The following is a 42,150-nucleotide window of genomic DNA, read 5'->3' as shown; positions in this document are numbered from 1 at the left end:
GGTTGATAGGCCAGATGTGGAAGCCCGGTAACGGGTGGAGCTGACTGGTACTAATAGGCCGAGGGCTTGTCCTCAGTTGCTCGCGTCCACTGTGTGGTTCCCGGGTTGCGAACAGTCGCACCGGTTGAACCAAGTTTCACTTACTTAATTGAAGAGTGTGCTTGTTCGCTCGAACCCGATAGGGTTTCGGTGGTCATAGCGTTAGGGAAACGCCCGGTTACATTCCGAACCCGGAAGCTAAGCCTTTCAGCGCCGATGGTACTGCAGGGGGGACCCTGTGGGAGAGTAGGACGCCGCCGAACAATCTTTCAGGACCCGTGGTCCCAGCGTTCAGCTGGGACTGCGGGTCCTTTTGTTTTTGCTTGATTTTCCCGAAGCGCGTCGGGTGGCCGACTGCGCGAGAATGAATGCGGTACCCGAAGACAGGAGCCATACCCATGTCCACCAACTCCTCCGACGACCGTCCGGAGCGCGAGCCGCGCCGCCGGGACGGTGGTGGCGACCGGGGCGGCTACCGAGGCGGGCCGCGTCGGGACGACAGCCGTGGTGGCGGTTTCCGCTCTGCCCCGCGTCGCGACGACCGTGGCGGCTCCTTCCCGCGTGACGACCGTAGTCACGGGCGGCGTGACGACCGGCGTGACGACAACCGTGGGGGAACGTTCCCGCGTGACGATCGCGGCTATGCGCGCCGTGATGACCGTCGCGACGATCGTGGTGGGTTCCGTCGTGATGACCGTGCGCCCCGTCGTGACGATGACCGTGGTGGGTTCCGTCGCGATGATCGTGCGCCGCGTCGTGAGGACGATCGTGGTGGGTTCCGTCGTGATGACCGTGCGCCCCGTCGTGAGGACGATCGTGGTGGGTTCCGTCGCGATGATCGTGCGCCGCGTCGTGAGGACGATCGTGGTGGGTTCCGTCGTGATGATCGTGCGCCGCGTCGTGAGGACGACCGTGGTGGTTTCCGTCGCGATGAGCGTGCGCCCCGTCGTGAGGACGATCGTGGTGGTTTCCGTCGTGATGACCGTGCGCCCCGTCGTGACGATGACCGTGGTGGGTTCCGTCGTGATGATCGTGCGCCGCGTCGTGAGGACGACCGTGGTGGGTTCCGTCGCGATGAGCGGCCGGCGTTCCGCCGTGATGACCGTCGCGACGATCGTGGTGGGTTCCGTCGTGATGACCGTGCGCCCCGTCGTGAGGACGATCGTGGTGGTTTCCGTCGTGACGATCGTGGGCCGCGTCGTGATGATGACCGTGGTGGTTTCCGTCGTGACGATCGTGGGCCGCGTCGTGATGATGACCGTGGTGGGTTCCGTCGTGATGACCGTGGGCCGCGTCGTGATGATGACCGTGGTGGTTTCCGTCGTGACGATCGTGCGCCGCGTCGTGAGGACGACCGAGGTGGCTTCCGTGGGCCGCGTCGTGACGACCGGGATCGGGACCGGGGAGGGCGCCCCGGTGGGGGCTACGACCGGCGTGATGACCGTTCGCGTGGGCCGCGTCGTGACGACCGGGATCGGGACCGTGGTGGGTACGGGCGCCCGGACGACCGGGGCCGGGACCGTCGTGACCGGGAGCGGGAGCCGATCAAGCGGCTGCCGATCCCCCAGGACGTCACGGGCGACGAGATCGACGAAGATGTGCGGCAGGAGCTCCTGAGCCTGCCGAAGACGCTCGCCGAGGATGTCGCCAGGAACCTCGTCATGGTGGCGCGGCTGATCGACGAGGACCCGGAGCAGGCGTACGGCTACTCGCGGGTGGCGCTGCGGCTCGCCTCGCGGGTCGCCGCCGTGCGGGAGGCCGCCGGATTCGCCGCGTACGCGACGCAGAAGTACTCGGAGGCGCTCGCGGAGTTCCGCGCCGCGCGGCGGATGACCGGGAACACCGAGCTGTGGCCCGTGATGGCCGACTGTGAACGTGGGCTCGGCCGGCCCGAGCGGGCGCTGGCGATGGCCGGGGAGCCCGAGGTGCAGAAGCTCGACAAGGCGGGGCAGGTCGAGATGAGGCTCGTCGCCGCCGGTGCGCGCCGGGACATGGGGCAGCTGGAGGCCGCCATCGTGACCCTGCAGAGCCCCGAGCTGGCGTCGAACTCCGTGCAGCCGTGGACCGCTCGACTGCGGTACGCGTACGCCGACGCGTTGCTCGCGGCCGGGCGCGAGGACGAGGCACGCGAGTGGTTCGCCAAGACCGTCGAATCCGACAAGGACGGGGCGACCGACGCGTCGGACCGGCTGGCCGAGATGGATGGTGTGGAGTTCGTCGACGCGCTCACCGATGAGGACGAGGCCAACGACGACGAGCCCAAGGACGACGACGTCAAGGTGACGGACGAGGCCGAGGGCGACCAGGCCTGATCCGGACGAGGGGCCGGCAATCCATCAGGATTGCCGGCCCCTCGTCGGTTCTCGCGGTTCTCAGCCCAGCCTCAGGCTGCGCAGCACCAGGCCCGTCGCGGGCTTCGGGCCGAACGATGTCGACTTGCGCGGCATCGTGATCCCCTGTCGCGCGAGGTCACGGACGACGTCCTCATGTACGGGATGCAGGAGCACGGCCGTACCGCCGGTCCGTTCGGCCTGCACGACGGCACTCTCCGTGTCGTGGATGTACCTTATGTGCTCCGGGGAATCCGGGATCCGCCAGACGTTCTCGATGAGTGTGGCGTGCAGGACCGTCGCGTCGAGGCTGCGCCAGGCCTCCGGACGGTCGGCCGGGACCGTACGGGCCAGCAGTTCGGCGTCCGGCCGGTCGACGAGGTGGAAGCGGCTGTCGCCCGCGAGCAGGAAGGCGTTGCCTTCGCCGACCGCTGAGGCCAAGGCTTGGAGCGCGTGTGGGAGCGGGCCGTCGATCTCGCGGACCCGGAAACAGGTCTCGACGGCTGCGAGGGCGTCCGCGACGGGGAGACGGTTCAGCACGCGGTGGATCGCGCGGACCTGAAGCGGGTAGCGGGTCGTGTCGATGAGCAGCACCAGCCCGTAGTTCCAGGGGCCGGGCGTCGGCTGTTCCTCGCGCAGGAGCAGGTACGTCGCCCAGCGGTGGTGGCCGTCGGCGATCAGTGCCTGCTGGTGGGCCAGGTCGGTGGAGATCTCCCTGAGGTCCGCCGGGGCGGTCACCGACCAGAGGCGGTGGCTGAAGCCGTCCTCCGTGGTGGTGGAGAGCAGCGGCGATTCGAGGATCACGCGTTCGATGACGGCGGAGGCCCCGGTCGCGGTGCCGTTGCCGCGGTACGTCAGGAGCAGGGGCTCCAGGTTGGCCGCGGTCGTACGCATCAGGTCGGCGCGGTCGGCCACTACGTGCGGCATCACGTCCTCGTGCGGCATCACGATGCCCTCGTCCGGGGCGGAGAGGGCGAGCGCGCCGATGATGCCGCGCTGCAGGATGTCGCCCTTGCGCTGCTCGTAGACGTACAGGGCGGGCTCCGGGTCGGGGGCGAGGACGCCCTCGGCCAGCCAGCGCTCCAGCGTCTCGGCGGCCTGCTCGTGGCGGGTGTCCGGGGCGGCCGCCTGGGGGAGGATCAGCCGCACGATGTTGTAGGGGTCGGCCGACTCGAGGTGGTGCAGCCCGTCGGGGCGTACGACGACGTCGTACGGGGGCGAGGTCACGGCGGCGAGGCTGCCGACCTGTTCGCGGACGTAGCGCAGTCCACGGAACGGGATGAGCTGCAGGCCGTCGTCATTGTCGGCCGCGGGACCTCTGGTCTTCATTGATGCATCGTATGTGGCCGAGGCCATGAGCGATGATCGGGGGAGCCGAGCGAGGGAACGAGGAGCGGACGAGGATGAGCGAGCGGGTCAGGACCAGGCCGGGCGGCAGCGCGCGGGCGCTGAGCGCCGCGTACGACACGGCTCTGCTCGACCTCGACGGCGTGGTGTACGCGGGAGGCGAGGCGATCGTGCATGCGGTCGAGGCGCTGGGGGCGGCACGCGCCGGCGGAATGCATCTCGCGTACGTCACGAACAACGCGCTGCGGACGCCGGACGCGGTGGCGCGGCATCTGACCGAGCTGGGGGTGCCCGCCGAGCCGGACGACGTGATCACCTCGGCGCAGGCCGTGGCCCGGCTCATCGCCGAGCACGTGCCGGCCGGGTCGCGGGTGCTGGTGATCGGTGGTGAGGGGCTGCGGGTCGCGCTGCGTGAACGCGGTCTCGAACCGGTGGAGTCGGCGGATGACGCGCCGGCGGCGGTGGTGCAGGGGTACGGCGGGCCCGAGCTCGCGTGGGGGCGGCTGGCCGAGGCGTCGTACGCGGTCGCGCGCGGGGTGCCGTGGTTCGCGTCCAATACCGATCTGACGATTCCGAGCGCGCGGGGGATCGCGCCGGGCAACGGCGCGGCGGTGGAGGTCGTACGGATCGCGACGGGGGCCGAGCCGCAGGTGGCGGGCAAGCCGCTGCCGCCGATGCACCGGGAGACGATTCTGCGGACGGGCGCCGAGCGGCCGCTGGTGGTCGGGGACCGGCTGGACACCGATATCGAGGGCGCGTTCAACGGGGGTGTGGACTCGCTCCTCGTCCTGACCGGGGTGACGGACGCGGCGCGGCTGCTGGCGGCCGAGCCGAAGTACCGGCCGACGTACGTCGACGCGGATCTGCGGGGGCTGCTGACCGGGCAGCCCGAGGTGTCCGGGGACGCCGGGCAGGGTTTCACGTGCCGGGGCTGGACCGCTTCCGTGCGTGCCGAGGCGCTGGTGCTGAACAGGGACAGGTACGGGGACGAGGACGGGGCCGGTGACCCGGTCGACGGGCTGCGGGCGTTGTGCGCGGCGGCGTGGACCCACGCGGGGGACGCTGCGGGGAGGCTGGAGACGGGCAAGGCGCTGGCGCGGCTGGGCTGGTGACGGTCGGCCAGGAGCGGCGAGTCCTCCGCCCGGAAGAAATGGGAGGTGGCCCGCCGGCTCACCCGCTCGCCCGGGCCGAACATCGCCGCCTCCGCCGTGGCGGGCGCGGCGCTGCTGCTCGCCGCCGACTGGGTCGCCACGTCGGCGTTCGGGGAGCAGGAGCTGCCGGTCGGTGTGGTCACGGGCGTGCTCGGTGGCTGCTATCTGCTCTGGCTGCTGGTCACCGAACGCAAGGCGGGGCGGCTGTGAGCACGGTGAGCGGCATGACCGCAGGCACGACGGCAGGCGTGACGCCAGGCATGACCGCAGGTACGACGGCAGGCACGACCGCAGACCCGTACACGACCGAGAAGAATCCCAGGAGCACGTCCATGCAGCGCCTCGCCGCGGAGTCGGTCACCCTCGCCTACGACCAGCGGGTCATCGCCGAGAACCTCTCGGTCGAGATCCCGGACAACTCCTTCACGGTGATCGTCGGCCCCAACGCCTGCGGCAAGTCCACGCTGCTGCGCGCGCTCTCGCGCATGCTCAAGTCCAGCACGGGCCGGGTCCTGCTCGACGGCCAGGCCATCCACTCGATGCCCGCCAAGAAGGTCGCCAGGACGCTCGGCCTGCTGCCCCAGTAGTCGTCGATCGCCCCCGACGGCATCACCGTCGGCGACCTCGTCGGCCGCGGGCGTTACCCGCACCAGGGACTGCGGCGCCAGTGGTCCAAGGAGGACGAGCGGATCGTCCGGGAGTCGATGGCCGCGACCGGGGTCGCCGACCTCGCCGACCGGTACGTCGACGAGCTCTCCGGCGGCCGGCGCCAGCGTGTCCGGATCGCGATGGCGGTCGCCCAGCAGACCCCGCTGCTGCTGCTCGACGAGCCGACCACCTTCCTGGACATCCAGCACCAGCTGGAGATCCTCGATCTCTGCGCCGAGCTGCACGAGACGCAGGGCCGCACGCTCGTCGCCGTGCTCCACGACCTGAACCAGGCCGCGCGCTACGCGACCCACCTCATCGCCCTGCGCGGCGGGGAGATCGCGTCGCAGGGCGCGCCAGGCGACGTCGTCACCGCCGAGCTGGTCGAAGAGGTCTTTCGGGGTACGGTCGCAGGTCATCGAGGACCCGGAGACGGGTACGCCGCTGGTCGTGCCGCCGGCCCGGCGACGTACCGCCGCGGCGGCGCCCGCAGGAATGTCTACAGCAGTGTCCTGAGGCGCATGAGATCGCGGAAACCGGCCTCGAGCCTGACCCGGCCCGAGGCCCAGGCCTTCGCGAAGTTCAACTCCCCGTCGACCATCGCCACCAGGTCGTCACCGGCCATCGCCAGCCGGATCTCCGCCTTGTCCGGCGGCGGGCCGGCCACGGTGTCGAGGACCTCGATCCGGCCGGCCCTGAGCCGCCCGGTGAAAGTGACGTCGAGGTCCCTTATGTGGCAGCTCAGGGAACGGTCGAGCGCGGCCGCGCTGCGCACCGCCCCGTCCGCCTGTGCCAGGTTGTCCGAAAGTCTGTCGAGTGCGCTGCGGCACTCCTCCGTGGTCGCCATCGGAACCGACCGTACCCCAGGGCTTCGGGGTAGCGTCTGGGCATGAGCGACTCGACGGAAGCACCGGAGGAGGCACGGGGGGACACACCGGGGGCGTACGACCCCGCGGCGCCCGCCCCCCTCGGCATCGAGCGGGTACCGACCGGGAACGCCGAGGTCGACACCCACCTGGAGCGGCTGGCCGATGCCGACCACCTCCCGGCGGACGGACACCTGGCGGTGTACGAGGATGTACACAGGGGGTTGCGTGACGCGCTGACCGCGCTCGACGCACGTCCCCTGCCTTCATCGTCGTACGACCACAGGAGCTGAACCGAACGTGGCAGGAGTGGCACGCCGCCGTCTCGACGCCGAGCTGGTACGCCGCAAGCTCGCACGCTCACGCGAGCACGCGAGCCAGCTGATCGCGGCGGGGCGGGTGACGGTCGGGGGCGGGACCGCGACCAAGGCCGCCACGCAGGTCGAGACCAGTGCCGCCATCGTCGTCGCCAAGGACGACAGCGACCCGGAGTACGTCTCGCGCGGCGGCCACAAGCTCGCGGGCGCGTTCGCCGCCTTCGTACCGCTCGGACTGAAGGTCGAGGGGCGGCGGGCGCTGGACGCGGGCGCGTCCACCGGCGGCTTCACCGATGTCCTGCTGCGGGCCGGGGCGGCGCACGTCGTCGCGGTCGACGTCGGCTACGGCCAGCTCGCGTGGTCTCTTCAGAGTGATGAACGCGTCACGGTCAAGGACCGTACGAATGTGCGCGAGTTGACGCCGGAGGCGATCGACGGGGAGGCGGTGGATCTTGTGGTCGGCGACCTGTCGTTCATTCCGCTGGGGCTCGTCCTGCCCGCGCTGGTGCGCTGCACCGCGCCCGGCGCGGACCTGGTCCTCATGGTCAAGCCGCAGTTCGAGGTGGGCAAGGAACGGCTCGGCAGCGGCGGGGTGGTGCGCAGCCCGGAGCTGCGTGCCGAGGCTGTGCGGACCGTGGCACGGCAGGCGGGGGAACTGGGCCTCGGCGTACTGGGCGTCACCGCCAGTCCGCTGCCCGGACCCTCCGGCAATGTCGAGTACTTTCTCTGGCTCCGGGCCGGGGCGCCGGAGCTCGACCCGGCGGACGTCGATCGTGCAGTGGCGGAGGGGCCGCGTTGACCGATACGAGCACGGATACCGATACGGGTACGAAGGTACGTACCCGCACTGTTTTTCTGCTGGCGCACACGGGACGGCCGGCGGCCATCCGCAGCGCCGAACTCGTCGTCCAGGGGCTGCTGCGCAGCGGTCTCGGCGTACGGGTGCTCGCCGCGGAGGCGGTCGACCTGCCGCTGCCGGCGGCCGTGGAGACCGTCCCCGAGGCCACGCCCGACGTGCTCGACGGCTGTGAGCTGCTGATCGTGCTGGGCGGGGACGGGACGCTGCTGCGCGGCGCCGAGTTCGCGCGGGCCTCCGGGGTGCCGATGCTCGGCGTCAACCTGGGGCGCGTGGGCTTTCTCGCGGAGGCCGAGCGCGACGATCTCGACAAGGTCGTCGACCGGGTCGTGACGCGGGCCTACGAGGTCGAGGAACGGATGACGCTCGACGTCGTCGTCCGCAGCAACGGCGATGTCGTGCACACCGACTGGGCGCTGAACGAGGCGGCCGTCCAGAAGGTCTCGCCCGAGCGGATGCTCGAGGTGATCCTGGAGATCGACGGGCGGCCCGTGACGGGCTTCGGGTGCGACGGCATCGTCTGCGCCACGCCGACGGGCTCGACCGCGTACGCCTTCTCGTCCGGCGGGCCCGTGGTGTGGCCGGAGGTCGAGGCGCTGCTGATGGTGCCGATCAGCGCGCACGCCCTGTTCGCCAAGCCGCTGGTGACCTCGCCGACGTCGGTCCTCGCGGTGGAGGTGCAGCCGCACACGCCGCACGGGGTGCTGTGGTGCGACGGGCGGCGGACCGTGGAGCTGCCGGCGGGGGCGCGGGTGGAGGTGCGCCGGGGGGCCGTGCCGGTACGCCTGGCCCGGCTGCACCACGCGTCGTTCACCGACCGGCTGGTGGCGAAGTTCGCCCTGCCGGTGTCGGGGTGGCGCGGCGCGCCGCACTGACCCGCCCCTTCGGCACCGAGCCTGAAAGTCCCGCCCCGGAGCCTGCCGCGCTCCCGGTCAGTCCGGGGGCGCGGGGCCCGGGGCGCCGGGGTGGTGTGAGGGGTGACGGGCTTGACGGCCGGCCCTCGTGACCTGCGGTCCGGTGAACGTGCGGCGGGGGCCGTCGCACGCGCGGCCCCGGACCTCGTAAGGTCTTCCTCGTGTTGGAGGAGATGCGGATACGGTCGCTCGGGGTCATCGACGACGCGGTCGTCGAGCTGTCGCCCGGTTTCACCGCGGTGACCGGTGAGACCGGTGCGGGCAAGACCATGGTCGTCACCAGCCTGGGGCTGCTGCTCGGCGGTCGGGCCGACCCCGCGCTGGTGCGGGTCGGCGCGAAGTCGGCGGTCGTGGAGGGGCGCATCACCGTGCCCGCAGGCGCCCCCGCGGCCGTACGGGCCGAGGAGGCCGGGGCCGATCTCGACGACGGTGCGCTGCTGATCAGCCGGACGATCTCGGCGGAGGGACGCTCACGGGCGCACCTCGGCGGGCGTTCGGTGCCCGTCGGGATGCTCACCGAGCTGGCCGACGAGCTCGTCGCCGTGCACGGCCAGACCGACCAGCAGGGGCTGCTCAAGGCCGCCCGGCAGCGGCAGGCCCTCGACCGGTACGCGGGCGACGCGGTCGCCGGGCCGCACGAAAAGTACGTGGCCGCCTACCGGCGGCTCAGGTCCGTGAGCGCCGAGCTGGACGAGCTGACCACGCGCGCCCGCGAGCGGGCCCAGGAGGCGGACCTGCTGCGCTTCGGGCTGAACGAGGTCGCGGGCGTCGAGCCGCGCGCCGGCGAGGACCTGGAGCTCGCGGCGGAGGCCGAGCGGCTGGGGCACGCGGAGGCCCTCGCCTCGGCGGCGGCCCTCGCGCACGCGGCCCTGGCCGGGAACCCGGAGGACCCGGAAGGCGTCGACGCGACCACGCTCGTCGCCGGTGCCGGGCGGGCCCTGGACGCCGTACGCTCCCACGATCCCGCGCTCGCCGCGCTCGCCGACCGGATGGGCGAGATCTCCATCCTGCTCGGCGACGTTGCGGGCGAGCTGGCCGGGTACGCCGACAACCTCGACGCCGACCCGCTGCGGCTGGCGGCCGTCGAGGAGCGGCGGGCCGCGCTCACCGCGCTCACCCGTAAGTACGGCGAGGACATCAACGCCGTGCTGGCGTGGGCCGAGGAGAGCGCCGGGCGGCTCACCGAGCTGGAGGGCGACGACGACCGCATCGGCGAGCTGACCGTGGAGCGCGACGCGCTGCGCGAGGAACTGTCCGGGCTGGCGCAGGCGCTGACCGACGCCCGTACGGAGGCGGCGGCGCGGTTCGCGGAGGCGGTGACGGCGGAGCTGGCGTCGCTCGCGATGCCGCACGCGCGGGTCTCCTTCGACATCCGCCAGTCGGAGGACCCGGAGGGGATCGAGGTCGGCGGGCGTCGCGTCGCGTACTCGTCCTCCGGCGCGGACGAGGTCGAGCTGCTGCTCGCCCCGCATCCGGGCGCCCAGCCGCGGCCGATCGCCAAGGGGGCGTCGGGCGGTGAGCTGTCGCGGGTCATGCTCGCGGTCGAGGTGGTCTTCGCCGGGACCGACCCCGTGCCGACGTACCTCTTCGACGAGGTCGACGCGGGCGTGGGCGGCAAGGCGGCGGTCGAGATCGGGCGGCGCCTCGCGAAGCTGGCGAAGACCGCGCAGGTGGTGGTCGTGACGCACCTTCCGCAGGTGGCGGCGTTCGCCGACCGGCAGCTCCTGGTCGAGAAGACGAACGACGGGTCCGTGACCCGGTCCGGCGTCACGGTGCTGGAGGGCGAGGACCGGGTGCGGGAGCTGTCGCGGATGCTGGCGGGCCAGGAGGACTCGGAGACGGCGCGGGCGCACGCGGAGGAACTGCTGGCGACGGCGCGGTCGGACGCCTAGGTTCTGTCCGTGTCCGGCCTGATCGGCCGGACAGGCCCTGGAGGGCGCTGTTGCCCCCTGGCCCGCGCAAGGGGGTTCGTGGGCATGCGTTTCGCCGGGGCGGAACGGGTGGGCACGAACCACCCACCGGGCCGCAGGCGGACACGTCCCCGGGGGCGTGCCGGGCAGGCCTTGCGTGGTGGGGTCGTCACCCATGTGAGTGAACCGAGTGGGGTGCTTACAGCGCCGGACACGGCAACGACCCTTCGGCGGTGCCGGAACGCGCGTACGGACTGGCATTCTTGGCGCGTGACACAGCTGCGTACGGTCCAAGTGCTCGGCGGCGGCAGCGCGGGCAGCAGCGCTCACGTCAGGTCTCTGGCCGCGGGGCTGGTGGCGCGGGGAGTGCGGGTGACCGTGTGCGCACCCGCGCCGCTGGAGTACGAATACGACTTCCTCGGCACCGGGGCGGACTTCGTGCCCGTGCCCCGGCGCAGCGACCCCGCCGCGGTCGGAGCGCTGCGCGCCGCGTGCGCCGGAGCGGACGTGATCCACGCACATGGGCTGCACGCCGCCGTACGCACCGCGGTGGCCCTCGGCGGTCAGCAACACGTGCCGCTCGTCGTCACCTGGCACACACGGGCGCATGCCGCGGGTGCGCGCGGCGGGCTGCTGCGGATGCTGGAGCGAAGGGCCGTGCGTGCGGCGGCCGTTGTGCTCGGCACATCGTCCGAGCTGGTCGACCGGGCCCGCAGCCGGGGCGCGCGCGACGCCCGCCTCGCGCCGGTCGCGGTACCGGCGGCGCGCTGCGCGCCCTGCGCGTCGGAGAACAAGGCGCGGGCGGAACTGGGGGCCGTCGACCGGCCGTTGCTGATGGCCGTCGGCCGGCTCGAAGCCGACCGGGGGTACGACGTCCTCCTCGACGCGGCCCACGGCTGGCTCGGGCTCGACCCCGTGCCGCTCGTCGTGATCGCGGGGGAGGGGCGGGAGCGGGCGGCGCTGCAACGGCGCATCGAGGCCGAGGGGCTGCCGGTGCGGCTCATCGGCCGCCGCGACGACGTGACCGAGCTGCTCGCCGCCGCGGATCTCGCCCTGCTCCCGAGTCGCTGGGAGGCCCGCTCGCTCCTGGCTCAGGAGGCGCTGCGGCTGGGGGTCCCGTTGATCGCGACCCGGGTCGGCGGGATCCCGGAGCTCGTCGGTGACGCCGCGGAGCTCGTTCCCTACGGTGACGCGGCCGCGCTCTCCGCCGCCGCCGTCCGGCTGCTGGCCGATCCCCCGGCCCGGGAGGACCTGGCCACCGCGGGCCGGGCGCAGGCGGCGACCTGGCCGACGGAGGACGAGACGATCGCCCAGGTGCTCAGCATCTACGACGAACTCACTCAGCCCTCCCCTCTGGGGTGACGCCATGTGGCGCCATCTGGCGCCATGATTGGTGGCGGAACTGGCGCCACATGGCTTGCGATGGCGCCATGGTGGTGCCATAGTTATGCCATGGATGCGGCGGGGCGGGCAGGCCTCTCGGTCGGCGCCCGGCTGCTCCGGGCCGTCGCCGCCGCGCCGGCAGGCCGTCCGGGCGTAGCCGTGGCCAGGGGTGCCAGGGCTGCACGGGCCGGGTCCGCCGGACTGTAAGCCGTTTCGTGGCGGCCGTTTTCGTAACACCCGCTCCACCAGCGGAAACACACACCAGAGTCAATAGGACGGAACAGCCATGCCCGATCTCGCCACTCCCGAACCGATCTCCGCCAGCCTTGAGTTCGAGGTCGCCTCCGTGCGGATCATCGCGAGCAAGCGCACGGACACGGTCGTCGAGGTACTGCCGAGCAACGGCGCCGAAGACGTCGACGTCAAGGCCGCGCAGCAGACCCAAGTCGACTGCTCCGGCGGCAGGTTGGTGGTCAAGGGGCCCAAGAAGCGCTCCCCGTTCGGCAAGCACGGATCGATCGACGTCACCATCGCGCTGCCGGCCGGATCGGACATCCAGGGCGCCTCCCAGCTGGGGGACCTCATCTGCGAAGGCGTCCTCGGAGCCACCAGGCTCGGGACCGGGCTCGGCGACATCCGGGTCGAGCAGGCGGGAGCCGTGAACCTGAAGACCGAACAGGGCGACATCCGCCTGGACAGCGCGGCGGGCGACGCCCAGGTCCTCGGAGCGGGCCGGATCGAGATCCGGGAGATCGCGGGCGGGGCGACGGTCAAGAACGCCAACGGCGAGACCACGATCGACGAGATCACCGGCGACCTCGAGGCGACCGCGTCCAACGGCCGTATCACCGTCGGCGTCGCACACGCCGGAGTCGACGCCAGGTCCGCCAACGGCGGCATACGGGTCGGCGAGGTGGCGCGCGGCAAGGTCGAGCTCCGGACCACCGCCGGTGACGTCGAGGTCGGCATCCGTCAGGGCACCGCCGCCCGGCTCGACGTGAACACCAAAATCGGCAGTGTGCACAACTCCCTGGAGGCGTCCGAGGGCCCCGAGTCCTCCGACGAGACCGTCGAGGTGACCGTTCGCACCGGCGTCGGCGGCGTCGTGATCCGCCGCTCCTGATCATCCATCAGGCAAAGGGGGCTTAGCCGCCATGACCTCGGCTTCCGCGATTTTCGCCCCGCACGTCACTGTTCCCCGCACGTCACTCTCCACCGGAGGACACCATGCAGCACGAGCAGAACGATAAGCACACGGCACCGCTTCCCGAGCTTCCCCTGACCCGCCCCGAGGGCTGCCCCTTCGACCCGCCCGCCGGGCTGGCCAAGGTGCGCGAGCAGCAGCCGCTCATCCGGATGCGCTACCCCGACGGACACCTCGGCTGGCTGGCCACCGGACACGCGGCGGCCCGGGTGATACTCGCCGACCCCCGCTTCAGCTCACGGTACGAGCTCATGCACCTTCCGATCCCGGGCACGGGCATCACCGAACTGCCCCCGGCGCCGATCGGTGACCTCACCGGCATCGACCCGCCCGAGCACACCCGCTACCGGCGGCTGCTCACCGGCAAGCTCACGGTCCGCCGGATGCGCGCGCTCACCGAACGGGTCGAGCAGATCACCGCCGAGCACCTCGACGCCATGGAGCGCCGAGGACCGACGGTGGACCTCATGGAGGCGTACGCGCAGCCCGTCCCGGCGCTGATGATCTGCGAACTGCTGGGCGTGCCCGGGGCCGACCGCGAACTCTTCCAGCGCCTTACCGCCGAGACGACCGACCCGAACTCGACTCCGGAGGAGCAGTACGCCGCACTGGCCGCGCTCGGGGAATACGTCGGCGAGCTGGTCCCCGCCAAGCGGACCGACCCCACCGACGACCTGCTCAGCGATCTGACCACCACCGACCTCACCGACGAGGAGCTCGCCGGGATCGGCAGCTTCCTGCTCGGCGCGGGCCTCGAAACCACCGCGAACATGATCGGGCTCGGCACCTTCGCCCTGCTGAGCAACCCCGAACAGGCCGCCGCCCTGCGCGCCGACCCCGGCGCCGCCGACCAGGTGGTCGAGGAGCTGATGCGCTACCTGAGCATCGCCCACACCGGGATCCGGGTGGCGCTGGAGGACGTCGAGGTGGAAGGGCAGCTGATCAAGGCCGGCGAGACCGTGACCATCTCGCTCCAGGCAGCCAACCGGGACCCGGAGAAGTTCGCCGACCCGGACACCCTCGATGTGCGCCGGAAGGCCACCGGGCATCTGGCCTTCGGCCATGGCATCCACCAGTGCCTGGGCCAGCAACTGGCCCGGGTGGAGATGCGGGTGGCCTTTCCGGCGCTGTTCGGCCGCTTCCCGACGCTGCGGCTCGCCGTCCCGCCCGAGGAGGTGCCGCTGCGTCCCAGCATGAACATCAGCGGGGTGCACCGGCTGCCCGTCACCTGGGACGAGGTGTAGTCCGGTGGAGATCAGCGTCGACCGGGAGCGCTGCTGCGGCGCCGGCATGTGCGCACTGACGGCCCCCGAGGTGTTCGGCCAGGACGACGAGGACGGCCGGGTGCTGCTGCTCGAGCGCCGGCCACCGCACCGGGACCACGAGGCGGCCCGCGAGGCCGCCGGGCTGTGCCCCGCCGGGACGATCACCGTCGTCGAGCGGGGACACGCCGAGCCCCCGGCGCCGTAGCCGGACAGCCGTAGCCGGACACTCGACGGCTGTGCAGCAGGACGGCCGTACAGCCGTACAGCAGGGCAGTCGTACAGCAGGGCAGTCGTACCGCCGTCGAGCAGCAGCATCCCTCAGGAAGCGTGGCGGCGGGCGCGCAGGGCCAGCGAGAGCGCCAGGACCGTCTGGGGGTCGTCCAGGTCGGTGCCCAGCAGCTCGGAGATGCGGGCCAGGCGGTTGTAGAGGGTCTGGCGGTTCAGGTGCAGTTCGCGGGCCGTCTCGGCCTTGCGGCCCGCGTGCGCCAGATAGGTCTGGAGCGTGGGGAGCAGGGGCGGGCGGGAGGTGCGGTCGTGGTCCCGCAGGGGGCCGATCGCCCGCTCGACGAAGGCCGCCAGGTCCGGGTGGTCACGCAGCCGCCACAGCAGCAGGTCGATGTCGAGGCGCCGGGCGTCGTACCAGGGGCGGTCGGACAGGCCCTGCGCCGCCGTCGCGGTCTCGGCCGCGTGCCGCAGACCCGCCGAGGCCGCCGCCCAGCCGCCCGCCACGCCGACGACCACGACCGGCGGATGCGCCCCGGCGCGCTCCAGGCCCGCGCGCTCCACGCCCGCCCGCAGCGCCGCGGCGACCCGGTCCGCCACGGCCGTACGCTCCGATTCCGTACGCAGGCCCAGCAGCAGCGGTACGCGGCCTTCGACGGGGCGTACGCCCAACAGGACCGGGACGCCGACGGACGACAGCTCTTCGAGCACCGCACGGGCCAGCAGCGACCAGTTCCCCGAAGGGGACAGCTCGGATGCCAGCCGCATCACCACCGGCAGCAGCGGTCCGTCGCCCGGCCGGAAGCCGAGCACCTTGGCCTGTTCGGGAGCGTCCTCCGCGCTGATCCGGCCCTCGGCGAGGTCCGTCAGGAAGTCGCCGCGGCCGCGCGCCGCGAGCTCCTCCTCCTGGCGGGCCTGCATGAGGACCACCGCGAGCACGCCCGCCGCCCGTTCCGCCGCCATCCGGTGCACGGGCAGCAGCGGGGAGGACACGGCCAGCAGGACGAGCCGGGCGCGTACCGCACCGGCGCCGTGCCCGCCGCCCGGCACATCCACCAGCACCGCCCCGGCCGGCGGGCCGGACTCCCGGGCCGCCCGCTGACCGCGCAGCCCGTCCCACACCTGGAGCGGATCGGCCGCGGTCGGTCCCGACTCGGTGCCCGCCGCGTACAGCAACTGCCCGTCCGCGGTCTCCAGGAAGACCGGGTTGGCCGTGAAGTCCGCGAGGATCCGCAGCACCTGGGGGATACCCCCGCCGCCGAGCAGGGCCTCCGTGCACCGGCGGTGCACCTCTTCCGCCCGCTGGAGCAGCGCGTAGTGGTGGTTGACGATCTCGGTGTGGATCTCCTCGGTCACCGAGACGAACGGCACCTCGCGGTGCAGCTGGATCAGCGGCAGCCCGGCGGAGCGGGCCGCCTCGACGATCGTGCCGGGCAGCCGCTGGAACCTCGGGCCGAGCTCGACCACCAGCGCCGCGATCCCGCGGTCCGCGAGCCGCCGTACGAAAGCGCGCTGTTCGGCCGGGCGGGTGCCGAGCCCGAGCCCGGTCGTCAGCAGCAGCTCCCCGCCCTTGAGCAGGGACGCGATGTTCGGCACCTCACCGGCGTGCACCCAGCGCACCGTCCGGTTCAGCCGGTCGGCCCCCGCGACGACCTCCGGGAGCCCGCCGCGGAGCCCGGGCAGCTCCAGAGCCCGCTGTACGGTGATCCCGCCCTGATTGTCCATGCCGCCGTTCATGTCGCCGGACGCTACCCGCCGCCACGTTCCAAGAACATCACCCACGCGTTACGGACCGCGTTTCGGACCCGATCACCCCGACAACTCGTCGTCCCTGACGGGCAATTACCGGACCGCGTGCCGATTGTGGTCTGTGTCACTCTCCGCGATCCTGGCGCCTTCCCATCGGGCGAGTGACAAGGACCGTGTATGTCCAGCACAAGTACCCCCGAGACCTCCGGGGTCCAGCGGCTCAAGGCGAACTCCGTCGGCCTCGTCGGCGTCGTCTTCATGGCGGTCGCCACCGCCGCGCCGATCACCGCGATGACCGGTAACCTCCCCATCGCCGTGGGCTTCGGCAACGGCACGGGCGCCCCCGCCGGCTATCTCTTCGCCACGGTCGTGCTCACCGTCTTCGCGGTCGGCTATGTGGCGATGGCCAAGCGGATCACGGCGGCCGGCGCGTTCTACGGCTTCATCTCGCACGGTCTCGGCCGCATCGCCGGTATGGCGTCCGGCATGCTCGCGGTCCTCGCGTACATCGTCTTCGAGGCCTCGATCGTCGGTGTCTTCTCGTACTTCGCCCAGACCACCGTCAAGGACCAGCTCGGCGTGGACCTCCCCTGGGTCGTGTACGCGGCCGCGATGCTCGCCGTCTCCGCCGTCCTCGCCCACTTCGACATCAACCTCACCGCGAAGGCCCTCGGCGTCATGCTCGTCGCCGAGATCGCCGTCCTGTTCGCCGTCGCCACCGCCGTACTGATCGCGGGCGGCGGCCCCGACGGCATCCCGGCCGAGCCCCTCAATCCCAAGAACGCCTTCACCGGGGCCTCGGCCGGACTCGGACTCTTCTTCGCCTTCTGGTCCTGGGTCGGCTTCGAATCGACGGCGATGTACGGGGAGGAGTCACGCGACCCGAAGCGCGTCATCCCGCGCGCGACGCTCATCTCCGTCATCGGCGTCGGCATCTTCTACATCTACGTCTCCTGGATGACGATCGCGGGCAACGGCCTGGCGGGCTCCGTCAAGGTCTCCTCCTCCACCTCCCCGCTCGACCTGTTCTTCGCGCCGACCCAGCAGTTCATCGGCGGCTGGGCGGTCGACGCGTTCCAGTGGCTGCTGCTCACCGGCTCGTTCGCCTGCGGCATGGCCTTCCACCAGTGCGCCGCCCGCTATCTGTACGCGATCGGCCGCGAGGGCTTCCTGCACCCCGCCCTCGGCCGTACGCACGCCCGGCACGGATCCCCGTACATCGCCTCCGTGGTGCAGACCTGTATCGCCGTCGCCCTCGTCGCCGCGTTCTGGCTGACCGGCCAGGACCCGTACATCCACCTCTACACGCTGCTCGCGATCCTCGGCACGATGGCCATCCTCATCGTCCAGACCCTGTGCTCGTTCGCCGTCATCGGCTACTTCCGCGTCAACCACCCGGAGGACCGGCACTGGTTCACGACCTTCACCGCACCGCTGCTCGGCGGCATCGGGATGATCGCCGTGGTCGTACTGCTGGTGCTGAACATGGAGACCGCCGCCGGCCTCGCCGCCGACTCCCTCTTCTTCAAGACGATCCCGTGGATCGTCGGCGCCGTCTTCGTCGGGGGGCTCGGCCTCGGCCTCTATCTCAAGGCCAAGCAGCCGCGGCGATACGAGATCATCGGCCGGATCGTCCTCGAGGACGCGGCCGAGCGCGCCACCACCGAGTCCGCCCCGCCACCGTCTGAGGAGAGCCCGCCATGGCACGCACCCACCCGATGCATCTGCTGAAGCGACTCGCCGCCGACCACGCGGACGCACAGCGGCTGCGCGTACCGGTCGCCGAACTGCGCGGTCTGCGCGCGGAGGCCTCGGTCACCGGCCGACGCGAACTGCTCAAGCGCGCCGCCGCCGCGGGCCTCGCCGCGAGCGTCGGTACGGCCGTCGCCGCGCACCCCGCGCCCGCCCGGGCCGCCACGGGCGCGGCGGCTCCCCGCGTCGCCGTCGTCGGCGCCGGTATCGCGGGCCTGACCGCCGCCCTCACCCTCCGCGACGCGGGCATCGACTGCACGCTCTACGAGTCCCGCACCGACCGGGTCGGCGGGCGCATGTGGACCCAGCGGGACCACTGGTCGAACGGCAGGACCTCCGAGATCGGCGGCGAGCTGATCGACACCAGCCACAAGAAGATCCTGGCACTCTGCCGCCGCTTCGACCTCCCCGTGGAGGACTTCCTGGGCGGCGGGCCCAACGGCGCCGAGGAAATCCTCTGGTTCAACGGCGGCTACTACCCGCGCGAGCAGGCCGACGAGGACTTCAACGCCGTCTACCAGGCCCTCCACCGCGATCTCCAGCAAGCGGGCGAGGTGATGTGGAACCGGACCACCCCCACCGGAACCGCCCTGGACAACATGTCGCTGTACGAGTGGATCGAGTCGCGGGTCCCCGGCGGGCACACCTCGCCGCTCGGCCGGTTCTTCGACGTCGCGTACAACGTCGAGTACGGGGCCGACACGACGCTCCAGTCGTCCCTCGCCCTCGTCCTGCTGATGGGCTATCAGCCGAATCCCGGAAACTTCAACATCTGGGGTCTGTCCAACGAGCGATACCACATCACCGGCGGCAACGATCAACTCCCGCGCGCCATCGCCGCCTCTCTGCCCGCCGCCTCGCTGCTCATGGGCCGGCGGCTCACGGCGGTGCGGGCGAACACCAACGGCACCCAGACGCTGACCTTCGACGACGCCGGCGCCGTTCGCACGGTCACCGCCGACCACACGATCCTGTGCCTGCCGCTGCCCGTACTGCAGCAGACCGACCTCTCGGGGGCCGGGCTCGATCCGCGGATGACGAATCTGCTGCGCGACGCCCGGATGGGAGCCTGCACCAAGCTCAACATGGAGTTCGGCGCACGCCCCTGGCGTGGCACCGGGCCCTGGCCGGGCGTCTCGGCGGGGGACTGCTTCACCGACAGCGACGTGCAGCAGACCTGGGACACCACCAAGATCCAGCCGGGCACCGGCGGCATCCTCATCCAGTACGGCGCCGGCGGCCTCGCCCGTCAGCTGACCCCCGCCGCGCCCTTCTCCACCGAGTCGGACCCCTACGTCCGCGATCTCGCAGCCACCAGGCTGACCGGCATCGACGCGTTCTTCCCGGGGACGAAGGCAGCCTGGAACGGCCGGGCCCAGCTCTCCGCCTGGCACCGCGATCCGCACACCCTCGGCGCGTACTCCTACTGGCCCATCGGCTATGTGCACCGCTACGCCGGCTACGAGGGCACCCCGCAGGGCAACCTGCACATCGCGGGTGAACACTGCAGCTACGACTTCCAGGGGTTCATGGAGGGCGGCGCCACCGAGGGCGAACGTGCGGCGAAGGCGGTGATCGCGGCGGTGCGCTAGGAGGTGGGGGCCGCGGGTCGGATGTTGTGGTTCAGCCGGAACACGTTGTCGGGGTCGTACTGCGCCTTGACCGCCGCGAGCCGCCGGTAGTTCTCGGCGCCGAAACCGGACACGACCCGCTGCTCGCCCTCGTCACCGATGAAGTTGAGGTACACGAGCCCGATGGACCACGGCACGACATCGGCCCGCGCGTCCTTGGCCCACTGCCTGCCGCGCTCGTCGTCGGCCGGGCTGTCCCAGATCCCGAACGGGTGCGAGACCCACTCGGCGGTCCGCCAGGGCAGCGGATGGCCGGAGTCGCCCCGGGCCATCGCACCACCCATCGGGAAGAGGATGTGCTGCGAGTTCGACGGCACGATCATGCTGTCCGCACGCGCGCAGAACACGTCCACGGCCTCGTCGGGCAGGCCGCTGAGGTACTCCGCCGACCAGTAGTTCCGCAGACCGGGCGGGTCGTCGATCATGCACTGGAGATCGGCGTACGGGAGCTGTGTGATGACCTCCGCCTCATGGCCGAGCCCGAGCAGCGGCCCGGCCGCCTTGCGCAGACCGGGCTCGGTACCCGCGTACGTGACCAGCACCAGGCACACGGGCTTTCCCACCAGGTGCTCGGGCATGAAGTCCTCGGGCGGGCCGGTCAGATAGATGAACCCGCCGCCGACCTCGTCCGGAGCGGACACCAGCACGTCCCGGTAGACGGGCAGCACCTCGGCTCCCCGCGCGGCCGGGAAGAACAGGAAGGCGACGGACATGGCGGGCAGCGGATGCAGCCCCAGCGTGATCGACGTGGCCACGCCGAAGTTGCCGCCGCCGCCGTGCAGCGCCCAGAACAGCTCCGGATTCTCGTCCGCACTGGCGCGGACCTCCCGCCCGTCGGCCGTCACCAGATCCACAGCGACGAGATTGTCGCAGGCCAGCCCGAACTTCCGCTCGAGCCAGCCCGATCCGCCGCCCAGCGTGAAGCCGCCGACCCCGGTCGTGGAGGCCCGCCCGCCCGTGACCGCCAGCGCGAACGGCTGCGTGGCCCGGTCCAGATGACTCATCGTGGCGCCGCCGCCGATGCGTGCCGTACGCGCCTCGGGGTCGACCGAGACCGTGTGCATCCGGCGCAGATCGACGACGAGACCGCCGTCGCTGCTCCCGAGCCCCGCCACGCTGTGGCCGCCTCCGCGGACGGCCAGCTCCAGCTCGTTCTCCCGGGCGAAGCGCACAGCGGCGCCGACGTCCGCCGCCGACTCGCACTGGGCGATCACCGCGGGACGGCGGTCGATCATCGCGTTGAACACCGCGCGGGCCTCGTCGTATCCCGCGTCCGCCGGGGTGACGGCTTCGCCGGACAGACTCTCGCGCAGTCGCTTCAGGGCCGGTTCCGCTACGGGCTCGGGGGCCATGACCTCCCCTTCCGGGGCGTGAGCAGGACTCTCCCATCGTAAGGACGCGCCCTGCGGCACGCGCTTCGGAGACGTCCTGCCGGGCGCGCACGGCCCTCACCGCGTACGGCCTCACCGCGCACGGCCCTCACCGCGTACGCCGGAGGCGCGGCGGGTCGGAGCCCCCGTCTATCCGCCGTACGCGCCGGAGGCGGTCAGCCGCAGTGCGGTGTCGATCAGCGGCACATGGCTGAACGCCTGCGGGAAGTTGCCCACCTGACGCTGCAGCCGGGGGTCCCACTCCTCGGCGAGCAGCCCGAGGTCGTTGCGCAGCGACAGCAGCTTCTCGAACAGCCGCCGGGCCTCGTCCACCCGCCCGATCATGGCCAGATCGTCCGCGAGCCAGAACGAACAGGCGAGGAACGCGCCCTCGTCGCCCTCCAGACCGTCGACCCCGGCCTCGTCACCCGCCGTCGGGTAGCGCAGCACGAAACCGTCCGGCGTGGACAGCTCCCGCTGGATCGCCTCGATGGTGCCGATGACCCGCTTGTCGTCGGGCGGCAGGAAGCCCATCTGCGGAATCAGCAGCAGGGAGGCGTCCAGTTCCTTCGACCCGTACGACTGCGTGAACGTGTTGCGCTCCTTGTCGTAGCCCTTCTCGCAGACGTCCCGGTGGATGTCGTCGCGCAGCTCCCGCCAGCGCTCCAGCGGCCCGTCCGCGTCCCCGCTCTCGATCAGCTTGATCGTGCGGTCGACGGCCACCCAGGCCATCACCTTGGAGTGCACGAAGTGCCGGCGCGGACCGCGCACCTCCCAGATGCCCTCGTCGGGCTGGTCCCAGTGGTCCTCCAGGTACCGGATCAGCTTGAGCTGGAGGACGCTGGCGTAGTCGTTGCGGGCCAGGCCCGTCATGTGCGCCAGGTGCAGGGCCTCGGTGACCTCGCCGTACACGTCGAGCTGCAACTGGTGCGCGGCGCCGTTGCCGACCCGGACCGGGGCGGAGTTCTCGTAGCCCGGAAGCCAGTCCAGCTCCGCCTCGCCGAGCTCCCGCTCGCCCGCGATGCCGTACATGATCTGCAGGTTCTCCGGGTCGCCCGCGACGGCACGCAGCAGCCACTCGCGCCACGCCCGCGCCTCCTCCCGGTAGCCGGTGCGCAGCAGCGAGGACAGGGTGATCGCCGCGTCGCGCAGCCAGGTGTAGCGGTAGTCCCAGTTCCGTACGCCACCGATCTCCTCCGGCAGCGACGTCGTCGGGGCGGCGACGATGCCGCCGGTCGGGGCGTAGGTGAGGGCCTTCAGCGTGATCAGCGAGCGGACGACGGACTCGCGGTACGGCCCGTGGTACGTGCAGTGCTCGACCCACTCGCGCCAGAAGTCCTCGGTGGCCTCCAGCGACCCCTCGGGGTCGGGCAGCGCCGGCGGCTGGTGGTGCGAGGGCTGCCAGCTGATGGTGAACGCGATCCGGTCGCCGGGGGAGACCGTGAAGTCGGAGTACGTCGTCAGGTCCTTGCCGTACGTCTCCGTCGGCGTGTCCAGCCACACCGAGTCGGGCCCGGCGACCGCGACCGTACGGGTGTCGACCTTGTGCACCCACGGCGTGATCCGGCCATAGCTGAAGCGCATCCGCAGCGCCGAGCGCATCGGTACGCGCCCGCTCACCCCCTCCACGATCCGGATCAGCTGCGGGGCCCCGTCACGCGGCGGCATGAAATCGGTCACCCTGACCGTGCCGCGCGGGGTGTCCCACTCGGATTCCAGGACCAGTGAGTCCCCCCGGTACCGGCGGCGGTCCGCCGCCGGTGGCTCGGTGCCTCCCGCGACCGCCGGGCCGAGCCGCCAGAAACCGTGCTCCTCGGTGCCGAGCAGTCCGGCGAAGATGGCATGCGAATCGAAGCGGGGCAGACACAGCCAGTCGACCGTGCCGTCCCGGCAGACCAGGGCAGCGGTCTGCATGTCTCCGATGAGTGCGTAATCCTCGATGCGCCCGGCCACGTGCATCTCCAGTCGAACGGCCACGTCCGCCCCGCGTGGCGCTTGCCTTCGGTCTGTCTCGGTCAAGGGTGTCAATCGGTCGTTGACGGTCGTTGACGAGCTCTTGTTCCGGGTGAAGGGCGGGGGTGGTGCCGTTCGCCGGCCTGGCTCGCAGTGCCTGTCCGAATCAAGTGTCCGAGCAGGATACGACGCACGCCGTTGCGTCGCGCGATGCTCCTGGCAACGCGGCGCCGCCGAACGGGTGAGCGGCGGGTGAGCCCGGAGAAGCCCGTGATGGCCATGATGCCCCGTGTGGCCGGAAGCAGTCTCCCCCCGGCGCTGATACCCTGGTAGCCCGTGGACCGGTGGGCGCTTGACCCCCGAACCGCAGCGACGGCACCCCTGGAGATCCTCGGACCTCCGCAGCGGGACCGCCGGTACGCACGACGACCTCGCGACCACGGGAGCCCCCTCTTGGCCATGCCGCCCGCTGCTTTTCGAAATAGCACAGCCACGACGACCAAGCACATCTTCGTCACCGGGGGTGTCGCGTCCTCCCTCGGCAAGGGCCTGACCGCCTCCAGCCTGGGTGCGCTCCTGAAGGCCCGGGGCCTGCGGGTCACGATGCAGAAGCTCGACCCGTACCTGAACGTCGACCCCGGCACCATGAATCCGTTCCAGCACGGTGAGGTGTTCGTCACCAACGACGGCGCCGAGACCGACCTGGACATCGGCCACTACGAGCGTTTCCTCGACGTGGACCTGGACGGCTCGGCGAACGTCACCACCGGCCAGGTGTACTCGCAGGTGATCGCCAAGGAGCGGCGCGGCGAGTACCTGGGCGACACCGTCCAGGTCATCCCGCACATCACCAACGAGATCAAGCACCGCATCCGGCGCATGGCGACCGACGACGTCGACGTCGTGATCACCGAGGTCGGCGGCACGGTCGGCGACATCGAGTCGCTGCCGTTCCTGGAGACCGTCCGTCAGGTCCGCCACGAGGTCGGCCGGGACAACGTCTTCGTCGTGCACATCTCGCTGCTGCCGTACATCGGCCCGTCCGGCGAGCTGAAGACCAAGCCGACCCAGCACTCGGTCGCCGCGCTGCGCAACATCGGTATCCAGCCGGACGCGATCGTGCTGCGTGCCGACCGTGACGTACCGACCGCGATCAAGCGCAAGATCTCGCTCATGTGTGACGTGGACGAGGCGGCCGTGGTCGCGGCCATCGACGCCAAGTCGATCTACGACATCCCGAAGGTGCTGCACACCGAGGGCCTGGACGCCTATGTCGTGCGCAAGCTGGACCTGCCGTTCCGCGACGTCGACTGGACGACGTGGGACGACCTGCTGGACCGCGTCCACAACCCCGACCACGAGGTGAACCTCGCCCTGGTGGGCAAGTACATCGACCTGCCCGACGCCTACCTGTCGGTGACCGAGGCGCTGCGCGCCGGCGGGTTCGCGAACCGCGCCCGCGTCAAGATCAAGTGGGTCGCGTCGGACGACTGCAAGACCCCCGCGGGCGCGGCGAAGCAGCTCGGCGACGTGGACGCGATCTGTATCCCCGGCGGCTTCGGCGACCGCGGCGTGAGCGGCAAGGTCGGCGCGATCCAGTTCGCCCGCGAGAACAAGATCCCGCTGCTCGGCCTGTGCCTCGGCCTGCAGTGCATCGTGATCGAGGCCGCGCGGAACCTGGCCGAGATCCCCGACGCGAACTCGACGGAGTTCGACTCCGGCACCGCCCACCCCGTCATCTCGACGATGGAGGAGCAGCTGGCGTACGTCGAGGGCGCGGGTGACCTCGGCGGAACGATGCGCCTCGGGCTCTACCCGGCGAAGCTCGCCGAGGGCTCGATCGTCCGCGAGGTCTACGGCGACCAGCCGTACGTGGAGGAGCGCCACCGTCACCGCTACGAGGTGAACAACGCCTACCGCGCCGAGCTGGAGAAGAAGGCGGGCATCGTCTTCTCGGGCACGTCCCCGGACAACAAGCTCGTCGAGTACGTCGAGTACCCGCGCGAGGTGCACCCCTACCTGGTCGCCACCCAGGCGCACCCGGAGCTCCGCTCCCGTCCGACCCGCCCGCACCCGCTGTTCGCGGGCCTGGTGAAGGCCGCGGTCGAGCGCAAGACGGGCAAGTAAGGGCAAGGCATTACCGTGGGACCGGGGTGCGGGCTGGGAGAGCCCGCGCCCCGGTTCCGGCGTTTCTGGGAGGACGTACATGGCCATCAAGGACACCCCCGAGGAGTGGCGCGTCACCGCGACCGCGATTCCCTTCAAGGGCAACAAGACGAGTGTCCGTACCGACGACGTGGTCATGCCCGACGGCTCGATCGCCCGCCGCGACTACCAGGTCCACCCGGGGTCGGTGGCGGTCCTCGCCCTCGACGAGGACGGGCGCGTCCTGGTGCTGCGCCAGTACCGCCACCCCGTGCGGCAGAAGCTCTGGGAGATCCCGGCGGGCCTGCTCGACGTCCCGGGCGAGAACCCGCTGACGGCCGCGCAGCGAGAGCTGTACGAGGAGGCGCACGTCAAGGCGGTCGACTGGCGGGTGCTCGTCGACGTCTACACCACGCCGGGCGGCTGTGACGAGGCGGTCCGGGTCTTCCTGGCCCGCGACCTCTCCGACGCGGAGGGCGAGCGCTTCCAGGTCTCCGAGGAGGAGGCGGACATGGAACTGGCGCGGGTGCCGCTGGCGGAGCTGGTGCGGGGGGTGCTCGCCGGGGAACTGCACAACAACTGCCTCGCGGTGGGGGTGCTCTCGCTCGCGGCGGCTCTTTCGGGGGACGGGGTGGAGGCGCTCCGCCCGGCGGAGGCGCCGTGGCCTGCGCGCCCCTTCGAGGCGTAGCCCTCGGGCCGGGCGGGGGTGCGTGCATGGGGTGCCCCGTGCCGGGGGCGCCGCCGGCACCGGCCGGTGCCACCTGAGGCCCGCGCCCGGCCTCGGGCAGGGCGGGGGTGACCGGTTGTGTCCGGTCACCCCGGGCCGTGCGGGCCCTTGTCCGGTGCCACCTGAAGTCGGCGCCCGCCTGCGGCCCGGTGGGTGGGTTTGTGCCCACCCGTTCTGCCCCGCGGAACGCATGCCCACAAACGGAGGGACCCCGGCCAGGCGCGGCGGGGGACGCGGCGGGGGCGTGTCCGGGACACTGAAGCGTGATGTGTGGCGCATGACTCAGGGCGCCTTTACGGGGGCCCGCAGGCGCCGTACGGGGGTCTGGGGGTGTCCCCCAGAAGACACAGCATGCCGTCCCGGATACGAGCCCCGGAGCGGCCCCCACAGCAACCGACCCGGACCGGGTCAGCCCCGACCAACCGCCCCACACGGCACCCGGCCCGGACCGGGGCAACCACGACTGCCCCGTGAGGGCGAGTCCTGGTGTGACCATCGGTTGATCCGATGGGGGGATCCAGGGGGCACGGCTCCGTGAGCCGCGTCGTTCCGTGGGGCGGCTGAATTACGCTCGGAGCGCCCGCGCGGAGACCCGGCGGGCTCGGCTCGTTGTGCTGAGGACTGGGGAGCGTAGCCCGTGACGGATCAGGCGGTGGACGGGCCGGTGGCCGCCGGCGCGGCGGGGCAATTCATCGGCCGTCAGCGGGAGTTGAAGGCGTTGCGGGCCGACATCGAGCGGGCCGGGCTGGACACGATCTCCGGGCGCAAGGCCCCCCGCGCGCGGGTGCTGCTCGTCGCCGGGCGGCCCGGAGCCGGTCGTACCGCGCTCGCCGAGGAGCTCGCGGGCAGGCTCGCGGACACCTACCCGGACGGGGTGCTGCGGGCGCGGCTCACCGAGCCCGGCGGAGAGCACGTCCCCACCGACCGCACCGCCCGCGCGCTGCTCGACGCCCTCGGGGTCGACTCCCCGCCCGGCGCCGACGCGGACCTGCTCGCGGAGATGGTCCGTGAGGCCCTCGCCGTACGCCGCTGTCTGCTGCTCCTCGACGACGCGGGCGACGCCGAACTCGTCGACCCGCTGCTGCCTGACAACCCCGAGTGCCTGGTCGTCGCGGTCTCGCAGGGTCCGCTCACCGGGATCCCCGACGTACGGCCGTGCACGATCGGCGGGATGGACCCGAAGTCCTCGATCGAGCTGCTGAGCCGGTTCACCGGCGAGGTGCGGATCACCGTGGATCCGCAGGCCGCCGAAACGCTCGTGGAGCAGTGCGGCGGGCAGCCCGCCGCGATGGTGCTGGCCGGCGGCTGGCTCGCGGCCCGGCCGCAGACCTCGGTAGCCGACGCCGCCAAGCAACTGCGCGCGCTGCCGGACGACCCCGAGCAGCCCACCGGCACCCGCCCGCTGGCCCGCGCCTTCCGGCTCGTGTACGAGTCCCTGCCCGCGCCGGCCGCCCGGACGCTGCGGCTGCTCGCCCTGGCGCCCTCCGGGCTGGCCGACGCGCACACCACGTCGGCGCTGGCCGGCTGCTCGGTCTCGGCCGCGCAGTCGACGCTGGAGGACTTCGCCGCCCTCGGTCTGCTGCGAAGGACCGGTGATCCGGAGACGTACGAGCTGCCGGGTTGCCTCGCCCCGTTCCTGGACGCCCTGCTGGCCTGCGAGGACCGGCCCGCCGAGGTGCAGCTGGCACGGGCGCGGATGCTGGAGCGGACCGTACGGCTGCTCCAGTCGTGCCGGGCGGTCACCGAGCCCGACGGTTCCGCGGCCCGCAAGCGGCTGGCCGGTCTGCCGCGGGCGCTGCGCTTCGCGAGCGCGCCGGCGGCCGGCGACTGGCTGCGGGCCCGGCAGTCCGCGCTGCTGGCGTCCGCGCGCGTCGCGGTGGCGGACGGCGAGCTGGACACGCTGGCCCGGCGGCTGATCGCCGCGCTGGTGCGGGCCCTGGTCGCGCACCGCGGTACGGAGGCGGCCGCCCCCGAGCTGTACGGACTGCATCAGCTGGTGCTCGGCGTGGCCGAACGCCGGGATCTGCATCGAGAGCAGGCGGCGGCCCTGCTGAACCTCGCCGATCTGGATGCGCAGACAGGACGCACTCGTGACGCTCTGCTGCGATATCGGTCAGCCTTGGATGCCGGACGCAGAGCAAATGACCCGTATGCGACCGGCCGCGCAATGGAATCCGTAGGTGGTACGTATCAGCTGCTGGAGGACTGGCAGCGGGCGGCCGACTGGTACGGGCGCGCCCTCTCCCAGCGCCTCGCGCGGGGGGAGCTCGCCGACGAGGCGCGGCTGTACGGCCGGCTCGGCGCGGTGCAGAGCTACGCGGGCCGGTACGGGGAGGCGCTGCGCAGCTGGCGGGCGGCCGCGGCCGGCTACCGCAGACTGGGCGATCTGCCCGGCCAGGCGCGGGCGTTGAGTGAGACGGCGAGGGTCCAGGAGTACGCGGGACGGCCGGAGGAATCGCTGCGCACGTGTGAGGAGGCCGTGTCCTGGGCGCGGCGCGCCGGGGACGTCCGGCTGGAGGCCGCGTTGCAGCTCAGGCTGGCCGACACGCTGGAGCGGATGGGGGACCCCGCGGCCGCCAGGCTGCACCGTGCGATGGCCGAACAACTCCTGGGAAGTGATCCTTCCGGCCTACGAAATCCGTAGTGTTTCCGTCAAGGAAATTTGCTTTGCAAGGCTAGACAGCGCGAAGTCCTTCATTAGACTGGCTCTGCCGGATGTTGCTCCGGTGTCTCCCGTTGCGCCCTGCGTATGCGGGTATGTATGGAAATGCACCACAAATCCCCCAGAGCCAAGGACCGTGATCGACGTGAAGGTCGGCATCCCCCGCGAGGTCAAGAACAACGAATTCCGGGTGGCGATCACCCCCGCCGGCGTGCACGAGCTCGTGCGCAACGGCCACCAGGTCTTCATCGAGGCCAACGCCGGTGTCGGCTCCTCGATCACGGACGAGGAGTTCGTCTCCGCCGGAGCGCAGATCCTGCCCACCGCCGATGAGGTCTGGGCCACCGCCGACCTGCTGCTGAAGGTCAAGGAGCCCATCGCGGAGGAGTACCACCGCCTCCGCAAGGACCAGACCCTCTTCACCTACCTGCACCTCGCCGCCTCCAAGGAGTGCACGGACGCGCTGCTGGAGTCCGGCACCACCGCCATCGCGTACGAGACGGTCGAGACCGCGAACCGCGCGCTGCCGCTGCTCGCTCCGATGTCCGAGGTCGCGGGCCGGCTGGCCCCGCAGGTCGGCGCCTACCACCTGATGCGCTCGGTCGGCGGCCGTGGTGTGCTGCCGGGCGGCGTCCCGGGCACCTCCCCCGGCGAGTGCGTCGTCATCGGTGGCGGCGTGTCCGGCTGGAACGCCACCCAGATCGCCGTCGGCCTGGGCTTCCACGTGACCCTGCTCGACCGTGACATCAACAAGCTGCGCGAGGCCGACAAGGTCTTCGGTACCAAGGTCAAGACCGTCGTCTCCAACGCCTACGAGCTGGAGAAGGCCGTCATCGAGGCCGACCTCGTCGTCGGTGCCGTCCTCATCCCGGGTGCCAAGGCCCCGAAGCTGGTCACCAACGAGCTCGTCGCCAAGATGAAGCCCGGAAGTGTCCTTGTCGACATTGCGATCGACCAGGGTGGCTGCTTCGAGGACTCCCGTCCGACCACCCACGCCGAGCCGACCTTCCAGGTCCACAACTCGGTCTTCTACTGCGTCGCCAACATGCCGGGTGCGGTGCCCAACACCTCCACCTACGCGCTGACCAACGCCACGCTGCCCTACATCGTGTCGCTGGCCAACAACGGCTGGGTCGAGGCCCTCCGCCGTGACGCCGCGCTGGCCAAGGGTCTCAACACCCACGACGGCAAGGTCGTCTACAAGGAGGTCGCCGAGGCGCACGGCCTCGAGTCCGTCGAGCTGAGCGCGCTCCTGGGCTGATCCGACGGCCGCTCGTCAACGCGAGTCGTCAACCTCACGCATCCGGCCGGACCTTGTCGAGCAAGGTCCGGCCGGATGTGTGTCCGGCCACGTCACGGGGTGCGCTCAACTCGCCTCGAACGTAACCCTTTAACCGTTTCGCACACCCGTGAATCACACGGACCGACTGCTGTGCGCCCTTGACAGCGGGGTGTTCGGTTGCCGACACATCCGGCCGGGTCCGGCGGATTGTGTTGCTGCGGACCGGTGACACGCCATAGAGTCGCCAACCGTCGGCATGGTGCCACGCTGACCTATCGATAAATGTTCCTGGTCACCGTCCAAGGAGGTAAGACGACTTGTGAATGAGTCGACATTTTCTCCCGGAGGTGGCGGGCTCGAAGCTGTCGGCTCCGTCGCTGTCCGAACCTTCGCGACGCACCAGCACATGACGACGACAGCCCACACGATGAAGATGATGGACGGCCAACACGTGAACGCCATGGCCGGCAACGAGAGTGGCCGAGAGTCCACCCACTTCGCCGACTACGACGGAGTGCCCGAGGGGCACTTCTACGACCCCGATGCCGAGTACGAGCCCGACCCCGAGTACGCGGCCACGCTCGCCCCTGACGCTGCCCGCCAGCGCCGCGAGCGGATCGGCCCCACCGGGCGGCCGCTGCCGTACTTCCCGATCCCGGGGCCACTGACCGACCACGGCCCCGCGAAGATCATCGCGATGTGCAACCAGAAGGGCGGCGTCGGCAAGACGACGTCGACCATCAACCTGGGTGCGGCCCTCGCCGAGTACGGACGACGGGTGCTGCTCGTCGACTTCGACCCGCAGGGAGCCCTGTCGGTCGGCCTCGGTGTGAACCCGATGGAGCTCGACCTCACCGTCTACAACCTGCTCATGGAGCGGGGCATGTCGGCGGACGAGGTGCTGCTGAAGACCGCCGTGCCCAACATGGACCTGCTGCCGAGCAACATCGACCTCTCGGCCGCCGAGGTGCAGTTGGTGAGCGAGGTCGCGCGCGAGTCCACGCTGCAGCGCGCCCTGAAGCCGCTGCTGCAGGACTACGACTACATCGTGATCGACTGTCAGCCGTCGCTCGGTCTGCTGACCGTGAACGCCCTGACGGCGGCTCACAAGGTGATCGTGCCGCTGGAGTGCGAGTTCTTCGCGCTGCGCGGTGTGGCGCTGCTGACCGAGACGATCGAGAAGGTCCAGGAGCGGCTCAACCCGGATCTGGAGCTCGACGGCATCCTCGCCACGATGTACGACTCGCGTACGGTGCACAGCCGCGAGGTGCTCGCGCGGGTGGTCGAGGCCTTCGACGACCACGTCTACCACACGGTCATCGGGCGCACCGTGCGCTTCCCGGAGACCACGGTCGCGGGTGAGCCCATCACGACGTACGCGTCCAACTCGGTCGGTGCCGCCGCCTATCGCCAGCTCGCCAGGGAGGTGCTCGCCCGGTGTCACGCCGAGTGAGTCTGCCCGGGGCCGACGAGCTGTTCCGGACGACCGGGGGGATGGGCCTGCAGTCGTCGTCCCCGAGGCGGGGGGCGACCGGCGCGGGCGGCGAGGCACGGGTGCCGGGGCCGGCTGCGTCGGGGGAGAGCGACCCGGTCGCGTCCGGCCCGTCCTCCGAGGACCACGAACACTCCACGGCGGACGCGGAGGACGAGGCTCCGGAGCCGCGCAGCCGGGCGGCGGCCGCGGAGCCCGAGACGGCCCCCGCGAAGGCCCGCCCCGTGGCCCCCTCGGCCGCGGCGCCGCGCCGCCGGGGGCGTACGGCCAACCGCAGGCCGAGCGGCCGTGAGCGGCACGACGAGAAGATCACGGTCTATGTCTCGGCCGAGGAACTGATGGACCTCGAGCACGCCCGCCTCGTGCTCCGCGGCGAGCACGGCCTCGCCGTCGACCGCGGCCGCATCGTCCGCGAGGCGGTCGCCGTCGTGCTCGCGGACCTGGAGTCCCGGGGCGACGCGAGCATCCTGGTGCGGCGGCTGCGGGGACGCTGACGGTAGCCTTGCGGGCTGCCGTCCTCCCGTTCGCGCCCCTGGACCGTGATGCCCCCGACCGACGACCCCACCACCCCGCCCCCACGCCGCCGCACACTGGGCCGCGGCCCGGGCACGGGGCCCGTCCCCGGGGCGGCCCCGGAGCCCGGTCGGGACCCCTCCCCGGCCCCGGAGGCCCCGCCGGTCGGCTCCGCCGACGAGGCAGTCCCTGAGCCGCCCGCGGCGCCCGTCGCCGGGACGCCCGGGGGCGAGGTCCCGGCGAAGGCGACGGCGGAGCCCGGCGGGGACAAGGGTGCGCCTGCCGGTCCCCTGGCCGCCGCCGCGCCGCCCGGTGCGGTGGAGGAGCCGCGGACCGGGCCGGACGACGCGGACCGGGAGCCCCCGGGTGACGACGGGCGGTTCACCGTACGGCTCGCGAACTTCGAAGGTCCGTTCGATCTGCTGCTGCAGCTGATCTCCAAGCACAAGCTCGACGTGACCGAGGTCGCGCTGTCGAAGGTCACCGACGAGTTCATGGCGCACATCCGTGCCATGGGGCCCGACTGGGACCTCGACCAGACCACGGAGTTCCTCGTCGTCGCCGCGACGCTGCTCGACCTGAAGGCCGCCCGTCTGCTGCCCGCCGCCGAGGTGGAGGACGAGGCCGACCTCGCGCTGCTCGAAGCGCGGGACCTGCTGTTCGCACGGCTGCTGCAGTACCGCGCGTACAAGCAGATCGCGGAGATCTTCAATCGCAGGCTCGACGAGGAGTCCAGGCGGTACCCCCGTACCGTCGGTCTGGAGCCGCACCACGCCGAGCTGCTCCCCGAGGTCGTCATCAGCATCGGCGCCGAGGGCTTCGCCGGGCTGGCGGTCAAGGCCATGCAGCCGAAGCCGAAGCCCCAGGTGTACGTCGACCACATCCACGCCCCGCTCGTGAGCGTGCGCGAGCAGGCCGAGCTGGTCGTGGGCATGCTCCGGGAGCGCGGGCAGGTGAGTTTCCGCGAGCTGACCGAGGACGTGGACGACACCCTCACCGTCGTCGCCCGCTTCCTCGCCCTCCTGGAGCTCTACCGGGACAAGGCCGTCGCCCTGGAGCAGGAGGACGCCCTGGGGGAGCTCCTGGTCATCTGGGCGGGCGGCGACGCCGTCGCGCACGTCACCGATGAATTCGATCAAGTCGTACAGGAGGCGAAGGCATGAGTGACCTCAAGTCGGACCTCGGGCCGGGTCTCGAGTCGGACCTCGGGCCGGACGTCCGGCCGGACCTCAAGCCCGCCCTCGAAGCCGTGCTCATGGTCGTCGACGAGCCCGCCACCGAGGAGCACCTCGCCAAGGTGCTGGAGCGGCCCAGGCGCGAGGTGGGCGACGCCCTGCGCGAGCTCGCCGACGAGTACACCGTCCAGGGCCGTGGCTTCGAGCTGCGACTGGTGGCCGGCGGCTGGCGTTTCTACACCCGCCCCGAGCACGCCGAGGCCGTCGAGCGCTTCGTCCTCGACGGCCAGCAGGCCCGGCTCACCCAGGCCGCCCTGGAGACCCTGGCCGTGGTCGCGTACCGCCAGCCGGTGAGCCGTTCCCGGGTCTCGGCCGTGCGCGGAGTGAACTGCGACGGCGTCATGCGCACCCTGCTCCAGCGCGGTCTCGTGGAGGAGGCGGGCGCGGAACCCGAAACAGGTGCGATCCTGTACAGGACGACGAACTACTTCCTGGAGCGGATGGGCCTGCGAGGCCTGGACGAGCTCCCGGAGCTCGCGCCCTTCCTCCCCGAGGCGGACGCGATCGAGGCGGACACGCTGGAAGGGGTCCCGTCGTTCGATCCGGACGCTCCGGACCGAGATGACGCAGACGACAAGACGGAACTTTGATGCGAAGCAGCAGCGGCAGGAACAGCAGCGGAAACAACGGCGGGAGCCGTGGTGGCAAGAGCGCGGGCCGCGGCAACTACCGGGGCGCCGGGAACAACCGCGACGAGCGAGGGTCCAACCCGCGCCGCCCGCGCCCCGAGGAGCGCTCCTACGACGTGGGCGGCGACGAGCCGCGCAAGGGGCGCGGCGCGGCGGCGCGCGGCGGTGCCAAGGGTGGTCCCCGGCAGTCGCCGCAGCGCGGTGGCGGCCGTACGACCCCGGCGCGCTCGCGCGAGTACGACGCCCGTACGGAGGAGCGCAACCGCGAGCGTTACGCGAACAAGCCGCAGATCAAGACCCCCAAGACCTTCGGCGAGCAGGAGGGTGAGCGGCTCCAGAAGGTCCTCGCCCGTGCGGGCATGGGCTCGCGCCGCGCCTGCGAGGAGCTGATCGACTCCGGCCGCGTCGAGGTCAACGGCAAGATCGTCATCGAGCAGGGCGTCCGCGTGGACCCGGAGAAGGACGAGATCAAGGTGGACGGCCTGACCGTCGCCACCCAGTCCTACCTGTTCTTCGCGCTGAACAAGCCCGCCGGCGTCGTCTCGACGATGGAGGACCCGGACGGCCGTCAGTGCCTCGGGGACTACGTCACCAACCGCGAGACCCGCCTCTTCCACGTCGGCCGTCTCGACACCGAGACCGAGGGCATCATCCTGCTCACCAACCACGGCGAGCTGGCCCACCGTCTCACTCACCCGAAGTACGGCGTGCAGAAGACCTATCTGGCGGCCATCACCGGCCCGCTGCCCCGTGAGGTCGGCAAGCGGCTCAAGGACGGCATCCAGCTGGAGGACGGGTACGCCCGCGCCGACCACTTCCGCGTCGTCGAGCAGACGGGCAAGAACTACCTGGTCGAGGTCGTCCTGCACGAGGGCCGCAAGCACATCGTGCGCCGGATGCTCGCCGAGGCGGGCTTCCCGGTCGACAAGCTGGTGCGCACGGCCTTCGGGCCGATCCAGCTCGGCGACCAGAAGTCCGGCTGGCTGCGCCGGATGACCAACACCGAGGTCGGCATGCTGATGAAGGAAGTCGGTCTGTAGGACCCCCCCTCGATAGAGGAAGCCGGTCTGCAGGACCCCCCGACGAGAGCCCGCGGTCGTTTTCGAACGGCCGCGGGCTTTTTTGTGCTTGTCGAGCACCCCCGCCGCCCTTTATAGTCAGAGTGACTCTTAAGAAGGAGGCGGGCTTGAGCCTCGCGGACGTCCTCGAACCACTGCAGCGGCCTCTGTTCACGCTGCTCGACACCCCGGTCTCCTGGACCGAGGTCCTGGGCTTCGGCAGCGGAGCGCTCTGCGTCTGGCTCGTGGCCCGTCAGCACCTGGCCAACTGGCCCGTCGGTATCGCCAACAACGTCTTCTTCGTCCTGCTGTTCACCCAGGCCGGCCTGTACGCCGACGCGGGGCTGCAGGTCGTCTTCATCACCCTCGCCGTGTACGGCTGGTGGACCTGGACCCACGGGGGTGGACCAGGTTCCGACGCCCTCCCGGTGCGCCGCACCACGCGCACCGAGTGGACGTGGCTGCTCGCGGCGGGGGTGGTGGGGACACTCTCGCTGACCCTGCTGCTGGACCGGGCCACCGACTCGACCGTGCCGTTCTGGGACGCGCTGACCACCGCGCTGTCCCTGATGGCGACGTACGGGCAGTGCCGCAAGAGGCTGGAGTCCTGGTGGCTGTGGATCGCCGCCGACGTCGTGTACGTGCCGCTGTACGCGTACAAGGAGCTCTACCTCACCTCGCTCCTCTACATCGGATTCATGACCCTGTGCGTGCTCGGGCTGCGCAACTGGTCGCGCGACCTGGCCGTACAGCGGCGGCAGCCCGTGGAGGTGACGGCATGAAGCGCTACAGGCACGGTCTCGTCCTCGGCAAGTTCTATCCGCCGCACGCGGGCCACCACCATCTCGTCCGCACCGCACAGGACCGCTGCGAGCGGCTGACCGTCCTCGTCTGCGCCGCGTCCGTCGAGTCCGTCCCGCTCCAGGAGCGCGTCGCCTGGATGCGCGAAGTGCACCCGGGCGTCCGGGTGGTGGGCGCCGTGGACGACATCCCGGTCGACCTGACCGACCCGGCCGTGTGGGAGGCCCACATGGCGGTGTTCCGCGCGGCCGTCCCCGGACGTGTGGACGCGGTCTTCACCTCGGAGACGTACGGGGACGAACTCGCCCGCCGCTTCGGCGGCGCCGACTCCGTCTGCGTCGATCCGGGCCGTACGGTCTTCCCGGTGTCCGGTACGGCCGTCCGCAAGGACCCCGTCGGCTGCTGGGACTTCCTCGAACCGCCCGTACGGGCCGCCCTCGCCCGCCGCGTCGTCGTCCTCGGCGCCGAATCCACCGGCACGACCACACTGGCCACCGCCCTCGCCGCGCACTACCGGGCCCGGGGCGGGGTGTGGGCGCGTACCGGCTGCGTACCCGAGTACGGCAGGGAGTTCAGCGAGCGCAAGCTGGCCGAGCTGCGCGCCGGGCGGCCGGACGCCACCTGGCCGGACGTCACCTTCACCACCGACGACTTCCCGCTGATCGCCCGGCGCCAGAGCGAGCTGGAGGATGCGGCAGCGCGCACCGGCTCTCCCGTGCTCATCTGCGACACCGACGCGTTCGCGACGACCATCTGGCACGAGCGGTACATGGGCGGGCCGAGCGCGGAGGTGGCGGAGATCGCCGCCCGCGGGCGGGGCCATCTGTGGCTGCTCACCGATCACCGGGACGTGCCCTTCGAGGACGACGGGCTGCGCGACGGGGAGCATCTGCGGCCCTGGATGACCGACCGGTTCGCCGACCGGCTCACCCGCACCGGCCGCCGGTTCGTCAGGCTGAGCGGCCCGCCCGAGCAGCGCCTGCGGGCGGCCGTGGCCGCCGTGGACGCGCTGCTCGCCGGGGGCTGGCAGTTCGCCGACCCCCTTCCGGAGCGGAGGTGAGCGGCATGGAGGGCTACGACCCCGGGGCGTACGATCCGCGCGCCTTCCCGCCCTTCGCCGTCACCGTCGACCTCGCCGTCTTCACGGTCCGCGACGGCGAGCTGCACGTGCTGCTCATCGAACGCGGAGAGGAGCCGTACAAGGGCGCCTGGGCACTGCCCGGCGGCTTCGTACGGCCCCGGGAGTCGGCCGAGACCGCCGCCCGGCGTGAACTCGCCGAGGAGACCGGGCTGTCGGACACCTCCGTCGACGTGCTCCACCTCGAACAGCTGCGCACGTACAGCGAACCCGACCGCGACCCGAGGATGCGGGTCGTGTCCGTCGCGTACACGGCGCTCCTGCCCGACCTGCCGGAGCCGCACGGCGGCGGCGACGCCGCGCGTGCCCAGTGGATGCCGTTCGGCACGCACCGGCCTCCCCCAGCCTCCGGCCGGGGGGACCCCCATCGCGCTCCGCTTGCCTTCGACCACGACCGCATCCTCGCCGACGCCCACGAACGCGTCGGCGCCAAGCTCGAGTACACCTGTCTCGCCACCGCCTTCTGCCCGGCCGAGTTCACGCTCGGCGAGCTGCGGCAGGTGTACGAGACCGTCTGGGGCGTCGAACTCGACCGCCCCAACTTCCGGCGCAAGGTCCTCACCACGCCCGGCTTCGTCGAAGCCGTGGCCGGGGGCGCGCGCCTGACCGGCGGCCGGGGGAAGCCGGCCGCGCTGTACCGGGCGGGGCCGGCCAACGCCCTGCATCCCCCTCTCCTGCGACCGGAAGGACGACAGACGACATGACGAGCCCGACGAGGACCGCCACCAAGCAGGCCGCCACCGGGACCCTGACCGGACTGGCGCTCGGTGACGCGCTCGGCTTCCCCACCGAGTTCAAGGACGTACCGTCGATCCTCGCCGCGTGCGGGCCCTGGCGGGAGATGGCGCTGCCCAAGCCCGCGTTCGTCACCGACGACACCCAGATGACGCTGGCCGTGGCACGCGGCATACGGACCGCGATGGACCGGGGGCTGCTCGCCCCGCCGCGGCTGACCCCGGCGGTGCGCGAGGAGTTCGTGAAGTGGTACCACTCCCCGGACAACAACCGTGCCCCCGGCCGCACCTGCATGGTCGCCTGCCACAAGCTCGACAGCGACATGCCCTGGCAGGAGGCCAGCCAGATCGGCTCCAAGGGCTGCGGCGCGAACATGCGGGTCGCCCCGGTCGGTCTCGTACCCGGGCTGAGCGAGGGCCAGCGCGCGGGCGCCGCCCAGCTCCAGGCCGCCCTCACCCACGGGCACCCGACGGCCCTGGCCGCGTCCGACCTCACGGCCCGCGCGGTGTTCCTGCTGGCCCAGGGCACGGAGCCGCTCGGCCTGGTCGGCCGGCTGCGCTCGTACGCGTACGAGAACCGCTCCCGCTACCAGCACAACTGGCTCGGCGACCTGTGGACCTACGCCCACGACGCCACACCGGAAGCCTTCATCGAGCGCGGCTGGGACGACTGCCTCGCCGCCCTGGAACGCCTGACGTCCGCCCTGCGCGACGCGAACCCGGAACACGACCCGTGCGTCACGACGGGCGACGGCTGGATCGCGGAGGAGGCACTCGCGACCGCGCTGCACTGCTTCCTGCTCTTCCCCGAACAGCCCCTCCTGGCCCTCCGCCGCGCGGCCTGCACGCGCGGCGACTCCGACTCGATCGCCTGCCTGGCCGGGGCGTTCGCGGGGGCGCACCTGGGAGCGCGGGCGTGGCCCAAGGAGTGGGCGGAGCGCGTCGAGTACCGCAGCGAACTGCTGACACTCGGGGCGCTCTGGGATGCTTGATCCATGCTGGACGCCCTGAGCACGGACCTCACCCCGATCGTCGCCGAACAGCCCGACCCCCTGCTGTTCGCGACGGTCTCCGGCGCGCACCTGTACGGGTTCCCCTCACGGGACTCCGACGTGGACCTGCGCGGCGTCCACCTGCTGCCGGCCGAACAGCTCGTCGGACTCCGCGAGCCGGAGGAGACCCGGTCCCGGATGTGGGACCGGGACGGTGTCGAGATGGACCTCGTGACCCATGACCTGCGCAAGTTCGTACGGCTGATGCTGCGGCGCAACGGCTATGTGCTGGAGCAGCTGCTGTCGCCGCTGGTCGTCCACACGGGCGACGCGCACGCGGAGCTGGTCGAGCTGGCGCCGGGCGTCCTCACGAGCCACCATGCCCACCACTACCGGGGGTTCGCGAACACACAGTGGCGGCTGTACGAGAAGACGGGCGAGCTGAAGCCGCTGCTGTACGCCTTCCGCGCGCTGCTCACCGGCATCCTTCTGATGCGCTCCGGCCAGGTGCAGGCCCATCTGCCCACGCTCCTCGGCGAGGTGCCCGCCGCGCCCGGGTATCTGGCCGAGCTGATCGAGGCGAAGGCGGCCGCGGAGCACGGCCCGGCGGTGGGCCTGGCCGTGGGTGTCGTACGCGCGGACTTCGAGACGCTCCATGGGGCGCTGGACGACGCCCAGGCGACCTCGGCGCTCCCGGGGCAGCCGGGCGCGCACGACGCGCTGCACGACTTCGTCGTACGCATCCGGCTGCGGGCGTAGCGCCTCGTCGCCGCTCGGCCGTGCCGCTGCCGCGGCCGGACCGCCGTCCGACGGACCCGGACCCGGACCCGGACCAGGGCCCGCGGCTCACCCGGCCGAGGAGCGGCGGACCCGGACCCCCGGCTCACCCGGCCGAGGAACGGCGGGTGCGGACGAGGAAATCCTCCACGCGGGCGCGGTCCGGTTCGGGCGGGAGCGGGGTCTTCACGGCGGCCTCGTCGGCCTCTCCGGCGAGGCGGGTCATCCAGGACTCGACCTCCGGCCACGGCACCTCGCCGCGCTTGACCGCCAGCAGCCGCTCGCGGTCGTCGCCCACCTCGATGACCAGCCGGCCCGTGTGGAGCAGATCGCGGCAGCTCGCCAGCAGGCGCAGCAGATGCATCGCGTGCTTCCAGCGGGGCGCCCCGTGCGTGCGCACGTCCGCGTCGAGTTTGCGGCGCTGGCCCGCGGCATAGCGGACGAAGGTGTCAAGGGCCCGGCGGGAGAGGAACGCGTCGCGCAGGGAGAGCAGTTCGCGGCCGGTGTCGTCGATGCGCTCGACGATCGGGGAGTGCAGGCACTCCAGGATGTTCGGATTGGCCCGCAGGGCCAGCTCGCAGAAGCGCTCCAGCTCCCAGCTGAACTGCTCGTCGGCCGGGCCCTCCACATGCGTGGGGGGCTTGTCGAAGCGCCAGTACAGCGGGGTGGGCGCGAGGAAGACCCCGCGCCGGTCCGTGTCGCTGTCGTCCGTCGCCAGCCCGAAGGCGCGCGAACCCATGACGCAGGAATAGACCGTGTGGTCACGGACGAGTGCCTCGGGAGTCATGCGCGCCAGGCTACGCGAGCACGATCTTGTCCCCGGAGACGGTGATCTTCTTGGCCGCCAGCGGCTGCTTCGCCGGGCCGGCCGTCACCGAGCCGTCGGTGATGCTGAACTTGCTGCCGTGGCACGGGCAGTCGATGGTGCCGTTCTCGACCTTGTTGAGCGTGCAGCCCTGATGGGTGCAGATCGCCGTGAACGCCTTGAAGTCGCCCGCCGTGGGCTGGGTCACCACCACCTTCTGCGTCTTGAACACCTTTCCGCCGCCCTCGGGGACCTCCGAGGTGGTGCCCAGCGGCTCGCCGCCCACCTCGGAGGGCTGCCGCGGGGTCTCCGGGGCCTCCGTACCGCTGTCGTCGCCGCTCTCGCCGCCGCAGCCGGTCGTCGCCGCCGCCAGCGAGGCGGCGCCCGCCACCAGGACCGTGCGGCGGGCGGTGCTGTCAGGACTCATCGTCATCACTCCGAAGGTGTGAAAGCTGAGGAACCGTCGCAAACACGAGCATCTTGGCGCCGAAGGCCCCGGGGCCCGGGGCGGAACACACCGTGATCGTCCAAGTGGCGGCAGGTGCGGGCCTGGGCGACATTGGCCGTAATCTCACCCTTTCTCGAAAGGCAGGGCCATGGCGGGAAACGATCTGGGCGGTCTTCTCGGCGCTCTCCTCGGCGGCGGCGGGCAGAGCGGCGGCGCCGGCGGCGGCGGAAACATCCTCGGCTCGCTCCTCGGCGCGCTCATGAGCCAGGGCGGGGGCGGCAGCAACCCGCTCGGTGGTCTGATCGACGGGCTCACCAAGGCCGGTCTCGCGGACCAGGCGCAGTCCTGGGTCGGCACCGGCGAGAACAAACCGGTCAGCGGCGCACAGATCACCGAGGCCCTGCCCGCCGACACCCTGCGGCAGGCCGCCCAGCAGGCCGGGGTGACGCCCGAGCAGGCTGCGGACGAGATCGCGCAGACTCTGCCGCAGGTCGTCGACAAGCTGACCCCGAACGGGCAGGTGCCGACGGGCTCGCTGGAGGACATCATCCGGCAGCAGCAGCTCTGAGCCGCCCGGCCGCGCCGCGGCGGCCGCCTTCCGCGTCTCGGAGGACGGTCGCCGCGGCGGCACGTCCCGGCGGCTGACTAGGCTGATCGGAGCACTCGCCGAGGTACGAAGGAGACGACGTGGCGGTACGAGCGGTCCGGGGAGCCGTCCAGCTGGAACGGGACGAGGCCGGGCACATGGACGAGCAGGTCAGCGCGCTGCTCACCGCCATCCTGGAGCGGAACGGGCTCACCGCCGACGATCTGATCAGCGTCTGGTTCACGGCCACGCCCGACCTGCACAGCGACTTCCCCGCGGCGGCGGCGCGCGGCCTCGGCATCGTGGACGTACCGCTGATCTGCGCGCAGGAGCTGGACATCGCCGGAGCGATGCCGCGCGTCGTACGGATCCTCGCGCACATCGAGTCCGACCGGCCCAGGTCCGAGATCGCCCATGTGTACCTCGGCGCCGCGGCCGCACTGCGCAAGGACATCGCGCAGTGAGGACCGCGATCGTCATCGGAACCGGTCTGATCGGTACGTCAGCGGCGCTGGCGCTCGCCGGGCGGGGCGTCACGGTCCACCTCCAGGACCACGATCCGGCACAGGCGAGGACCGCCGCCGCCCTCGGCGCGGGTACGGACGAGGCCCCCGAAGGCCCCGTCGACCTGGCCATCGTGGCCGTACCGCCCGCGCACGTGCCCGCCACGCTGGCCGAGGCGATGCGCGCCGGGACCGCCCGTGCCTACCTCGACGTGGCGAGCGTCAAGGGCGGGCCGCGGCGCGAGCTGGAAGCACTCGGCGTGGACCTGTCCACGTACATCGGTACGCACCCCATGTCCGGCAAGGAACGCTCGGGCCCGCTCGCCGCGACCGCCGACCTCTTCGAAGGCCGCCCCTGGGTGCTCACGCCGACCCGGGACACCGACACGGAGGTGCTGAACCTGGCCCTCGAACTGGTCGCACTCTGCCGCGCCGTGCCGGTCGTGATGGACGCGGACGCGCACGACCGGGCGGTCGCGCTGGTCTCGCACACGCCCCAGCTGATCTCCTCCATGGTCGCGGCGCGGCTCGCGGACGCCGACGACACGGCGGTACGGCTGTGCGGTCAGGGCATCCGGGACGTCACCCGGATCGCGGCCTCCGACCCCCGGATGTGGATCGACATCCTCTCCGCCAACCCGGGGCCGGTCGCCGATGTCCTCGCGGGCGTCGCCGCCGACCTCGACGAGACGGTCCGCTCCCTGCGGGCCCTCCAG

At 71.7% G+C, this 42,150-nt stretch carries 36 protein-coding genes, 2 rRNA genes and 3 pseudogenes (1 of these 41 cut by a window edge); 34 read left to right on the top strand and 7 right to left on the bottom strand.

Annotated elements, in window-relative coordinates:
• The 4 genes from ABT342_RS16930 to ABT342_RS16915 all read left to right on the top strand — a co-directional run.
• Positions 1-74: ribosomal RNA gene (locus ABT342_RS16930) — 23S ribosomal RNA — on the top strand; the annotation flags it as partial.
• 111 nt (positions 75-185) lie between these two features.
• A 5S ribosomal RNA gene (rrf, locus tag ABT342_RS16925) occupies positions 186-302 on the top strand.
• Positions 303-495: 193 nt separating this feature from the next.
• The gene (locus ABT342_RS38240; RefSeq protein WP_502965558.1) at positions 496-1,656 is read left to right on the top strand and encodes a hypothetical protein; all 1,161 of its coding nucleotides are present in this window, start codon (positions 496-498) and stop codon (positions 1,654-1,656) included.
• Positions 1,593-2,351, top strand: coding sequence for a tetratricopeptide repeat protein (locus tag ABT342_RS16915; protein ID WP_351573573.1), 759 nt, complete (start codon positions 1,593-1,595; stop codon positions 2,349-2,351). The genes ABT342_RS38240 and ABT342_RS16915 overlap by 64 nt, the downstream gene beginning before the upstream one ends.
• Positions 2,352-2,411: 60 nt before the next feature.
• Here ABT342_RS16915 and ABT342_RS16910 read toward each other — a convergent pair whose 3' ends face one another.
• Complete coding sequence (locus tag ABT342_RS16910; protein ID WP_351573534.1) at positions 2,412-3,698, bottom strand: DUF1015 domain-containing protein; 1,287 nt, start codon at positions 3,696-3,698, stop codon at positions 2,412-2,414.
• Between the two features lie 74 nt (positions 3,699-3,772).
• Here ABT342_RS16910 and ABT342_RS16905 point away from each other — a divergent pair, with 74 nt between their 5' ends.
• From ABT342_RS16905 to ABT342_RS16895, 3 genes and pseudogenes are all read left to right on the top strand, one after another.
• A complete protein-coding gene (locus tag ABT342_RS16905; RefSeq protein ID WP_351573531.1) occupies positions 3,773-4,828 on the top strand; it encodes an HAD-IIA family hydrolase in 1,056 nt (351 codons plus the stop codon).
• A 42-nt stretch (positions 4,829-4,870) separates the two neighbouring features.
• Positions 4,871-5,077 (top strand): annotated as a pseudogene (locus tag ABT342_RS16900) (iron chelate uptake ABC transporter family permease subunit); the annotation flags it as partial.
• 122 nt (positions 5,078-5,199) lie between these two features.
• Positions 5,200-6,031: pseudogene (locus ABT342_RS16895) on the top strand (ABC transporter ATP-binding protein).
• On the opposite strand, the gene ABT342_RS16890 reads toward ABT342_RS16895, so the two are convergent.
• Positions 6,015-6,362 carry an SCP2 sterol-binding domain-containing protein gene (locus ABT342_RS16890; protein ID WP_351573528.1) on the bottom strand — a complete coding sequence of 116 codons (348 nt, stop codon included), beginning with the start codon at positions 6,360-6,362 and terminating at the stop codon, positions 6,015-6,017. The pseudogene ABT342_RS16895 and the gene ABT342_RS16890 overlap by 17 nt on opposite strands.
• Before the next feature lie 42 nt (positions 6,363-6,404).
• Here ABT342_RS16890 and ABT342_RS16885 point away from each other — a divergent pair, with 42 nt between their 5' ends.
• The 8 genes from ABT342_RS16885 to ABT342_RS16850 all read left to right on the top strand — a co-directional run bounded on the left by ABT342_RS16885 (position 6,405) and on the right by ABT342_RS16850 (position 14,435).
• Positions 6,405-6,674 (top strand): hypothetical protein, encoded by a 270-nt coding sequence (locus ABT342_RS16885; protein WP_351573525.1) that lies wholly within the window; start codon positions 6,405-6,407, stop codon positions 6,672-6,674.
• Positions 6,675-6,681: 7 nt separating this feature from the next.
• Complete coding sequence (locus ABT342_RS16880; protein ID WP_351573522.1) at positions 6,682-7,497, top strand: TlyA family RNA methyltransferase; 816 nt, start codon at positions 6,682-6,684, stop codon at positions 7,495-7,497.
• Positions 7,494-8,429 carry an NAD kinase gene (locus ABT342_RS16875; RefSeq protein WP_351573520.1) on the top strand — a complete coding sequence of 312 codons (936 nt, stop codon included), beginning with the start codon at positions 7,494-7,496 and terminating at the stop codon, positions 8,427-8,429. Before ABT342_RS16880 ends, ABT342_RS16875 begins: the two co-directional genes overlap by 4 nt.
• A gap of 212 nt (positions 8,430-8,641) precedes the next feature.
• Positions 8,642-10,360: a DNA repair protein RecN gene (gene recN, locus ABT342_RS16870; protein WP_351573571.1), complete on the top strand. Its 1,719-nt coding sequence runs from the start codon at positions 8,642-8,644 to the stop codon at positions 10,358-10,360.
• A 288-nt stretch (positions 10,361-10,648) separates the two neighbouring features.
• Positions 10,649-11,740 (top strand): glycosyltransferase family 4 protein, encoded by a 1,092-nt coding sequence (locus tag ABT342_RS16865; RefSeq protein ID WP_351573517.1) that lies wholly within the window; start codon positions 10,649-10,651, stop codon positions 11,738-11,740.
• A gap of 307 nt (positions 11,741-12,047) precedes the next feature.
• On the top strand, positions 12,048-12,884 hold the full coding sequence (locus ABT342_RS16860; RefSeq protein ID WP_351573514.1) for a DUF4097 family beta strand repeat-containing protein: 837 nt from the start codon (positions 12,048-12,050) through the stop codon (positions 12,882-12,884).
• A 104-nt stretch (positions 12,885-12,988) separates the two neighbouring features.
• Positions 12,989-14,209, top strand: a complete 1,221-nt coding sequence (locus ABT342_RS16855) for a cytochrome P450 (protein ID WP_351573511.1) — start codon at positions 12,989-12,991, stop codon at positions 14,207-14,209.
• 4 nt (positions 14,210-14,213) lie between these two features.
• Positions 14,214-14,435, top strand: coding sequence for a ferredoxin (locus ABT342_RS16850; protein WP_351573508.1), 222 nt, complete (start codon positions 14,214-14,216; stop codon positions 14,433-14,435).
• 113 nt (positions 14,436-14,548) lie between these two features.
• On the opposite strand, the gene ABT342_RS16845 is transcribed toward ABT342_RS16850, so the two are convergent.
• Entirely contained in the window at positions 14,549-16,177 is a 1,629-nt protein-coding gene (locus tag ABT342_RS16845; RefSeq protein ID WP_351573569.1) for a PucR family transcriptional regulator, read from the bottom strand.
• Between the two features lie 201 nt (positions 16,178-16,378).
• Between ABT342_RS16845 and ABT342_RS16840 the strand changes: the two genes are divergently transcribed.
• Together ABT342_RS16840 and ABT342_RS16835 are read left to right on the top strand one after the other, a co-directional pair.
• Entirely contained in the window at positions 16,379-17,932 is a 1,554-nt protein-coding gene (locus ABT342_RS16840) for an APC family permease (RefSeq protein ID WP_351573505.1), read from the top strand.
• Positions 17,902-19,545, top strand: coding sequence for a flavin monoamine oxidase family protein (locus ABT342_RS16835; protein ID WP_351573503.1), 1,644 nt, complete (start codon positions 17,902-17,904; stop codon positions 19,543-19,545). Before ABT342_RS16840 ends, ABT342_RS16835 begins: the two co-directional genes overlap by 31 nt.
• Here the strand turns inward: ABT342_RS16835 and ABT342_RS16830 are convergent.
• Positions 19,542-20,936, bottom strand: coding sequence for an FAD-binding oxidoreductase (locus tag ABT342_RS16830; protein ID WP_351573500.1), 1,395 nt, complete (start codon positions 20,934-20,936; stop codon positions 19,542-19,544). The genes ABT342_RS16835 and ABT342_RS16830 overlap by 4 nt on opposite strands.
• 168 nt (positions 20,937-21,104) lie before the next feature.
• Positions 21,105-22,913 carry a glycoside hydrolase family 15 protein gene (locus ABT342_RS16825; protein WP_351573565.1) on the bottom strand — a complete coding sequence of 603 codons (1,809 nt, stop codon included), beginning with the start codon at positions 22,911-22,913 and terminating at the stop codon, positions 21,105-21,107.
• Positions 22,914-23,366: 453 nt separating this feature from the next.
• On the opposite strand from ABT342_RS16825, the gene pyrG reads away from it, so the two are divergent.
• The 14 genes and pseudogenes from pyrG to ABT342_RS16755 all read left to right on the top strand — a co-directional run bounded on the left by pyrG (position 23,367) and on the right by ABT342_RS16755 (position 39,074).
• Positions 23,367-25,034: a CTP synthase gene (gene pyrG / locus ABT342_RS16820; RefSeq protein ID WP_351573497.1), complete on the top strand. Its 1,668-nt coding sequence runs from the start codon at positions 23,367-23,369 to the stop codon at positions 25,032-25,034.
• A 79-nt stretch (positions 25,035-25,113) separates the two neighbouring features.
• Complete coding sequence (locus tag ABT342_RS16815) at positions 25,114-25,740, top strand: NUDIX domain-containing protein (protein WP_351573494.1); 627 nt, start codon at positions 25,114-25,116, stop codon at positions 25,738-25,740.
• A 676-nt stretch (positions 25,741-26,416) separates the two neighbouring features.
• A pseudogene (locus ABT342_RS16810) lies at positions 26,417-28,430 on the top strand (AAA family ATPase); the annotation flags it as partial.
• A 156-nt stretch (positions 28,431-28,586) separates the two neighbouring features.
• On the top strand, positions 28,587-29,702 hold the full coding sequence (gene ald, locus ABT342_RS16805; protein ID WP_351573560.1) for an alanine dehydrogenase: 1,116 nt from the start codon (positions 28,587-28,589) through the stop codon (positions 29,700-29,702).
• A 340-nt stretch (positions 29,703-30,042) separates the two neighbouring features.
• Positions 30,043-31,176, top strand: a complete 1,134-nt coding sequence (locus ABT342_RS16800) for a ParA family protein (protein ID WP_351573488.1) — start codon at positions 30,043-30,045, stop codon at positions 31,174-31,176.
• Positions 31,161-31,709 (top strand): hypothetical protein, encoded by a 549-nt coding sequence (locus ABT342_RS16795; RefSeq protein ID WP_351573486.1) that lies wholly within the window; start codon positions 31,161-31,163, stop codon positions 31,707-31,709. Before ABT342_RS16800 ends, ABT342_RS16795 begins: the two co-directional genes overlap by 16 nt.
• A gap of 48 nt (positions 31,710-31,757) precedes the next feature.
• Positions 31,758-32,891 carry a segregation and condensation protein A gene (locus ABT342_RS16790; RefSeq protein WP_351573485.1) on the top strand — a complete coding sequence of 378 codons (1,134 nt, stop codon included), beginning with the start codon at positions 31,758-31,760 and terminating at the stop codon, positions 32,889-32,891.
• A 92-nt stretch (positions 32,892-32,983) separates the two neighbouring features.
• Positions 32,984-33,553, top strand: coding sequence for an SMC-Scp complex subunit ScpB (gene scpB, locus ABT342_RS16785; protein WP_502965557.1), 570 nt, complete (start codon positions 32,984-32,986; stop codon positions 33,551-33,553).
• Positions 33,553-34,632 carry a pseudouridine synthase gene (locus tag ABT342_RS16780; RefSeq protein WP_351573480.1) on the top strand — a complete coding sequence of 360 codons (1,080 nt, stop codon included), beginning with the start codon at positions 33,553-33,555 and terminating at the stop codon, positions 34,630-34,632. Before scpB ends, ABT342_RS16780 begins: the two co-directional genes overlap by 1 nt.
• A 146-nt stretch (positions 34,633-34,778) precedes the next feature.
• On the top strand, positions 34,779-35,432 hold the full coding sequence (pnuC, locus tag ABT342_RS16775) for a nicotinamide riboside transporter PnuC (protein WP_351573477.1): 654 nt from the start codon (positions 34,779-34,781) through the stop codon (positions 35,430-35,432).
• Entirely contained in the window at positions 35,429-36,511 is a 1,083-nt protein-coding gene (locus ABT342_RS16770) for an AAA family ATPase (protein WP_351573474.1), read from the top strand. Before pnuC ends, ABT342_RS16770 begins: the two co-directional genes overlap by 4 nt.
• 5 nt (positions 36,512-36,516) lie before the next feature.
• Positions 36,517-37,293 carry an NUDIX hydrolase gene (locus tag ABT342_RS16765; protein ID WP_351573471.1) on the top strand — a complete coding sequence of 259 codons (777 nt, stop codon included), beginning with the start codon at positions 36,517-36,519 and terminating at the stop codon, positions 37,291-37,293.
• Positions 37,290-38,315: an ADP-ribosylglycohydrolase family protein gene (locus ABT342_RS16760; RefSeq protein WP_351573468.1), complete on the top strand. Its 1,026-nt coding sequence runs from the start codon at positions 37,290-37,292 to the stop codon at positions 38,313-38,315. The genes ABT342_RS16765 and ABT342_RS16760 overlap by 4 nt, the downstream gene beginning before the upstream one ends.
• Positions 38,316-38,318: 3 nt before the next feature.
• Positions 38,319-39,074, top strand: a complete 756-nt coding sequence (locus ABT342_RS16755; protein WP_351573466.1) for a nucleotidyltransferase domain-containing protein — start codon at positions 38,319-38,321, stop codon at positions 39,072-39,074.
• A gap of 124 nt (positions 39,075-39,198) precedes the next feature.
• Here ABT342_RS16755 and ABT342_RS16750 read toward each other — a convergent pair whose 3' ends face one another.
• Positions 39,199-39,879 carry a nucleotidyltransferase domain-containing protein gene (locus ABT342_RS16750; protein WP_351573464.1) on the bottom strand — a complete coding sequence of 227 codons (681 nt, stop codon included), beginning with the start codon at positions 39,877-39,879 and terminating at the stop codon, positions 39,199-39,201.
• A 10-nt stretch (positions 39,880-39,889) separates the two neighbouring features.
• A complete protein-coding gene (locus ABT342_RS16745; protein WP_502965556.1) occupies positions 39,890-40,324 on the bottom strand; it encodes a Rieske (2Fe-2S) protein in 435 nt (144 codons plus the stop codon).
• A gap of 169 nt (positions 40,325-40,493) precedes the next feature.
• Here ABT342_RS16745 and ABT342_RS16740 point away from each other — a divergent pair, with 169 nt between their 5' ends.
• From ABT342_RS16740 to ABT342_RS16730, 3 genes are all read left to right on the top strand, one after another.
• Positions 40,494-40,913, top strand: coding sequence for a YidB family protein (locus tag ABT342_RS16740; RefSeq protein WP_351573459.1), 420 nt, complete (start codon positions 40,494-40,496; stop codon positions 40,911-40,913).
• Between the two features lie 119 nt (positions 40,914-41,032).
• Positions 41,033-41,395, top strand: a complete 363-nt coding sequence (gene aroH / locus ABT342_RS16735; protein WP_351573456.1) for a chorismate mutase — start codon at positions 41,033-41,035, stop codon at positions 41,393-41,395.
• On the top strand, positions 41,392-42,150 hold the 5' portion of the coding sequence (locus tag ABT342_RS16730; protein ID WP_351573453.1) for a prephenate dehydrogenase. Its footprint extends 327 nt past the window's final position; only the first 759 of its 1,086 coding nucleotides appear in the window; it begins with the start codon at positions 41,392-41,394; its stop codon lies off the right edge, out of view. Before aroH ends, ABT342_RS16730 begins: the two co-directional genes overlap by 4 nt.

Source organism: Streptomyces sp. NPDC000410 (genome assembly GCF_040300305.1).
Taxonomy (GTDB): domain Bacteria; phylum Actinomycetota; class Actinomycetes; order Streptomycetales; family Streptomycetaceae; genus Streptomyces.
Note: the sequence above shows the minus strand (reverse complement) of the source record. Positions and strands in the feature narration are given on the sequence as shown.

What these genes read in the sequence shown, in the direction of transcription:
- ABT342_RS16910 (WP_351573534.1), bottom strand. Translation starts at nt 3,698, where the DNA reads ATGAAGACCAGAGGTCCCGCGGCCGACAATGACGACGGCCTGCAGCTC.
- ABT342_RS16905 (WP_351573531.1), top strand. Translation starts at nt 3,773, where the DNA reads ATGAGCGAGCGGGTCAGGACCAGGCCGGGCGGCAGCGCGCGGGCGCTG.
- ABT342_RS16890 (WP_351573528.1), bottom strand. Translation starts at nt 6,362, where the DNA reads ATGGCGACCACGGAGGAGTGCCGCAGCGCACTCGACAGACTTTCGGAC.
- ABT342_RS16885 (WP_351573525.1), top strand. Translation starts at nt 6,405, where the DNA reads ATGAGCGACTCGACGGAAGCACCGGAGGAGGCACGGGGGGACACACCG.
- recN (WP_351573571.1), top strand. Translation starts at nt 8,642, where the DNA reads ATGCGGATACGGTCGCTCGGGGTCATCGACGACGCGGTCGTCGAGCTG.
- ABT342_RS16860 (WP_351573514.1), top strand. Translation starts at nt 12,048, where the DNA reads ATGCCCGATCTCGCCACTCCCGAACCGATCTCCGCCAGCCTTGAGTTC.
- ABT342_RS16855 (WP_351573511.1), top strand. Translation starts at nt 12,989, where the DNA reads ATGCAGCACGAGCAGAACGATAAGCACACGGCACCGCTTCCCGAGCTT.
- ABT342_RS16845 (WP_351573569.1), bottom strand. Translation starts at nt 16,177, where the DNA reads ATGGACAATCAGGGCGGGATCACCGTACAGCGGGCTCTGGAGCTGCCC.
- ABT342_RS16840 (WP_351573505.1), top strand. Translation starts at nt 16,379, where the DNA reads ATGTCCAGCACAAGTACCCCCGAGACCTCCGGGGTCCAGCGGCTCAAG.
- ABT342_RS16835 (WP_351573503.1), top strand. Translation starts at nt 17,902, where the DNA reads ATGGCACGCACCCACCCGATGCATCTGCTGAAGCGACTCGCCGCCGAC.
- ABT342_RS16830 (WP_351573500.1), bottom strand. Translation starts at nt 20,936, where the DNA reads ATGGCCCCCGAGCCCGTAGCGGAACCGGCCCTGAAGCGACTGCGCGAG.
- ABT342_RS16825 (WP_351573565.1), bottom strand. Translation starts at nt 22,913, where the DNA reads ATGCACGTGGCCGGGCGCATCGAGGATTACGCACTCATCGGAGACATG.
- pyrG (WP_351573497.1), top strand. Translation starts at nt 23,367, where the DNA reads ATGCCGCCCGCTGCTTTTCGAAATAGCACAGCCACGACGACCAAGCAC.
- ABT342_RS16815 (WP_351573494.1), top strand. Translation starts at nt 25,114, where the DNA reads ATGGCCATCAAGGACACCCCCGAGGAGTGGCGCGTCACCGCGACCGCG.
- ABT342_RS16790 (WP_351573485.1), top strand. Translation starts at nt 31,758, where the DNA reads ATGCCCCCGACCGACGACCCCACCACCCCGCCCCCACGCCGCCGCACA.
- scpB (WP_502965557.1), top strand. Translation starts at nt 32,984, where the DNA reads ATGGTCGTCGACGAGCCCGCCACCGAGGAGCACCTCGCCAAGGTGCTG.
- ABT342_RS16780 (WP_351573480.1), top strand. Translation starts at nt 33,553, where the DNA reads ATGCGAAGCAGCAGCGGCAGGAACAGCAGCGGAAACAACGGCGGGAGC.
- ABT342_RS16770 (WP_351573474.1), top strand. Translation starts at nt 35,429, where the DNA reads ATGAAGCGCTACAGGCACGGTCTCGTCCTCGGCAAGTTCTATCCGCCG.
- ABT342_RS16765 (WP_351573471.1), top strand. Translation starts at nt 36,517, where the DNA reads ATGGAGGGCTACGACCCCGGGGCGTACGATCCGCGCGCCTTCCCGCCC.
- ABT342_RS16760 (WP_351573468.1), top strand. Translation starts at nt 37,290, where the DNA reads ATGACGAGCCCGACGAGGACCGCCACCAAGCAGGCCGCCACCGGGACC.
- ABT342_RS16755 (WP_351573466.1), top strand. Translation starts at nt 38,319, where the DNA reads ATGCTGGACGCCCTGAGCACGGACCTCACCCCGATCGTCGCCGAACAG.
- ABT342_RS16750 (WP_351573464.1), bottom strand. Translation starts at nt 39,879, where the DNA reads ATGACTCCCGAGGCACTCGTCCGTGACCACACGGTCTATTCCTGCGTC.
- ABT342_RS16745 (WP_502965556.1), bottom strand. Translation starts at nt 40,324, where the DNA reads ATGAGTCCTGACAGCACCGCCCGCCGCACGGTCCTGGTGGCGGGCGCC.
- ABT342_RS16740 (WP_351573459.1), top strand. Translation starts at nt 40,494, where the DNA reads ATGGCGGGAAACGATCTGGGCGGTCTTCTCGGCGCTCTCCTCGGCGGC.